Below are 55,756 nucleotides of genomic sequence, written 5' to 3'. Positions count from 1 at the left end.
GGGTCAGCGGGGCGATGGGCGCGATGGCGCAGGCCTCCCAGCTGGGCGTCGCGAAGATCATTCACTTCGGCGATGCCGTCCAGCAGCGCACATGGCTGCCCCGCATAGCCTCCGGCGACTGCCTCCCGACGATCGCGGTGACCGAGCCCGAGTCCGGCGGCCACGTCCTCGGCATGGAGTCGACCGCACACCGCGACGGGGACGACTACATCCTCAACGGCCGCAAGGTGTACGTCGGCAACAGTCATGTGGGGGATCTGCACGGTGTCGTGGTGCGGACAGGCGAAGGTTCGCGTGGGCTCTCCGCGTTCCTGGTGGAGTCCGACCGGCCCGGCTTCAGCCTGGCCCCGCACACCCCGGCGATGGGCCTGCACGGCTTCAGCTTCGGCGAGCTGCGCTTCGACAACTGCCGTGTCCCCGCGGCCAACCTGCTCAGCGGCGAGGGCCGCGGCCTGGACGTCGCGTACTCCTCCAGCATTCTCTACGGGCGCCCGAACCTCACCGCCGTGTCGCTCGGCATCCACCAGGCCATCGTCGAGGAGACGGTCCGTTTCCTGAACGAGCGCGAGCGGTACGGCAAACCGCTCAGCGCCCAGCCCAACGTGCGCCAGAAACTCGGCGCGATGCAGTCGGGCCTGATGACCGCCCGGCTCCTCGCCTACAACGCCGCGCACCTGCTGGACAGCGGCGCGCCCTGCGACGCGGAGCTGATGAACGCCAAGTACGTGGGCGTGGAATCGGCGATCACCGCGGGCCGCACCGCGATGGAGATCCACGCGGCGGCGGGCCTGTTCCCCGACCGGCCGATCGAACGGTTCGTCCGGGACGCCATGCACATCTACTCCCCCGCCGGCACCTCCGACGTCCAGGTGCTGCGCCTCGCCGAGGTCGCCCTGGGCACCTCCCGCAGCCGCTGGTCCGAGCAGCTCGCCCGCCCCGTCGGCGCCGCGTCCGGGGCGTAGGCCCTACGGAAGCCGCTCCCCCGCCCGCTCGTAGATCAGCCGCATCGCGTCGTCCCGCACCTGCTTGATGAGTTGAAGGCTGTTGTGCCCGCTGTCGAGGGAGCGGGGCTCCGTGCCGACCGCGCACACCGTGCCCAGGACGAGGTCGGTGGCCGGGTCGATCAGCGGGGCGCCGAGGTAGACGCGGATGCCCAGTTCGTCCACGACGGGGTTGCCGGCGAAGCGGGGCGCCGCGTACACGTCGGGCAGCACCAGGGGCTTGCGGCGGGAGAGGACCTCGGGGCAGTAGCCGTGGTCGCGGGACATGACACGGCCGACCTCGGTCGCGGTGTGGTCCTGCGGCACCATGGTGTGCCGGGTCCCCTCGGGGGTGTGCAGGCCGACGAAGAACTGCTGGTCGGTGATCAGATTGACCATCGCGTACGGGGTGTCGGCGGCATTGGCGAGTTCGGTGGCGAGCCGGTCGAACTGGGCATCGGGCTCGCCGAGGCCGAGCTGCTTCAACCGCTCGGCCCTGGCCGCGAGTTCGTTGTCGGCGGCCGGGTTGTGGAAGCCGGTGAGGGCGTCGTAGGGCATGGTCGCTCCAGCGGGGTCAGCGGATCGCGGGCGTACGGTGGCGCCGGCTGAGGGTCAGGGCGTATTCGACGAGGGCGATGAGGACATGGCGGCCGGTGTCGGCGCGCCGGGCGTCGAAGAGGACGACGGGCACCTCCGGGTCGAGCTCCAGGGCGGTGCGGACCTCGGTGGACGTGTAGCTGTGGTGCGCGGTGTCGAACTCGTTGACCGCCACGATGAACGGCAGCCTGCGGTCCTCGAAGTACTCGATCGCCGCGAAGCTGTCGGCGATGCGCCGGGTGTCCACCATGACGACGGCCCCGATCGCGCCGAGCGCCAGGTCGTCCCACATGAACCAGAAGCGGTCCTGGCCCGGCGTGCCGAACAGCAGGATCTGCAACTGCTGTTGCCACAGGGTGATGCGGCCGAAGTCCATGCTGACCGTCGTGGTGGTCTTGTGCTCCACACCGTCGAGCCGGTCGAGTCCGGCACTCGCGGAGGTGAGGATCGCCTCCGTGGTGAGCGGTTCGATCTCGCTGACGGCGCAGACCAGCGTGGTCTTGCCGACGCCGAATCCGCCCGCCACGAGTATCTTCAGCGCGGTCAGCGGGATGTCAGAGGCTGCGTAGGCCGACAAGGACTGCCTCCAAAAGGTTGGGGTCGCCGCCGTCGGCGTCGCGGGGCGGGACGGTCGGGGCCAGGACGTGGGAGTCGATGAGGTCGGACAGGATGACCTTGGTGACTTGAACGGGCAGGCGCAGCCGGGCCGCGAGCTCGGCGACGGAGCGCGGTTCGAGCCGGCACAGGGCGAGCACCTGGGCGCCCTCCGGCTGCAGGAGCAGGCCGGGGCGCTCCATGTCGGCCCGCAGGTGCGAGCCCAGGCCGAGCGGGTGGTCGGGACGGGTGCGCCCGCCGGTCAGGGCGTAGGGGCGGGTGGTGGCGGTGTCCTCGGCGAGCCACGCGCTCCCCTCGGGGATCGGGTCGCGGTCCACCGGTCACTGCGCCCAGTCGGCCGAGGGCGCCGGGCTGAGACGGGTGGGCGTGCCGAGGTGTCCGCGTACGCTCCTGACGAGCATGGTGATCTCGTAGCCGACGACGCCGACCTCCGCCTCGCGCGCGGCGAGGACGCCGAGCACCCCGTTGAGCCCGGCCTTCGAGACGAACAGATAGCCTCCCGCGCACTCCACGATGACCTGTTCCACCCCGGCCATCGGCTGGTGGATGGTGCTGAGGCCGGTGCCGAGTGAGCACATTCCCGTGGCGATCGCGCTGAGCCGGTCGGCCGCGGCGTCGTCGAAGCCGTGCCGGTAGCGGGTGACGCCGTCGCTGGAGGCCAGCACCGCACCCAGGACGTGCGGCACCCGGGCCGAGAAGTCGGCGAGGAGCCAGTCGAGGTCCTCTGAAGGCGCCTGCGTGGTCATGTGTCAGTTCTCCTGGTGTTCGTCGGACCGGGGCGGCTGCGGGGCGTCGGACCGGGATGTCTCCCGGCGGGCCGCCTGCACTCCGCCGCTGTAGCGGGCGAGGAGCCCGCCGTCGAGTTCGGTGTGCTGCTGCGGGAGTTCGGCGTCCGCGGCGGCGCCGTGCCGCAGTTCGGGCGCGAGGTGGCTGGAGCTCCGTCGCGTCCGCTGGGTCAGGGGCGGGCGCTGGGCGGGGTCGCCGGCTCCGCCCTGAGGGGTGCCCGGCGCGGGGGTGGCGCGGGTCGTTTGTCCTGCGGTGTGGGACGCGGGGCCGGACGGGGCGGCCGGCCCTCCGTGGGACATGGGGCCTGACGGGGTGCCTGGGCCACCGGTGTGGGACGAGGGGCCCTGAGGGCTGGTCGAGGCCTCGTAGGGCATGGGGCCGCCGGACGGGGCGCCGGGTCCTGCGCCGGTGTAGGACGAGCCCTGAAGGGTGGTCGGGGCCTCGTGGGACATGGCGCCGGGCTGGGTGTCGGCCCCCGTGTGGGCGCCGGAGCCAGGTGCCGTGGCCGGCGCGGTGGCGGGGGCCGGCTGTGGTGGCGGGCCCGCGGTGGTGGCCGTGGGGATGCGGCCCGTGGTCGAGCGGGCGGGGACCCGGCGCGGCAGACCGGCCGGGCGGGGCGCCGCCCCGGCCTCCGTCCCCTGCCCGTGCACGGTCTCCCGGGGCGGCTCGGGGTGCGGCTCGGGGCGCCGCTCCCCGTGCCGCGCGCCCGCCTGGACGACCGGGCCCACCGGGCCGACGGGCACGGCGTCGGGCAGGGGCTGCGACTGAGGTTGCTGCTGGGGCTGGGACTGCTGCTCGGGCACCGGGGGCCCCGAGGGCGCCGAAGACCCCGCCTCCGCAGGGGTGTTCGCGCCGGGGTGGGGCGCGTACGACGGGGCCGCGGAGGCGTAGGCGGGCGCGGACGCACGCGGCGCGGCGGGCTGCTCGGTGGCGCGGCCCGGCTGGGCGGGCCCGGCCCCCTGGGCCCCGGCAGGCGCGGCGTCGTCCGCGGGCGTGTGCAGCACCGCGTGCGGCAGGATCACGATCGCCTGCGTACCCGCGTACATGTTGGCCTCGAGGCGGACCGTGAGGCCGCGCCTCGATGCGATCTTCGCTGCGACGAACAGGCCGGTGCGGCCGTCCTTGAGCTGCTGCTCGACGTCGTACTGCTCGGGGTGGGCGAGGAGTTCGTTCATCCGGCGCCGGTCCTCGTCCGACATGCCGAGCCCCCGGTCCTCGACCTCGATCACCATGCCGGATCCGGCCATCGCGGAGCGGATCAGGACCTGGCTGGTGGGCGGCGAGAACCGGGTGGCGTTCTCCGCGAGTTCGGCGATGAGGTGGATCGTCTCGACGGCGGCGTGCCCGCGCACCTGCACGCCGCCCGCCACGGGCATCACCCGGACCCGCGGGTACTGCTCGATCTCGGCGATGGACTGGCGCAGCACGGTCGCCAGCGGGACCGGGTGGCGGATCTCGCGCGGGACGGCGCCGCCGAGAACGGCGATGGACTCGACGGAGCGCTGGATCCGGGTGATCAAGTGATCGATGCCGAACAGGGTGTTGAGGAGTTCGGGGTCCTCCACGATCCGCTCGGCGTCGTCGAGGCTCTTGAGCGCGCGGACGACCAGCGTCTGGAGCCGGCGGGCGATCGTGGTGAACGCGTCGAGCTGGCGGCGCGTCGCGGCCTGGAGGACCGCGGTGTGCGTGGCGTGCAGGCCGTGGTGCAGCTCGTGTTCGAGCACGGTGAGCGGGTGGGAGTCGATCATGTGGGGCGGCGCGGCGACGGGCGCGCTCCCGGGCTCGCCCTTCTGGATCCGCTCGGCCGCCCGCTGGATCCCGTCGATCCGCTCGCTCAGCGCCGCGCGCAGCCGGGCCGTCCGCTCGGCGACGCTCGCTTCCTGGGCGGCCTGCGCGGTGTGCAGGGTACGGGCGGTGGCGCGGGCCGCACGCCAGGCGAGGCCGATGGCCGAACCGCAGAGCACCGTGGCCCCGGCGCCGGCGCCCCAGGCCACCGCGGCGGAGTCCGAGCCGACGCACGCCGCGTACGCGCCCGCGGCCGCGGCGGTGACGGACGCGGTCGGGGCGACGGCGAGCAGGGTCAGGCGCTGCCGCAGCCCTTTCTCGGAGAGCAGCGTCGACGCGGGCTTGCCGCGGTGCAGACCGCGGCCGCCCACGGCGGCACCGTCCGCGGAGTAGTCAGGCATGGGGGTTCCTCGGTAGAGAAGCGAGCGGCGCACGGTGCGTGTGGCGGGCCGTCGGGCCGGCACCTCGGACAACAGCCGCATCAAGATCTTGAACTACCCTGATGCTTCAAGGGCGTTCGGGGCTACTTCAGCCCAGGGTCGTTTCAGGGTCGTTCCGTCTTCGGCCGGTGCGCCGTCTGGTCGGGCGGCCTCGCCGAGCTTGCCCACGAAGGCCAGCACCGCGTCGAGGGACTCGATGTCGACGAGCCGGCTGCGGGGCCGCAGCAGCCCTGCGGTGCCGAAGGCCGCCAGCTCGCCGCAGCGCCGCGTCAGCCACTCCCAGTCCAGGTCGAGGTGGTCGGCGAGCGAGCGCAGCCGTTCCTCGTGGTGCGCGCCGCGGGTCACGGCGCGGGCGCGGGCCCGGTCGAGCAGTTCCGTGCACGCGCGGACGTCGGCGAGCGACTCGCTGGTGTCGACGTGCCAGATCCCGTGCTCCGCCATCCAGTTGGTGACGATCACCTTGTCGTCGGGGACCAGGACGAAGGCGTCGGTGCGTGCGAAGCCCGGGTCGGCGTAGACCCGCACCTCGAGGCCGTGCAGCTCCATCAGGGCCACGGCGAGCCACAGCAGGACGCGCTCGTGGGTCCCGGCGTCGCGCAGGACGTCCTCCGGGATGTACAGGGCCCGCTCGGAGGGGGCGGCCCCGGCCCCGTCGCGGATGTCACGCAGGTACTCGGGCCAGCACGCGAAGAACAGCCAGGCCGCGGCGTCCTCGGCGGAGGGCAGCGGCGTCCAGAACAGGGGCGGGGCGCTGGTGCCCGCGAGTTGGCGGGTGATGTGCCGGGCGCAGACGTGCATGCCGAGCCAGGCCGCGCTCACGTTGGTGAGTTCCGGCATCGCGGCACGGGCCATGGCCGAGCGCCGCTGCTCCAGGAACGGGCCGAGCCGCTGCTGTTCCGCGTGGAGCACGGCGTCGTCGGCCTGGAGGCTGTCGTCCAGGTTGGTCATCGCCCACAGCAGCGCGTACGTGAGCTGGTCGACGCGGTAGGCGGACGGGATGGTGAGCATGTCGCCGCCGGTGACGAGGCTGCGCTTCGCGTACGCGGCGTCCAGGGCGTACGCGCTGCCCCGGGACTCGGCGAGTATGAGGGCCCGTCTGGTGGGCCGGGTGAAGTGCCGGATGTGCGGCTGGTCGGCGGCGCCGATGATGACGAGTCCGGCGTGTTCGTCCGCTTCGTAGATCTGCACCGGCAGTTGTGCGCCGTCGAACCGGTGCCGGCCGGTCAGGTGCCAGAGTCCTTCGAGTCCCGAGGGGGCGTCGGACAGCCTGAGCGAGGAGCCGCCGAACGCTTCGTCGAGGGCCCGCGCGGTCTCCCTGACCACCTCCGCGCCGGTCCGCGGCCGTGGTCCGTCCGGCTCCTCGGCCACCGGCCGCAGCAGCGCCGCGACGTCGGCGCCGAGCCAGTGCTCGAGGACCGTCGCGGTGTCCGCGCGCGGCACCTGCTCGCCGCTGAGCCACCGCTTCCACGTCGCCTGTGACGCCGTCACCGCGGCGAGCCCGGGACGCCCCAGGTCCCGCGCGGCGGCCTCGGCCGCGCGCCCGAACTCCGCGTCGAAGAGTGCGTAGCCGTGGCAGCCGCGTTCCTCCAACAAGGCCCGCAGCAGCGTCCGCCGTGCCATCAGCGCCTCGCCCCCGCGTCCCCGGCGCTCGTGCAGGGGGCCCCTAACTCCCCTCGACCGGCCGGTATGTGACGGTGCGCATGCCGAAGGCATGTGCGGCTGCAGAGATCCATAGCCGCGATTATGTCTACGTCAGGTCATACTCGGGCGATGAAATTGTGAAGATCGTTTGTAGACACACGTACCGGGCGGCGAAAGAGAGGATCCTGCCGCGCGGCACTCATCCATGACAGTCCGGCGTACCGCACGCGCCGTGGGCGGACCCCGGACGCGGTACGTCCAGCGTCGGGTTGCGGTCGAAGAAGCCGAACGGTTTGAGGGTGAAGCCCGTGTGGTCGACCGGCATGACCGGCCAGTCTTCGGGGCGCGGGGCGTGGGTGAGGCCGAAGGTGTGCCACAGCGTGAGGGGCCCGCCGTCGATGTCGCGGTCCGCGGCGGCGTATGCGGGCAGGCCCGCGCCACCGGGGTGCTGGTTGACGAAGTCGCCCGCCGGGTAGCGCTCGGCGGCGTCGGAGCGGGTCACCCAGAGGTGCCGCGTGGCGAAGGCGGCGCGCGCGGCGACCGAGGAGCCCGGGTCGGCGAGCAGGGTCGGCCTCCCCTCCGGGTACAGGGCGTAACCGACGGGCCTGCCAAGGTGGTTGAGGGATTCCGGGTTGGTGATGTGCCACGTGCGGTCGGCGGCCGGGTCCGCGTCGCGCTGCGCCGCGCGCTCCGTGAGCAGCGGGGTGCGGCGCAGCGTGAAGGCGTTGCCGCGCGGGTTGTCAGGTCCTGCCGGGACACGGACGGCGTCGACCTCTTCGACGCGGTTGGTGACTCCGTCGACGGCCATGTCGAGGCGTGCGCAGAACAGGTGTTGATGGAAGGGGGCGCCGAGCCCCGGCGCGATCTCGGAACGAAACCGGTCGTCGCCCTCGTACGCGGCGGTGAAGACGACGCCGGTCGCCTTGGCCTCGAAGGCGATGGTGCCGTCGAGGTACAGGTACCAGTAGAAGCCGTAGTCGTAATTGCCGATCGTGGTGAAGAAGGAGAGCACCATGCGGCGTTGGCGCCGGGTCTCGGCGGAGCCCGCCCACAGGTCGGTGTGTTTCCAGAGGGTCCCGGCGTCCTCCTCGTGCAGGCAGATCGCGTTGCGCAGCGTCCGCGGTGCGCCGCGTTCGTCGGCGATCACGGCGTCGAGGTAGGTGATGTCGCCGACGCAGTCGCAGCCCAGCTCAAGGGAGTTGGCGCAGCGGCCGATCAGATACTCGCCGGTGTCGAAGTAGTTCTGCCAGGAGCGGACCGGGGACGGGTCGGCGTAGGGCACGACCATTTCCGCGATGGAGGCGCGGTGGATGATCGGGCGGGTGCGGCCGGTGTCGCGGTCGGCGAAGGCGATGCGGTGCAGGACGAGGCCCTCGCGGACGTCGAAGCCGATGTCGAGCGACCAGTTCTCCCACGTCAGGCGGTGGCCGTCGAGGGCGAAGCTCGGGCCGTCGGGCTGGGTGATCTCGATGGGCCGCTGGGTGGTGCGCGGCGGTCCCGTGACCTCGGGGTCGTCGAAGTTGCCGGAGCCGGTGGGGACCGGGACGGGGCCGAGGTCGATGACGCGGTCGACGGTGCGGTGGGTGACATCGACGTAGCCGACGAGCCCGTCGACCGGATGCGCCCAGGCGTGGTCCGCCTCGTGGTCCTGCACGAAGGCGAGGCCGCGCAGGATGCGCCGCCGGGTCTCCTGCGGGTACTCGTCGGCGTACACACCGGCGGACAGGGGTGCGACCCGCACCTTCCGTACGTCGAGGCCCCGGCGCTCCAGGGCGGCGAGCCACCGTTCGTCCTTGGCGAGCACCTCCTCGACGGCGCCGAACTCTTCTTCCAGTACGGGGAGTTGGCCGTCCTTCGCCGGGTCGAGCTGCCGGTCGGACACCACGCGCCCGTCCGTCAGGGACACCACGACGTCGCGGGCGGGCGCTCCGGCGGTGTCCTGGAGCAGGACCCGCACCCGGCGCCAGTCCGCCGCTGTCCCGCCGTTGAACAGCGCTTCCTTCGCGGGTTCGTCGAGCCCCAGATAGGCGAAGCGGGTGGTGTCGGCGAGCAGGTCCGCGGCGCCCAGGATGTTCCGGGCCGCCCGGATCTCCTCGGCGGTCACCGGTGCGAGCGGATCGTGATCGTGCAGGTCACTCATGAGACGCTCCCGAAGCTTTGCCCTACGTCCGTGTCACCGCGAACGTAGGCCGGTGGATTCGCGCCGGTGCGGCAGCGCGTGCACGCGTAGGCGCCATTGCGTGCACCCACTGGTGTCCCGCGCCCCGCGCGAAGGGTCAGGGTCGCAGCATGCCGTCCCGGCCGGGAACGGTCCACCGAGCGACCAACGGAGTACGCACATGGACCATCGCCTTGACCACCTGTACATCGGCGGAGCGTGGGTGCGCCCCAGCACCGGGCGGCGGCTCGCGCCCGTCGACCCGAGCACGGAGCTGCCGCTCGGCTCGGTTCCCGAGGCGGTGGAGGCGGATGTCGACGCGGCGGTGCACGCCGCCCGCGTCACCTTCGACTCCCCTGGCGGCTGGGCGAGTTGGGAGCCTTCGCGGCGCGCCGGGGTGATGGAGCGGTTCGCCGCGGAGCTGGACGCGCGGGCGCAGGACATCGCGACGCTGGTCAGCGCGCAGAACGGGATGCCCGTGAGCATCGCCCGGCAGCTGGAGGTCGGCTATCCGGGCGCGGTGCTGCGCTACTACGCGGGTCTGGCCCGCGAGACCGCGTTCAGCGAGGTGCGCACCGGGCTGCTCGGCGGCGCGGTGGAGGTGCGGCGGCTGCCGGTGGGTGTGGTGGCGGCGATCGTGCCGTGGAACTATCCGCAGGTCCTGTCCATGTTCAAGATCGCGCCCGCGATGGCGGCGGGCTGCACGGTGGTGCTCAAGCCGTCCCCGGAGACGGTGCTCGACTCGTACCTGGTCGCCGAGGCCGCGCAGGCTGCCGGGGTGCCGGCGGGGGTGCTGAACTTCGTGCCGGGCGGGCGCGCGGCGGGCGCCCATCTGGTCGCACATCCGGGCGTGGACAAGGTCGCGTTCACCGGCTCGACGGCCGCGGGCCGCGCCATCGGCGAGACGTGCGGACGTCTACTGCGGCCCGTGACACTGGAGTTGGGCGGCAAGTCGGCCGGCATCATCCTCGACGACGCCGTGCTCGACCCGGCGGTCATCGGCCAGGACCTCGTCGCGGCGACGCTCACCAACAACGGCCAGACCTGTTTCCTCAGCACACGTGTCCTCGCCCCGCGCAGCCGCTACGCGGAGGTCGTCGACCTCGTCACCGACCTGGCCGCGTCCCTGCCCGTCGGCAACGCCCTGGACGCGAAGACCCTCGTCGGCCCGCTCGTCGGCGCCGCGCAGCGCGAACGGGTCGAGGGGTACGTGGCCAAGGGCCTCGCCGAGGGCGCCCGGCTCACCACGGGCGGCCGCCGCCCGGCCGGGCTCGACCGCGGCTGGTTCCTGGAGCCGACCGTCCTCGCCGACGTCGACAACACCTGGACCGTCGCCCGCGAGGAGATCTTCGGCCCGGTCCTGTGCGTCATCCCCTACGAGGACGAGGACCACGCCGTCCGCCTCGCCAACGACTCCGACTTCGGGCTCGGCGGCACTGTGTGGACCGCGGACCCGGAGCGCGGCGCGGCCGTCGCCCGCCGCGTCCACACGGGCACGATCGGCGTGAACGGCTATCTGCCGGACCCCGTCGCCCCGTTCGGCGGCACGAAGTCGAGCGGCCTGGGCAGCGAGCTGGGGCCCGAGGGGCTCGCGGCGTATCTGCGGTTCCAGAGCGTGTACGGGGTCGGCGCACGCTGACCCCGGAACTCCGCGCGGCCGCGGTCGCTCACGGGTGCGGCGCCCCGGTCGCCGTCCCCACCCGGGCGGCCGTGCCACGCGCCCACCCGCTGGAGGCGATCACGGCGAGTACGGCGACACCCGCGCCGAGCGCCAGGACGAGCCACCACACGCCGTGTGCGGCGCCGGTGAACTCCGCGCCGCCGCCCGCGAGATGCGGGCCCATCACCGCGCCCGCGACGGCGACGCCCAGGGTGGTTCCGGCCTGCCGTCCGGTGGAGGCCAGCGCCCCGGCCAGGCCGGCCATCGAGCGCGGCATGCCGGAGATCGCCGAGTTGCTGATGGGCGGGTTGACCGCGCCGACGAAGACACCGAACAACAGGTAGACCGCGAGGACCGCGGCGAGCGGGGTGTCCGGGCCGAGGGTCTGTCGTTTGGATCAGGCCGGATCAGGGAGCGGGGTCCGGTGCGTGCGATCGCAAGGCGGAGGAGGGAGTCGACGCGGAGCGTCGGCGACCGACGACAACGCCGCGAGCGTGCGTGCCGGACCCCGCGAGCCCGGCCTGATCCAAACGACAGACCCTAGCCCCAGCGACAGGCCACCACCGAGGGCCAGGGCGCCTCCGGCGATCACCAGCGGGAGCCGTGGGCCGCGCGCACCGACCATGCGCCCGATGCGCCGCGACACCAGGAGCACCGGCACCCCGACCGGGAGCAGGCAGAGCCCGGCCGTGACCGGCGGCAGACCGCGTACGTCCTGCAGGTACTGGGTGGTGACGAACAGGAACGCGCCGAACCCGCACAGCGCCAGGAGCGCCGTCACGATCGCCGAGCTGAACGGCACGCTGCGGAACAGGCGAAGCTCCAACAGCGGGTCGGCGCGCCGCAGTTCATAACCGACGAGGCAGGCCGTGCCGAGCGCGGCGAGCGCGAGCAGTCCGACGATGGGCGGGGAGGTCCAGCCGAGCGCCCCGGACTCGATGATCGCGTAGACGACGCTGCCCAGGACCACGACCATCAGCACCTGTCCGACGGGGTCGAACCGGCGGGCGCGGCCGGCGCGGGACTCGGGCACGTACAGCGCGGAGCACACGATCGCCACCGCCACGATCGGGACGTTGACCCAGAAGACGGCCCGCCAGCCGAACGTGTCGACCAGGCCTCCGCCGACGATCGGGCCGAGCGCGAGGGCGAGGCCCGACATCGAGGTGAACACGCCGATGGCGCGGGCCCGTTCGGCGGCACCGGTGTAGGTGTTCGCGACGATCGCCATGGCCACCGGGTTGAGCATCGTGCCACCGACGGCCTGCACAGCACGCGCGGCGACGAGCCAGCCGATGCCCGGCGCGAGGCCGCACAGCAGCGAGCCGAGGCCGAACGCGCCCAGGCCGCACATGAAGATCCTTCGGCGGCCGAACCGGTCGGCGGTGGATCCGGCCAGGACGAGGAACGCGGCCAGCACCAAGGTGTAGGCGTCGACCGTCCACTGCAGGCCGGACTCGGAGGCGCCCAGGTCGCGGCGCATCGCGGGCAGCGCGACGTTGACGATGGAGATGTCCATCACGACGACCACGATGCTGAGGCAACAGATCGCCAGGACGAGGGACTTGCGGCGCGGGCTCAGGTCGCCGACCGCCGCCGTGGGAGAGCGCAAGGAGGAACTCATGCCCGCGACGCTAGAATTGAGAGCGTGCTCGAAATCAAGCCCGAATCCACGCACGGAGCCATCCCCGCGGAAGGCGTGAGCATCGCCGAGGCGGCCCGCCGCACCGGGGTCAGCGTGCACACCTTGCGCTATTACGAGCGCGCGGGCCTGGTCGTCACCCCTGTCGACCGCACCAGTACCAATCGCCGCCGGTACCGGGAGCTCGACCTCAAGTGGATCGTCGTCTGCACCAAACTGCGCGCCACCGGCATGCCCATCCGCGGCATCCGCGTCTACGCCGAACTGGTCGCGGCCGGTCCCGGCAACGAGGCGGAGCGGCTGGCGCTGCTCGAGGCCCATCGCGCCGAGGTGCTGGCCAAGTTGGAGGAGACCCGGGAGAACCTGAAGATGATCGACCACAAGATCGACGTCTACCGGGACAGCATGGCCGCGGGCGAGGCCGACCGGTTGTGGGCCCCGGTCGACCGCCCGCTGCCCTGATCACCGCATGAACAGACCCCCGTTGGCGTCCCAGCACGCGCCCGTCACCGTGTCGGCATGCTCGGCGGCCAGCAGGACCACCATGTCGGCGATGAACTGCGGGCGGCCGAGACGGCCCACCGGGATCATCGCCTCGGTCTGCGCGAGCTTCTCCGGGTCCACGGTGCGGCGCACCACCGGCAGGTCCTGCGGGCCCGGCGAGACGGCGTTGACGGTGACGCCGCGCGGGCCGAGGTCGCGGGCGAAGACCTTGGTGAGCGTGGCGACGCCGCCCTTGGCCGCCGCGTAGTGGGCGCCGGTCGCCGTGCCGCCGTTCTGGCCCGCGAGCGAGCCGAGGTTGACGATGCGTCCGTCGCCGCGCTCGGCGAAGTACGAGCCGAAGACCTGGCAGCCGAAGAAGGTGCCGTGCATGTTGGTCTCCACCACGGCGGCGAAGCTCTCCGGGGTGATGTCCATGAGCGACTCGACCTTGGAGTGCCCGGCGTTGTTCACGAGGACGTGCACCGCGCCCCACCGTTCGACGATCCGGTCGCGGGCGCGGGCGAAGGCCTCCTTGTCGCGGACGTCGAGGGCGAGGCCGACGGCGTTCTCGCCGGTCGGGTCGAGTTCGGCCGCCGCCTTGGCCGCGGCGTCCTCGTCCAGATCGGTCAGGGCGACCCGGTACCCGTGGTCGTGGAAGCGCGCGGCGATGGCGCCGCCGAGGCCGCCGGCCGCCCCGGTGACCAGGACCACGCGGTGCGGGCTCACTTGGTCACGTCCGGGAGCGGCCGGCCGACGCGGGCCTCGATCTTCATGTACCGCCACAGGCCGTACTCGCCGACCTGCACGGTACGGAAGAGGTTGCAGGCCGCGGCGACGGTCGGCTGGTCCACGACGTCGGCGAGGACATAGCTGGTCCAGGGCCAGGAGCCGGAGGGGCCGACCATGTGCTGGTCGTCGTCGATGGTGCCGATGACGTCGACGCCCGGAAGTTCGTGCAGCTGGCGCAGCATGCTGGTGAAGCCGTCCCAGACCGCCTTGCCCTGCCCGGTCGGCAGGTCGAAGAAGTTCTGGTTGACGCCGATGCAGAACAGCACCCGCAGAGGTGCCTGGGGGGAAGTGGACATGGTGATGTCGCCTTTCGTGAACAGGGTTCGGAACTGGGCGGGTCGGGTTCGCAGCTGGCCGGGTCGAGTTCAGAGAGATGGCCGGGTCGGGTTCAGAGGTAGCCGGGGAACGGGTCGACGCCCATGAGCACCGCCCCCGCACCGTCGTACAGGCCCTCCTGGAGGAACGCGTGCTGCGGCACGACGGAGGCGTCCCGCAGATAGCGCTGCATCGGGCTGCCGTCCGCGATGGCCCGGATGCCCGCGAGCTGGTAGGCAGTGCGGGCGACGTCGAAGGAGTCCTGCGCGAGGGCCGTGGAGGCGAGCCGCAGCAGGCTCGCCTGGTGGGCGGAGGCCGGGTCGCCGCTCAGCACGGTCTCCCACACCTCTTCGGTGATCTCGTAGAAGAAGGCGCGTGCCGAGCGCAGCCGTGCCTCCGCCCGGCCCACCGCGATCCGGTACGCAGCCCGGTCGGCGGCGACAGGACCTCCGGTGTAACTGGCGCGCCCGCCCTCCGTGATGACCTGGTCGAGCGCGGCACGCGCCACGCCGAGGCCGACGACGGCGAGGACCTGCGCCGCGTACGGCACGGCCGGGTAGCGGTAGAGCGGTTCGTCGACGGTCGGCTCGCCGCCGCGGACGAAGGTCCACTCCTCGGGAACGACGACGCCGTCGACGGCCAGGTCGTGGCTGCCGGTGCCGCGCATCCCGATGACGTCCCAGTTCTCGACGATCTCGACGTCCTCGGGGCGCAGCACCGCGGTCCGCGGCCGGCCCGCCCGGTCCTCGCCGACCTTGATGCCGACGCCGAGGACGTCGGCGCCCTTGCAGCCGCTCGCGAACTTCCAGCGGCCCGAGACCCGGTAGCCGCCGTCGACCGGTTCGGCCGGCTGGACGGGGAACAGGCCGCCGGCGAAGGCGACATCGGGCCCGTCCGCGTACAGCTTCTTCTGGGTCTCCAGCGGCAGCGCCGCGAGATAGATCAGGGAGGAGCCGAAACTCGCGACCCAGCCGGCCGATCCGTCGACCACCGATATCCGCTCGATCAGGCGCAGGAATTCGGCCGGTGGCAGCGGTTCACCGCCGAAACGCCGGGGTGCGCTGGCGCGGTAGAGACCCGCCTTCTTGAATTCGGCGATCACGTCGCGCGGTACGTGGCGCCCGGCCTCGAATTCCGCCCTGCGCTCGGCCACCAGGTCCAGCACGTTGTCCAATGTCTGCGTCATGCGTCATTCCCCTGCCTGACCGGCGAGTTGATCGCTCGAACTCGTTTCACGGACAAAACTAGGCGCGGCCTTCCGCGCCAACAATTGGGAATCAGTAGGGACGTGTAGGGGATTTCCCTGATCGTTTACGAGCCGTTGCCCCGCAGCGGCAGCCTGAACCGGAAGACGGTGCCGCGCGGGGAGTTGGGGAACGCCTCGATCTCGCCGCCGTGGCGGGTGATGATGCGATGGCTCAGGGCGAGGCCGATGCCGTGGCCGTTGCCCTTCGAGGTGAACACGCCGTCGAAGATCCGCCCGTCCGACGATGCCGGCAGCCCACCGCCGGTGTCGCGCACCTCGACCTCCGCGAAGTCGGCTCCCCTGCGGGTGGCGATGGTGACCTCCCCCGGTTCGTCGGGCCAACGGGCCATCTCCTCGACGGCGTTGAAGGCGAGGTTCATGACGACCTGCCCGATGAGCACCTTCTCGCAGCTGACCGGCAGGCCCGCTTCCGTGCGTTCCCAGCGCACGGCGACCTGGTGCGCCCTGGCCCGTACGTCGACGAAGTACGCGCAGTCGGCGACGACGTCGCCCAGGTCGACGGAGCGTTTCGCGTCCTCCAGGCGCACCACATAGGCGCGCAGGCTCGACAGGATCGTGGTGGCGCGCTCCAGTTGGCGGGTGGCGTGGTCGAGGCCCCAGCGCAGCGAGCCGGGCTCCGGGGTGTCGTCGATGCGGCCGAGGGCGCCGGCGACGAAGTTGTGGGCGGCCGCGATGGGCTGGCTGACCTCGTGGGCGATGGCCATCGCCATGTCACCCATGGCGTTGTAGCGGGCCAGGTGGTTGAGGTACTGGGCGTCGCGCCGGTGTTCCTCCTCGGTGTGCACGGTGTCGGTGATGTCGTGGAAGAGGAGCAGCAGGCCGCGCAGGTCGTTCTCGATGTCGATGTACTGGCAGCGCGCGGCGAACCAGCGATCGGGGCCGTCACCCGCACCGTCGGGGACCGAGAGCCGGTAGCGGGTGTCGGTGGGCCGGCCCCCGCGCGAGGTGTCCTTCAGCACGTCGCGCAGGACGGCGCCGGAGTCGGCCGCGAGGAACTCAGTGAAGTCCGTGCCGAGCATGGCGTCGGGGTCCCGGTCGAGCAGGATGCCCGCGGACTCGCCCGCGAAGACGATCCGGCCGTCGTCGTCGAGCACCACGATGCCCTCGTCGAGGTTGCGCAGGAACGCCTGGAGCCTCGCCTCGGTGCGGGTCAGATCGCGGCGGGTTGCCTTCTCCTCGGCGATGTCGCGGAACTGCACCATGACGACGGGTCCGGCCGACAGTTCCACGCGCTTGGCGAGCGCCTCGCTGAGGATGTCGGTGCCGGTCTTCGACCGGTAGCACCACTCGATGCGGCTGCGGCCCTCGTCGGCGGCCCGTTGCAGCCAGGCGACGCCGATGTGCCGCGCGTACTGCGCCGCGTTGGAGCTCATGTCGGGTGCCTTGAGCGGCTTCAACTCGTCGAGGGTGAAGCCGAGCGCGGTGCGCGCGGCGGGGTTGGCCCACAGGATGTCCTTGGTGCGGGCGTCGTGCACCAGGACGCAGTGGTCGACGGCCTCGAAGAGGCGGACCAGGTCGGGGCAGGCGAGGTCGGCGGTGGCGGGCATCGGGCGTCACACCTCCTCGGGGCGCAGGCCGCAGCGCATCATGTCGCCGATGAGCGCGCCGAGGGTGTCGGCGTCCGTCTTCTCGCGGATGCGCGCCCGATGGGCGTCGACCGTCTTCAGGCTGATGCCGAGCTGCCGGGCGATCACCTTGCTGGGGACGCCCTCGACGACCTGGCGCAGGATCTCGCGTTCGCGCGGGCTGAGGTGGGTGATCCGCTCGCGCAGGGAGCGCTGCTCGGTCCGGCGCGCGTAGCGTTCGCCCGCCTCCCGCAGGGCGTTCTGAAGGATGTCGAGCAGCCGCTGGGGATCGTAGGGCTTCTCCAGGAAGTCGACGGCCCCGGCCTGAAGGGCGCGCACCGACATGGGGATGTCGCCGTGCGCGGACACGAAGACGATGGGCAGCGCCGCGCCCTGGGCGTTGAGGAGTTCCTGTACGTGGAATCCGCCGATGCCCGGCATGCGTACGTCGAGGACGAGGCATGCCGGGCGGTCCGGGTCGAAGGCGGCGAGGAAGGCGTCGGCGTCGGTGAACCACTCCGTCCTGATGTGCACGGACTCCAGCAACCAGGCCAGCGAGAGGCACAGTTGCTCGTCGTCGTCGAGCACGTAGACGAGGTCGGCCGCCGGTTCACCTGTCATGATTCCTCGCTTCCTTCGTGCGTACGTGCCTGGGCCCCGCCGCCCCGTCGCAGGCGGCCGAGGAGCACTCCCCCGGCGAACACCGCGACCACGGTCAGTTCCAGGATCAGCGCCGTGGTGCCGGACGCGGAGACCAGGGTGGTGAAGTTGCGCAGCGCCAGTACGGTCGCGCCGCACAGCAGGGCGATCGCGAGCAGTGGGGCGAGCATGGTGTGCCAGATCCTTTCATCGAGCCGGGTCCTGCGGAAGAACGCGATCACGGACACCGAGGTCAGCAGGTACAGCAGCATCAGGGCGAGCACGCTGACGCCGCCGCCCCAGGTCAGCAGCGTGAGCACCGGATCGGCCCCGGCGAGGGCGAACGGCACGACGAGGGCGGCGGCGAGCACCGTCTGCGTCAGGCTCGCCGCGTAGGGCGCCCCGTGCCGGTTGGTGCGGGCCAGCCCGCGGGGCAGCACACCGGCCTGGCCGAGGGAGTGGAAGTAGCGGTTGATCCCGTTGTGGAAGGCGACGACGCCCGCGAGCAGCGAACTGGCGAGCAGGATCTGCGTGACATCACCGGCCCAGCCGCCGAGCGTGTGCGTGAGGGGTGTGAGGACGACGGACGTGGCATCGCCCTCGCGCAGTGCGTCAAGTGCCGCGCCCTGCACCCGGTCCGCTCCGTAGTAGCTCACGATCATCCAGGAGACGAGGGCGAAGAACAGCGAGATCACCGCGACCGACACATAGGTGGCCCGGGGCACCGTGCGCGCGGGGTCCCGGGCCTCCTTCGCGTACAGGGCGGTCGACTCGAAGCCGAGGAGACAGCCGATCGCGAAGGTCAGCGCGACGCCCGGCGCGCCGGTGAAGAAGGCGGAGGGTGCGAACGAACCGGCGATGTCGAGGCCGTGCGGGCCGCCGCCGCCGAGGAGTTGGTGGCCCGCGAACAGCAGCAGCACCGAGGTCTCGGCGACGACGAGCACGGCGAGCAGGCGCGCCCCGAGCTCGATGTTGAGGGAGCCGAGCGCCTGCACGAGGAGCATCGTGGCGAGCGTCCACGCCCACCACGGCAGGTCGAGCGAGAGGTAGCGCTGTCCGAGTCCCTGCGCCACCACGCCGTACAGGCCGTAGAGCGCGGCCTGTGTCGCGCTGTAGCAGAGGATCGCGGCTTGCGAGGCGCCGACGCCGAGCGGCCGGCCGAGGCCGCGCGTCACGTACGCGTAGAAGGCGCCGGCGTCGGTCACGTGCCGGCTCATCGCGATGAACCCGACGGCGAACAGGCCGACCATGACGCCGACCACGAGATAGACGGCGGGCGCGGCGCCGCCGTTGCCGAGGCCGAGCGGGATGGGCAGGGTTCCCGCGACGCCGGTGAGGGGCGCCTGCGCGGACAGCACGAAGAACACCATGCCGGCCACGCCCACGGCGCCCTTGCGCAGCCGGGTGCGCGGTTCCGGTCCTGGGTCCTGGCCTGCGTCCTGTCCTTCATCCGGTCCTGCGGACTGCACGGTCACGAGGTCTCCTTGCGGCCGGAGTTCGGTGGGGTCGGGACGTACTGTGCGCGCGGTGGGCGGTGGCGGAGTGCGGGCGCGTGCATCCGTTTACGCCTTTGCATGCACGCAGGTGCCGACTACGTTGATCCAAAGTCCTCCGGCGGGTGGAGCGCAGCATGCCTTCGTACGTGAGCACCGACGGCGTCGCCCGGGACGACCGCTTCGACCACTGGGCGCAGCAGATGTCGCACGTGTTCGGCGGCCTCGACACCCGGCCGGTCGCGGCGGGCGCCTTCCACGGCACGGCCACCTGCGACGCGCTGGGGCAGCTGCTGCTCGGCTCCATCAGCGCGGGGCCGCTGCGGGTGCGGCGCACGGAGCGGCTGGCGGCGCGGAGCGAGGACGACCACTACAAGGTGGCCCTCCAGGTCGCGGGCACGTGTGTCGTCGAACAGGACGGCGCGCAGGGGTCGTTGGGCCCCGGCGACCTCGCGATCTGCGACACCACGCGCCCGTACGCGTTCCGCTACGACACCGCCTTCCGCACCGTGCTGATGCTGGTGCCGCGGGCGATGCTGCCGGTGCGGCCGGAGGCGGTGCGCGGTCTCACGGCGCGCCCACTGACCGGGGAGAGCGGGGCGGCGGCCGTGGTGGGTCCCTTCCTGCGCTCGCTCGGCGAGCAGGCCAGGACCTGCGCCGGGCCGGCGGCGGCGGGCCTCGCGGACGGGGCGGCGTCCCTGATGACGGCGCTGGTCTCGGAGCGCCTCGACCGTGCGGCGCCCGCGGAGCCGGGGCACGCGATGATGCTGCGGATCCGCGCGCACATCGACAGCCGCCTCCCGGACCCCGGCCTCACCCCGGACTCGATCGCCGAGGCGCACGGGATCTCCCGCCGCTATCTGTTCAAGCTGTTCGCCGCGGAGGACCTGACGGTCGCGGGCTGGATCCGGACGCGCCGACTGGAGCGGTGCGCGCGGGACCTGGCCAATCCGGCGGCGGTCCGACAGCCCATCGGCATGATCGCCGCGCGCTGGGGGCTGCTGGACGGCCGCCACTTCAGCCGGGTGTTCAAGACGGCGTACGGCCGGACGCCGCGCGACTTCCGCCGCCACGCGCTCGCGGGGCCGGCGGCGTAGTCGCGCCCGTCACGCGGTCAGCGACGTGGGGATCGAGTGGAACCGGCGGCGGAAGTAGACCAGCGCGCCCGCCCCGTCCTCCCCGACGAGCACCCGCTCCGCCTCGATGAACATCACGGTGTGCGAACCCTGTTCGGCGGTGCCGGTGACGCGCCCGACGACCGAGGCGGCGGAGCCCTTGAGCACCGGCACATCGGCGATGGTGTGGTCCCATACGTCGCCGCAGGCCGCGAAGCGTTCCTCGGCGGGCACGCCGCCCGCGAAGGCCTTGGCGACGTCGGCGTGGTCGGGGCCGAGGACGTTGACGCAGACCCGCCCGTTCTCCGTGAACAGGTCGTGGCTGCGGCTCGACCGGTTGATGCAGACGAGCATGGTGGGCGGGTCGTCGGTGACGGAGCAGGCCGCGCTCACCGTGATGCCGGCGCGTCCGCGCGGTCCGTCCGTGGTGACGATGTTGACGCCTGCGGAGAGGTTCGCCATCGCGTCACGGAACGATCGTTGGTTCGAGGTGAGTTGGTCCGCCGCTGCCCTGCGAGTCACGGGTGTCATGGCTGTCACCGTAGGGCGCGGCAGGTGGCCCGCGATATTGAGAGTTCCTTCGGTCCCCTTAAGGATTTCCCCTATGCCTTGGCTCCCCGCAGGGCTGACACTCCGCCAAGACCTGACCCCGGACTCACCGGTGCTCCCCTGACGATCCGGTCAGTCGGCGAGCGCGCCCATCGGGTCCCAGGCGGGCAGCACGATCGGCGGCTCGTCGAGGGCGGCGGAGAGCTCCGGCGGAAGCGCGGAGCGGCGGACCGCGACCTCGAAGACGTGCTCGCCGAACCACGAGTCGTTCATGGTCCAGAAGCCCTTGTCGGCCTTCTCCTCGCCCCAGCTGTTCTCGACCCGCCAGCGGCGCGGCACGCCGTCCACCACGTCGACGCCGGTGAAGAGCATCGCGTGGGTCATCTGGGTCTCGTGGTGGAGGAGCCGGTCGGCCTTGTCGAGCTCGAACGACGCGTCGTAGACGGACTCGTAGTCGAAGAGCTCGGCGTCCCAGATGCCGAGGTCGGGGCGCATCTGCTGGGCGACGTCGCAGCCGAACCAGACGGGCTCGCCGCTCACGACGGCCTCCATGGTGAGCCGCTTGAGCAGGTCGATGTCCGCGTTGAGGTAGACCACGGGCGGGGCCTCGACGATATTGCCCAGGTGCTCGACGGTGAAGGTGCGTCCCGCCGGGCTCGACTCGCGCGGGTCGTGGACGAGGCACACGTACTCGTCGAGCGGTATCTGTACGTACGCCTCGGCGAACTCGGTCGGTGTCATCCAGCCTTCGCGGTGGAACTCCTGGTCCTTGTCCCGCCACTGCCACAGGAACGTCTGCGGCGGTGTGCCGAGGTGGATGCTGAGCACGCGGTGGACGGCGCCGAGCACCTCCGCCTTGCGGGCCCGCTGCGCCTCCGCACCCTCGACCGCGGCGCGCCGCAGATCACGGGCGCCCTGCCGCAGCAGACTCATCAGGGCCCGGTTCATGGGTCCGGTCGCCGACGAGCTCTCGGTCTCCGGCATCGCCGACTTGGGCACCAGGCCGTGCTTGGCGACCAGCGCCACGAACATGTTCCACTGCCCGCCGTCGCTGATCGGGTCGCCGAGCAGATGCGCCACCGTACGGTCGTCGACGTCGCGGTCGGAGGTGTCGATGACGCTCTCGAGGAAGTGGTTCGCGCGCTCGAACTTGTCCCACCACAGCACATAGTTCTGGGAGAACTCGAAGTCCTTCACGCCGAGCTTCTCCGCGGCGCCGACGCGCAGCAGATTGAGCCCCGCGAACATCCAACAGCGGCCGCTGCGCTTCTGGTTGGTGACCTTCCAGTCGTCCAGGTGGTGCGAGACCGAGTGGTCGATGGCGGTGACGATCCGCCGGTCCAGGGCTATGTCGTCCACCGTCGTCTGCGTCACGGCGTTCTGCATCAGCCGGTTCGCGGGGCGGGCGGCGAACTCCTTCTCGTAGGCCTCGAGTTGGGCCGGAGTGAGACTGCGGTCGCTGTCGGCCGGAGCGTCGGTGGTCTGAGAGGTGTGGGCATGTCCGAGCGTCACAGTGTCCGCTTCCCATTCTTGAATCGGCCCCGTGCTCGCACGGGGCCTGGGCAGGTAAAAGGGGCAACGCGCTTTCACCGTCGCACGGCCGTTCTACCCAGTCAACGGACCGGCGTTCATGGTCGTCGCTCCACCACTCGACCCTCGGCTCAACCCTCCCTACGTTGTCCTGCGGGAGGCGGTGAGCCCTTCGTATGGTTCACCCACCCAGGGGCTCCGGGTGTGGCTTTCAACCTTCTGCCGCTTGTGGCTTCCATCGATGGGCCGCCCGCTGCTGTCGCGACGCGTCGCAGAGCTACCGCGGCGAGGGCAAGACCGACGTCAAGGACGCCGCCGTCATCGCAGACCAGGTCCGCGTCCGCCGGGACCTGCACCCCTTGCGCACCGGCGACGACACCGTCAGACCAGGCAGAACTCGTTACCTTCCGGGTCTGCCATCACCACGTGATCCGGCCTGCCCTGCAACTCGTCCTCGCGGACCACGGTCGCGCCCGCAGCGGTCAACCGCTCCACCGCCTCGACCACGCGCGGCCAGCGCACCTCCCACGGGGTTTCACGGCCGCCACCAACTTGCACGTCGATATGCAGCCGGTTCTTCGCCACCTTCGGCTCCGGCACCTTCAGGAAGGACAAGGTGGGGCCCACGCCGTCCGGATCTGAGAGGTACGCCCCGTCATCCCACTCGTCCTCCGGAACCTCATGATGCGAGAACCACTCCTCCCAGCTCCCGAACCCTGCGGGCGCGGGCTTCTCCTCGTAGCCCAACGCCAGCGCCCAGAACGCGGCCAGCTTCCCCGGGTACGCGCAGTCGATCGTCAAGCTCCACTTGGTCCCCATGAGCCCTCCCCAGTCGGATGAACGGACTGTACTGCGCTCCTCCGACACCTCCTGCCCGCTGCCTCGAGCGTGCGCCGCGGCTTGACAAACGGCATTAGGAATCGACGTCCTGCGGATACCACCGCAGTTCGACGGTGTTCCCGTCCGGGTCCTTCACGTACACCGACTGCGCCTGCCCCCGCGCACCCCACCGCGGCACCGGCCCCTCCAGAACCTCGAACTCCCCCGAGTCGATGACCTCCTGCCAGTCCAGCGGGTCGACGACCAGACAGAAGTGATCGACGTTCGACGCGACCCGCTCGGTGGCGAACAGGTCGATGACCGTGCTGTCGTCGATCCGCACGGACGGAAACGGCACCTTCCCCGCCCGCCACTCCTCCACCCTCTCGGGCGCGAGCCCCAGTTGGCCGGCGTAGAACTCCAGCGACTTGTCGACATCGGCCACGTTCAGCACCAGGTGATCGAGAGCTTTGACTCGCATGGGTACGGTCCCCGTTCCTGTCGGTTGCGCGGTCATGAACTGCCTAGCCCAGCAGCACCCCGACGGCAAGGGCTACTCGCCGGGAGGAACGAGACGCGCGGAGTCGATCAGGTGGTCGTCGAGGACATGCCCGTCGGGGGCGAAGCCGAGGCCGGGGGCGTCGGACAGGCGGGTCACGGGCTCCCACGCCTGGGCCTCGTGCAGCCGCACCGGCCAGGTCACGAGCGGGACTTCGAGGCGCGTGGCGGGCTGGTACGCGGCCAGGTACTGGGCGGTGGCGAGGGTGGCCGGTCCGAAGGCGAAGTTGTGCGGCACGACGCGTACGCCGTGTGTCCTCGCCAGCAGGCCGACCTCGAGGAGGCCGCTGATGCCGCCGATCTTCGAGACGCTGGGCTGCGCCACGTCGCAGGCCCGGAGCGCGAAGAGCGCGGCGAAACCGGCGGGCCCCGAGGCGTTCTCGCCGGTCGCGACCGGGACGCCGGTGGCCCGCAGCCGGGCGAGGGCGGCCGCGTCGTCCGGCGGGAAGACCGGCTCCTCCAGCCAGGTCAGGTCGAGGTCCCGCAGCCGTTGCGTCCAGCGCTCGGCCTCGTCCGGTATCCAGGGGCAGTTGACGTCCACCATGAGCTCGACGCCGTCCGGCAGCACGGCGCGCGCGGCGGCGATCGCCTCGTACTCGGTCTCGTGCAGCTTGATCCCGCGGAACCCCTGCTCCGCTGCGTACTTCGTGCGGCGGGCGACCTCCTCCGGCTCGTTGTCGTACACCATGAGGCTGGCGTACGACTCGACCTGGTCGGCGGCGTGCGAGTTGAGCAGTCGGCGCAGCGGAAGTCCGGCGCGCTGCGCGGCGAGGTCCCACAGGGCGATGTCGATCCCCGACTGCGCGAACAGCACGGGCCCCGCACGGCCGAAGGCGTGCAGCGCGTAGTCCGCCTGCGGCGCCGCGCCGGGGCGGGCCGGCGTGCCGAGGTACAGCGGGCCGACCAGGTCGCGCAGCGCGGCGAACGTCACCGGGTTCACGGCGTGCCCGAACGCCTCGCCCCAGCCGGTCCGCCCGTCGGAGTCGACGACCTTCACCAGCAGGCACTCCATGCGCTCCACCGACGCGGCGGCCGCGTTCAGTGTCGTGTCCCCCGCGATGGTGGGGCGCCGGCGCCCGCTGTCGTAGGGGATGGCCACGCGCAGAATGTCGATCGACTCGATGATCGGCGGCGCGTCGTCCAACGTCATTGCTGCTGATCTCCGTCCGTCGACTTCCGCCGGGCGTCGGCGTCGGCCGCGGGGGCCCTCTGGAAGGGAGTCACTGGGGGTTGAGAGGACGCTACGGCTGCGGGTGATTCGCGTCCAACACTCTTTCTGGATCTCGCGATACCCACGGCACATCAATCCCGCGGACCCAGGCACCTCCTTCACCCCACCCTTAATGTACGTACAACTTGAGCCAGATCACCTTCAGCCGCTTGTACGTCAGCGGCCGAGCGCTCTAGCGTAGATGTACGTACATTCACGGGAGGGATTCCCTTGGTGACCACACAGCACCACCGGACGGTGATCGTGGGCGGCGGCTCCGCCGGCATCTCGGTCGCGGCGCGGCTCCGTCGGGCCGGCGAGCGGGACGTCGCGGTCCTCGACCCGAGCGAGCGGCACTACTACCAGCCGCTGTGGACGCTGGTCGGTGGCGGACGGGCGCCGCTGAAGGAGAGCGTCCGGCCGCAGAAGTCCGTGATACCCAAGGGCGTCCGGTGGATCCGGCGCGCCGCGGTCGCCATCGATCCGGACGCCCAGGAGGTGACCCTCGACGACGGCGGTGTCGTGCACTACGACCACCTCGTGGTCTGCGCCGGCATCCAGCTGGACTGGGACGGCGTGCCCGGCCTCGCGGACGGACTCGGCCAGAACGGGCTCTCCAGCAACTACCTTCCGCACACCGCGCCCGCGACCTGGCGTTTCATCCGCGAGACCCGCTCGGGCAGCGCCGTGTTCGGCATGCCGCCCGGAGCCATCAAGTGCGGCGGCGCCCCGCAGAAGATCGCCTACCTCGCCGCCGACCACTGGCGCCGGGAGGGCGTTCTCGGCCGGATGGACATCCACCTGGTGCTTCCGACGGACACCATCTTCGGTGTTCCCGAGTTCGCGCGGGTCTTGGAGGGCGTGGCCCGCCGGTACGGCATCCACGTCCACTACGGCAGCGAGGTCACCGAGGTCCGTCCCGAGGCCCGCGAGGTCGTCGTCAGCGACATCGGTACGGGGAGCAAGAGGCCCCTCCCGTACGACATGGCTCATCTCGTACCACCGCAGAGCGCCCCGGACTGGATCAAGCGCAGCCCGCTCGCGGACGCCTCCCATCCGGCCGGCTACGTCGAGATCGACAAGCACACGATGCGGCACGTCCGGTACCCCAACATCTGGGCCCTCGGCGACGCCGGTTCCTCGCCCAACTCCAAGACCGGCGCGGCCGTGCGCCAACAGGCGCCCGTGGTCGTCGAGAACCTGCTCGCGACGGCGCACGGTCGGGAGCCGCTCGCCGTCTACAACGGCTACTCCTCGTGCCCGCTGACCACGGCCCGCAACAAGATGCTGCTCGCCGAGTTCGACTACAGCGGGCGGCCCGCCCCGTCGATCCCGCTGATCGACACGGTCCGCGAGCGCACCGACATGTGGTACCTCAAGCGGCACGGTCTGCCGTTCCTGTACTGGAACCTCATGCTCCGCGGGCTCGCGTGACCAGCACGCCTCCCCCGAGCAGCGCCATCACCCGGGAGCCCGCCATGCCCAAGGAGTCCGTCATGCCTCAGGAATCCGTCACCCACGACGGCACAGGACCGCTCACCCACGACGGCACCGGGCCGCTCATACACGACGGCACCGGGCCGCTGATATTCGTGCAGTTCTACCTCGACTGCCTCTCGCACGCCTCGTACCTCATCGGCGACCGCACCACGGGCCGCGCCGTCGTGGTCGACCCCCAGCGCGATGTCAACGAGTACCTCGCCACCGCCGCACACCACGGCCTCACCATCGAGCGCGTCATCGAGACCCACGTCCACGCCGACTTCCTCTCCGGCCACCTGGAGCTGGCCGAACGCACCGGCGCTCCCATCTCCTACGGCTCCGCCGCCGACGTCGGCTTCGACACCGACCCCCTCGCCGACGGCCAACACCTCGGCCTCGGTGAGGTCGACCTCCAGATCCTGCACACCCCCGGACACACCCCGGAGTCGGTCTGCGTCGTCGTGCGCGAGCACGCGGCCGACCCCGTCCCCTACGGCGTCCTCACCGGCGACACCCTGTTCATCGGCGACGTGGGCCGCCCCGATCTGCTCAGCGCACGCGGCCGGTCGGCCGAGGACATGGCCCGCTCCCTCTACCGCTCCACCCGCGAGCGCCTGCTCACCCTCCCCGACGAGACCCGCGTCTTCCCCGCGCACGGGGCCGGCTCCGCCTGCGGCAAGAACCTGTCGGCCGAGCTGAGTTGCACGCTCGGCACCCAGCGCCTCAGCAACTACGCCCTGGCCGACATGTCCGAGGACGCGTTCGTCGAGGTCGTGACATCCGGCCAGTCGGCGGCGCCCGCCTACTTCTCGTTCACGTCCGAGCGCAACCGCGAGGCACGTCCGGTGCTCGACGAGGACGCCCCCGTCCCCGCGCTCACCCCGGACGCCGCACGACGGGCCGTCGCCGACGGCGCGACCGTCCTCGACACCCGGGCCCCCGACTCCTTCGCCGCCGCGCACCTGCCCGGCTCGGTCAACGTTCCGCTCGGCGGCCGGTTCGCCGAACTCTGCGGCGAGGTGCTCCCGGCCGGGGCCGACCTCGTCGTGTGCGGGGACCCCGGCACGGCGGGCGAGGCCCGCAACCGCCTCGCCCGCATCGGATACGACCGGGTCCTCGGCGCCCTGCCCGCCGACTCCCTGAGCGCCGAGCACATGACGTCGACGCCCCGAGTGGAGGCGGCAGCCCTCGCCGCCCGCCTCACCGAAGCCACCCGCCCCTTCATCCTGCTGGACGTACGCGGGCCCGGCGAGATCCACGACACCGGCACGCTCCCGGTCGCCCGCACCATTCCACTGCCCGAACTCGTGGCGCGCATCGGCGAGTTGGCGCCGCTTCGGGATCAGCCGCTCATCGTGTTCTGCGCCAGTGGCAACCGGTCGTCCGTGGCCGCCTCCGTGCTCCGGTCCCGCGGCTTCGAAGCCGACGACCTGCGCGGCGGCTTCGCCGCATGGCACGGACCGGTCGAGCATCCGGCCGACGGGGGCGGCGTCCCCGCGTGAACACCCTGATCCTCGCGGTGCTCTGCGGCGCCGTGGTCGGCCTGGCCCTCGGCGGGCTGGGTGGCGGCGGTGGCGTGCTCGCGGTGCCGGCCCTCGTCTACCTGCTGGGCGTCGATCCGGCCGACGCGGGCACCACGAGCCTGGTCATCGTCACCGTCACCTCCGCCACGGCCCTCGCCCGGCACGCGGGCACCGGAACCGTGCGCTGGCGGACCGGCGTCCTGTTCGCGGCGGTCGGCGCGGTGCCGACCGTCGGGGCGTCGATGCTCGCGCACCGGCTGCCGCAGAACCTGCTGACCGGGGCGTTCGCCGTCCTGGCCGGGGTGGCGGCGGCGGTGATGCTGCGCGGCATCCGCACCCGTGAGGAGGCGCCGGTGCGGGCGGCGGCGGGGCCCGCCCCCGTCCTCGTACAAGTACGAGAGTCAGAAGCGAAGGTCACCGCTACCACCGAGGCCGGCCGGGCAGGCCCGCTACGGACCGCCGGGGCAGGGGCCGGGCTCGGCGCGGTGACCGGGCTGCTGGGGGTGGGCGGCGGATTCCTCGCCGTACCCACCCTGGTGTCCGTGCTGCGGCTGCCGATGCGGGTGGCCGTCGGCACCAGCCTCGTCGTCACCCTCCTCAACTCGCTCATCTCCCTCACCACGCGCCTGACGGCCGAGGGCAGCTCCATCGATCCCGCGGTGCTCGGCCCCTTCGTCGGCGCCGCGATCCTCGGCGCGTGGGACGCCAGGCGGCTGGCGGCCAAGCTGTCGGGGCCGACGCTGCAGCGCGCGTTCGCGGTCCTGCTGCTCGCGACGGCCGCGTTCATGCTGGTGGACGCCTTCGTGTGAGCGCGCCCAGGGGTTTGCACCGACTCCGTAAATCGACGAGCATGCATCCCGTGCCCACCAGCAGCTCACAGTCCGGCCCCCGTCCGCTCACCCGGTCCAAGGGCAAGCCGCTGTGGTCCCAGCTCCGCGCCGACCTGTTGCGGCGACTCGAGGACGGCGAGTTCCGGGACGTCTTCCCCGGTGAGCACGACCTCGTCGCCGAATACCAGGTCAGCAGGCACACCGTCCGCGAGGCGCTGCGCACGCTGCGCGCGGAGGGCCTGGTCACGGCGCAGCGGGGCAGGGTGTCACGGTTCGCGGCGAGCCGGCCGCTGGAGCAGAAGGTCGGCGAGGCGTACAGCCTCTTCCGCTCCGTCGAGGAGGTCGGCGCCGTCCAGCGCAGCGTGGTCCGGCGCCTCGACGAGCGTGCCGACGGTGTCATCGCCGCCCGCCTCGGCCTGGAGGAGTCCACTCCCCTCGTCCACCTCGAACGCCTGCGGCTCGCCGACGGGGAGCCGCTCGCCGTCGACCGCGTGTGGCTCCCGGCGGACGTGGCCCGCCCGCTCCTGTCGGTCGACTTCACGCACACGTCGCTCTACGACGAGCTGGAGCGCCACTGCCGTACGCACATCAGCGGCGGCTGGGAGCGGATCCGGGCCGTGGTGCCGACCCGCGCGGAGCGCACGCTGCTCGACTGCGCCGAGTCCACCGCGCTGTTCGCGATCGACCGGCTCGGTCACGACGCCGCCCACCGCCAGGTCGAGTGGCGCCAGACCCTGGTCCGCGCGGACCGTTTCGCCGTGGCCGCCGCGTTCTCGGCCGACGACGGCTACCGGCTGGGCGGGCCGGTACCGACGCCCTGACGGGCCGCTTCGAGGGCTGGTGTCTTCGAAGGCTCACGCCTTCAGGGGCTCAGAGGCCGCACGCTAGCCAACTCCCTTACTACCGAGGCTCGGTGGGGTCCAGTCGTGATGCCGGAGGATCATGCGTACGGCAGCGCGGGAGGGCGTCAGACGCATCGCGGTGTTGCGCAGGGCGACGGGCAGCGGGTGGGCGAGCTGCTGCCCCATCCGTCCGGCCTGGCGCGCGGCGCGGGCGACGGCCTGGCTGCGGGGCCGGCGTTCGGCGTCGTACCGGGCGAGCGCGGCCTCCACGGTGGGCTCGGAGCCGAGGGCGGCGGCCAGGGTGACCGCGTCCTCCAGCGCTTGGCAGGCCCCCTGCCCCAGGTTCGGCGTCATGGCGTGCGCCGCGTCACCGAGCAGTGCTACGGAGCCGATGACATACGAAGGGAGCGGCGTACGCAGCTCGTTGACGTCGTGGTGCAGCACGTCGCCGGGGTTCGTCGAATCGAGCAACGCCCGAATCGGCTCGTGCCAGGTGCTGAACCGACGGCGCAGCTCGCCCAACGGATCGTCGAACCGCACACCGGTGGGGAGATTGAGCACCGCGTGCCATTCGGCGCGACCGTCGGGGAAGGCGATGTGCCCGAACTCGGCGCCGCGCCCCCAGGTCAACTCGAAGTCGGTGCGGAGCTCGACCGCCTGCTCGGTGATGGCACGCAAAACGGCCGAACCACTGTGAACGGGCCCGGGATGAGCAGGAAGAAGGAGCCCCCGAACCTTGCTGCCGACCCCATCGGCCGCCACGATGACATCAGCTTCCAGAACCGTGTCGCCGCACTCGACCCGCACCCCCTCGGGACCGCACTGCCGGACCACCCTGGCCTCCTGCCCGACGAGCAGTACCTCGACTGGCAAGGCGGCGCGCAACAACCGATGCAAGGTGGCACGCGGGATCCCCATGATGGGTGTGCCGACCGCCTTCTCCAGCGCGGCACCGTCCATCCGGGCGAGCCAGCGGCCGTCCGGTGTGCGCGTACCTCCGGTGTACTGCCCCCGCGAGGCCGCCCGCACCGCCTCCCCCACGCCGAGTTCGTCCAGCGCCCGGAGCCCGTTGGCGGCCAACGAGATGCCTGCACCCACGTCGTCGAGCTCCACCGCACGCTCGACGACCATCACCTCCCAGCCGACACGACGCAGCCCGATAGCAGCAGCAAGCCCGCCGATTCCGCCCCCGACGACGACCGCACGCTTCCCCATACCGAGCCCCTCCCCCACTCCATCTTCTACACCTGTAGAAGCCGAACCCTACCCGCCCCTCTACAGGTGTAGAAAAGAGACATGGCAACACCGCGCAAGACACCGGACCGCCGCACGGATGAACTCACGGATGAACTCACGGGTGAACTCACGGACCGCCGCACCCTCCTCGCAGACGCGGCACTCGACGTACTCGCCGACGAAGGCATCCGCGGGCTCACCCACCGCGCGGTGGACCGCCGAGCGGCACTGCCGACAGGCACCACATCGGCGTACTTCCGCACCCGGGCCGCCCTGCTCACCGGCCTGGTCACCCGCCTCGTCCAACTCGACCAGGCGGAACTGCAGTCGACGGCGGAGCAACTCGCCCCGCTGCACACCGCCGACGACGTCGTGACCGGCATGACACTCCTGGCCCGCCAACGCCTCACCGGCGAGGGCCGCCGCCGCTCGCTGGCCCGCTACGCCTGCGCCGTCGAGAGCGTGCGCGACCCGGAACTGCGGGAGATCCTCGTCCCCCGCGAGAACGCCGGCCGCGAAGCGGTTCGCACGTTCCTCACCGCACACGGCGCCCCAGACGTCGAGACCCGCACGCACACGCTGCTGTCCTGCATCGACGGCCTGATCTTCGACCGCCTCGTGAGCGGCGGCGAGGTACCACGCGAGGCCCTGGAAGGGCTCGTGACAGCGGCCCTGCGGTAGGCACTACCCGCGTGTCGCCCGCCGCACCGAACGCGGCCGGTACTCCACCACCGTCAGCGCCAACGACACGTACCGTTCGACGAGTTCGTCGGGGGTCACCTCGCCGTCGGTGCGGTACCACTGGGCGATGGCGTTGCACATGGCGATGACCGCGCGGCGGGCGTCGTCGGGGTGCGGGGTCAGGAACACGCCGTCGGCGACGCCGCGTTCGATGACCTCGCGGAACTGTTGCGTGCCGCGTTCCTCGTTCTTGCGGTAGCGGGCGAGGTGTTCGGGTTCCAGGCTGCGGCCCTCGGTCAGGACGATGCTGCTCTTGACCGGGTGCTCGATGCGGAACTGCACCGTCGCGGTGACCAGGGCCTCCAGCTGCTCCGCGGGGTCGTCGCCGGCCTCTTCGAGGGCGGTGCCGCAGGCGCCGAAGTAGGCGTCGAGGCCCTCTTCGAGGATCGCGACGAGCAGGTCCTGCTTGCCCTTGTAGTAGTAGTACAGCGCGGACAGGCTGACTCCGGCACGCTTCGCGATGTCGCGGATCGACGTGGCCCCGTAGCCCTGCTCGGAGAACTCTTCGCGGGCGGCCTCGATGATGGCCTTGTGACCTGCGGGTCGAGTGGACACGATGCTCCGATCTGCTGGGCCGCCCGGTCCGTCCACCGCAACTGAACATTCGTACAACCGGCGACGGAGCCGTCATCGTAGCGCCGCGTGTCCTCGGCGCCGAGCCCGCAGTGGAAGTCGGGCGACGGGTGCAGGAAGCACACACCCTGCACCTGCCGCCCGGGGGTGCTCGTGCACCGCGCCTAACGAACGTTAAGTCGCGGTGCACGGCTCGAACCGGTCAGTCCGTGATCTCGATGTGGCCGTTCGCCGACGCGGCGCCGGCCGGCTCGGCCTGCTTCGGGGCAGGCACCGTCGCACTCTTCGCCCCGGTGATGTTCTTCAGCAGCGCGGCGAGGTCAACACCCGTGGTGGAGTTGAGGAGTTCGACGCCCTGGGCGACGTTGTCGGCGACCGTGCGGGACAGCTGGCTCGCCCCGTCCGTGGAGATCACCGTCATCTTGTCGACGGCGGCCAGCGGTTCGGACGCCTTGGCGACGACCTGCGGCAGCACCTCGACCAGCATCTGGAGCACGGCCGCGTCGCCGTACTGCCGATACGCGTCGGCCTTCTTCTGCATGGCCTCGGCCTCCGCGGCCCCCTTCGCCCCGATCGCCGCCGCCTCGGACTCACCCTCCAGACGGACGGCGTCCGCGAGCGCGGCGCGGTGCGCCTTCTCGCCCTCACCGGTCAGGCGGGCCCGCTGGGCGTCCGCCTCGGCCTGCTTGACCAGACCGATCCGGCGGGCCTCGGCCTCCTGCTCGGCCTGGTAGCGGGCGGCGTCGGCGGGCTTGCGGACCTTCGTGTCCAACTCCCGGTCGGTCAGGGCGGCTTGACGCTGGGCGACCTTCTCCTGCTCGGTCAGCACCTCCTGCTGCCGGGCCGCGTCGGCGAGCGGACCCGCGGCGTTCGCCTGCGCGGCGGCCCGGTCGGTCTCCGCCTTGATCTCGGCCTGCTTCAGCGCGAACGTGCGCTGCGCGATCGCGATCTCCTCCTCGGCCTTCAGCCGCGCCTGCTCGGAAGCACGGCGCGCGACGGCCTCGGCGATGTCGGCCTCCTGCTTGGCGCGGGCGGCCTCGGGCCGGCCCAGGTCCTCCAGGTAGGAGCCCTCGGTGGTGATGTCCTGGATCTGGAACGCGTCCAGGACCAGGCCCTGTCCGGACAGTGACGCCTCCGCCTCCTCGGCGACCTGCCCGGCGAACGCGGCCCGGTCGCGGATGACGTCCTCCACCGACATCCGCCCGACGATGGAGCGCAGCGCGCCGGACAGCACTTCCTGCGTGAAGCCGACGATGCCGTCCTGCTGCATCAGGAAGCGCTGGGCGGCGGCCCGGATCGAGTCCTCGGTGCCGCCGACCTTGACGATCGCGACGCCTTCGAGGTTCGCCTTCACCCCGCGCAGGGTGACCGCGCCGCGCACCGCGACGGGGATGTGCCGCGAGGACAATTCGAGCGTGAACTTCTGCTGCACGAACGGGACGACGAAGACGCCGCCGCCGACCACGACCTTCTGGCCGCTGTTGTCGGTGATGACGTGACCCGTCTCCGGATCGGTGGACTTCTTGCCGCGCCGCCCGGTGACGATGAACGCCTCGCTGGGACCGGCGACCTTGTAGCGGGTGATGACGACGAGCGCCAGCAGGACCAGGAGTACGACGACTCCGGCCACGGCGATGGTGACAGGGCTCATGATGGTTTCCCCCTCTGCCCCTCGCCTCCCGGGAGAGGGAGACGGCAGTCGGTTTCGTAATGGTTCGTACGGCTGTCAGGCCAGGTCAGCCGTCAGCGGTAGCGGTAGCGGTAGCGGTAGCGGTAGCGGTCAGTCGTCAGCTGTCAGCGGTCGACCGCGCGGACCTCGACCGAGGTCGGCGACAGGATGTCCGCCACCCACACCTCGGCCCCGCGGGCGACCGCGATCGCGCTCTTCGCCGAGAACTTCGTCGGCTGGCCCGCGAGTTGCAGCAGCACCTCGCCGTATCCGTCGACCGGGATGGCGGTCACCACGGTGCCCGCGCTGCCGACGAGGTCGTCGCCGCGGGGTGTCACCGCGGTCTGGTCCAGCATCAGCGCGCGGGTCAGCTTCCACGTCAGCCAGCCGGCGCCGCCCCCCGCGACGGCACCGACGGCGGTGGCGGGACCGGCACCGAGGTCGGTGGTGCCGAGCACGATCGCGCCGCCGAACCCGAGCATCGACACGAAGCCCGCGATCACGGGCAGCGACAGCAGTCCGTCGAAGAGCCCGTCCAGGGCCCCGACCCCGTCGAACAGCCCCTCCAGGACCCCGTCCAGCACCAGGGACAGCACGAGCAGCACCACTCCCGCGATACCGAGGCCGAGAAACCACGTCATGCCACTCGCCCCCTCGTCAGACCCTGTTCGGCTTGCCTGCCACGGATGTTGTCATGGGCAACCACTTCACGTAACTGCCGGTTTCCGGCAATCTTTACGCGATTTTGATGCCTGCCTGCTCATCCGTTAAGAATGCGGAGGAACAGGGAGCACACGGCATCACACGGCATCACACATGGGGGTGGGCATGGCGTCGCAGCAGGACGTTCCCGACGAGTATCTGGACGGGTACGTCCACGCGGTGGCCGACGCCTCCGCCACCGGACGCCGGCTGACCCGGGACGAACTCGACGCGCGCCGCGCGCTGGGCGAGCGCGCCGCGGAGGCCGGGCTCGGGCTGCGGGCCCTGGTCGCCGCCCACCTCGCGCGGACGCACACCGGCAACATAGGCACCAGGGTGACGGTCGACGCCGTCGTGACAGCAAGCGCCCAGGCCATCGACGCGTTCGCCGAGGGCTACGAGCGCGCGCAGCGGCAGACCATGCGCCGGGAAGAGGCGGCCCGCCGCGAGTTCATCGACGACCTGCTCTACGGCCGCAGCGACCTGGGCAAACTCGCCGAACGCGCCGAGCGTTTCGGGCTGCGGCTGTCCGGCGAGCACGCGATAGCGGTGGCCCGCGGCGACGGCGCGTACGAGGAGGGCGACACCGTCGCGCGCGAGATCGAACGCGCGGTGATCGCCCGCTTCGGCAACCGGAACATCCTGCTGACCACCAAGGAAGGGCGGCTCGTCTGCATCGCCCCCGGCGACCAGAGCGAGGTCCTCACCTACTTCGCCAAGCAGGCGTACGCCGCCGTCGAGGGAAGCCAGGTCGCCATCGGCCGCCCGCAGTCGGGCCCGGGCGGCGTCGTCCAGTCCTACGAGGAGGCGCTGAGCGCACTGGACCTGGCCACCCGCCTCGGCCTCGACACCCCGGTGCTGCGCTCGGCCGACCTCCTCGTCTACCCCGTCCTCACCCGCGACCGGCAGGCCATGACCGACCTGGTCCACCACACGCTCGGGCCGCTGAACCAGGCACGGGGCGGCGCCCAGCCGCTGGTCGACACGCTCATGGCGTACTTCGACGCCGGCTGCGTGTCGGCTGAGGCGGCACGCCAACTTTCGCTCAGCGTACGGGCGTTCACGTATCGCCTCGCCCGTATCCACCAGCTCACCGGCATCGACCCGGCGGTCCCGGCCGACCGCTACACGTTGCAGACCGCGGTGATCGGCGCCCGCCTCCTGGACTGGCCTGCGGACGCCGCCTGACACGACTCCTCAACGTCACTCGAAGAACTTGAGGCTCCACCCGGTGTTCGTCTCGGCGCCGGGGACATCGGCCCGCCGGTAGGTGGTGTCGCCCCACCAGACGAACGAACCCGAGTACCAGTAGCGGTTCTCCCAGGCGTACGGCGTCCCCTTCGCCACGGCGTGGAACATGAAGGGGACCTTGTTCCCGGCCGGCGGGCTGGTGTTGATGTCACCGTCCCGCAGGGCGAAGGTGTGATGGCCCGGTCCGTCGACGTGCGGCGTCGGATCCCAGCCGGACATCATCGTCTCGCGGTGCGAGCCGAACAGGCAGCCGTTCGACTTGTACCAGTCCCATACGTACGTGGGGTCCCCGCCGGCCCGCAGCCGCAGGTCGGCCAGGCAGTACTGGTTGCTCCAGCTGCCGTTGGCGGAGTAGACGACGTGCAGCTGCCCGTTCGGGTCCTTGATGGCCTCGGGGGCCTCGTTGATGTACGGGTCGCCGACCACGCGCTCCCAGCTCTCCCGCGGCTGCGAGATGACGGACCGCTTCCCGGTCGGCGTGGTCGGGTCGCTCATGCGGGCGATGTACAGGTTCTGCTCGACGTTGGTGTCACCGGCCCAGCCCGACCAGACGAACCAGCGCTGCCCCTGGAAGGTGAACAGGGTCCCGTCGATGGCCCACTTGTCGTCCGGCAGCGCCAGCTTCTTCGCCGCCGTGTAGCCGCTGTCGGGGCTCGCGGAGCTGATGACGTACATGCGGTGGGCGGCGCTGCGCCCGGCGGAGAAGTAGATGTAGTACCGCCCGCCGTCCCGCACGACTTCCGGCGTCCACACCTCCCCCAGATCGCCGGTGTCCGACCACACCTTCTTGGCGGGCGCGGACGCGAGGCCGTCCAGTGACGACGCCTGCCGTACGAGGATGCCGCCATCGGCCGACTTGACGGCGACGTAGGTGTCGCCGACGCGCAGCACACTGGGATCCGCCCCCTTGAGGCCCGTCGCACCCAGCGCCCCGTCCGCTCGCGCGGCGGGCGCTCCCTGCGCTGCGCCTGACCACGACAGCGGCAAGGCGAGCGCCCCCGCCAGCGCGAGAGCACCGAAACTGACGGAGCGTCTAAAGCGTTTCATGGACTCTTTCCTCCAGCGTCGTGAATGCATGCATTACATCGTTGGAAGTACGCCGTCACAGGCTCCCGAAGGCCACGTGACAAGTCAACAGCACCACCAAACGGCGAGCACACGGCGCGTGTTGCTCCAACGTTTACCGCTCCAGGCCCCGACGGCTGCCACGCGGGTTCGGGTCGCAACGGGTGCCCAACCAGGCCACGCCATCGATACTGGCGAGGGACCGGAAGACGTCGACGAGCACCACCCTGCTAACGCCACCCGGAGGTACCAGTGAAAATGCTGATCAACGTAGCCGAGACGGTCGTCCCCGACGCCCTGCGGGGGATGGCCGCCGCCCACCCCGAACTGAACGTGGACGTCGAGAACCGGGTGATCGTGCGGCGGGACGCGCCGGTGGCCGGGAAGGTGGCGTTGGTGTCGGGGGGCGGGTCCGGGCACGAGCCGCTGCACGGCGGGTTCGTCGGTCCCGGGATGCTCGCCGCGGCCTGTCCCGGTGAGGTGTTCACCTCGCCCGTGCCGGATCAGATGGTGCGGGCCGCCGCCGCGGTGGACAGCGGCGCCGGTGTGTTGTTCATCGTGAAGAACTACACGGGTGACGTGCTGAACTTCGACATGGCCGCCGAGCTCGCCGAGGACGAGGGCGTCCAGGTCGCCAAGGTGCTCGTCAACGACGACGTCGCCGTCACCGACTCCCTCTACACCGCGGGGCGGCGCGGCACCGGGGCGACCCTGTTCGTCGAGAAGATCGCCGGCGCCGCCGCCGAGGAGGGGCAGCCGCTGGAGCGCGTCGAGGCGATCGCCCGGCAGGTCAACGAGAACGCGCGGAGTTTCGGCGTCGCATTGAGCGCGTGCAGCACTCCGTCCAAGGGCGCGCCCACCTTCGATCTGCCGTCCGGCGAGCTGGAGTTGGGGATCGGGATCCACGGCGAGCCGGGCCGGGAGCGGCGTTCCATGATGACGTCCGGGGAGATCGCGGACTACTCCGTGAACGTCGTGCTGGAGGACCTCAACCCCAGCAGCCCCGTGCTCGTGCTGGTCAACGGGATGGGTGCCACCCCGCTGCTCGAGCTCTACGGGTTCAACGCCGAGGTGCAGCGGGTGCTGGAGGAGCGCGGCGTGCCCGTCGCCCGCACGCTCGTCGGGAACTACGTCACCTCGCTCGACATGGCCGGCGCCTCCGTCACCATCTGCCAGGCCGACGAGGAGCTGCTACGCCTGTGGGACGCACCGGTCAGCACGGCCGGGCTCCGCTGGGGTATGTAGCTCGGGCGTGTACGTGCAGCTGGGGCATGCAAAGGTCGCGCCCTGGTACCTCGTCACATCAATGAACCTGAACAGCAAGGAGATCACGTGCTCGACGCCGACTTCTTCCGGCGCTGGCTGACACTGGCCGCCGCGGCCGTGGACCGCGAGGCCGACCGGCTCACCGAACTCGACTCACCGATCGGCGACGCGGACCACGGCAGCAATCTGCAGCGCGGGTTCAACGCCGTGCGCGACACCCTCGACAAGGACGCGCCGGACACCCCGGGGGCCGTACTCACCCTGGCCGGACGGCAGTTGATCTCGACGGTGGGCGGCGCATCGGGGCCGCTGTACGGGACGCTGCTGCGACGCACCGGCAAGGCGCTGGGCGATGCGGCCGAGGTCGGCGAGGCGGACTTCGCGCAGGCGCTGAAGGCCGGGGTCGACGCCGTCGCCGCGCTCGGCGGCGCCGCGCCCGGTGACAAGACGATGCTCGACGCCCTCGTGCCGGCGGTGGAGGCGCTCGGCGACGGGGACTTCGTCGCGGCGCGCTCCGCGGCCGAGCACGGGGCCGAGGCCACGACCCCGCTCCAGGCCCGCAAGGGGCGGGCGAGTTACCTCGGTGAGCGCAGCATCGGGCACCAGGATCCGGGCGCCACGTCGTCGGCGCTTCTGATCGCCGCCCTGGCCGAGACGGCGATCGCCGATGCGGGGGCGGGCGCATGAGCGCACTCGACAAGCCCGTCGGCATCGTGCTCGTCTCGCACAGCAAGGACGTCGCCGAGTCCGTGGCGCGGCTCGCGGCCGGGCTCTCCGGGGGCGGCGACACCGCGCCCGTCGCGGCGGCGGGCGGCACGGAGGACGGCGGCCTCGGCACCAGCTCCGAGCTGATCTCCGCGGCCGCCGCGGAGGTCGACCGGGGTGCGGGTGTCGCGGTCCTCGTCGACCTCGGCAGCGCCGTGCTGACGGTGAAGGCGCTGCTGGCCGAGGGCGACGAACTCCCTGACGGCACGCGCCTGGTGGACGCCCCCTTCGTGGAGGGTGCGATTGCGGCGGTCGTCACCGCCTCCACCGGAGCGGACCTGGACGCGGTCGCCGCGGCGGCCTCCGAGGCGTACACGTACCGGAAGGAATGAAGGAGCGAGGTACCGCCTCCCATTGACCGCGTCCCACCATCGCCCGGCCCCCTCAACGAGCCTTTGGTACAGACCTCTTGGCGCGAACCCCTTGAGGAAATCCCTCCTCTCGTGCCATACAGGTCTGTACCAATCCGCTCGAACGGAAGGCCCTCCGTGCGACGCCTCCCCCCACGCGCCCTGCTCGCCCGCACGGCCTGCGCCGCCGCGCTCGTGCCCGTGCTCGCCTCCTGCGGACTCCTATCCGACAGCGCGAAGGCCGAGGGGCCCGCCCTGTCGGCGCCGGCCGGGGTCACCGCGCAGGCCGGAAGCGCCACCTCCGTGCACGTCATGTGGAACCGCCCCGCGAGCACGGCGGAGGTCAAGGAGTACGTGGTGTACCGCGGCGGCAAGCGCGTGAAGCGGCTGCCCGCGGAGCGGCACATGGTGGACGTCACCGGGCTCGCCCCCACGTCCCGTTACGTGTTCACGGTGCGGGCCCGCGGCACGGACGGCTCCCTGGGGCCCGCCGGCACCCGCGTCACCGTCACCACCCCGGCCGCCGTCAAGGAGGACCGCGCTGCGCCGAGTCGGCCGACCGGGCTGCGCGGAGAGGCGGACGGGAGCCGCGCCGTCTCGCTGGCGTGGCGGAAGGCGACGGACGACCGGGGCGTCGCCTCGTACGACATCTACCAGGGCGCCACGAAGATCCACGGCGTCGGCGGCAAGGAGACTCGGGCGCTGGTCACCGGGCTGCGGCCGGGCACCGCGTACGCGTTCAGCGTGCGCGCCCGGGACGCCGCCGACAACACCTCGGCCGCGAGCGGGGCCCTGCGCCTGACGACCGCGCGCGGCAAGGACGAGGAGGGGCCCGGTACCGCGCCTGCGGAGTTCGAGGCGTCGACGCGGCGCGCGAAGGGCGCGTACTACATCGACCTGGCGTGGACGCCGCCCCGGACCGGCGGCGAGGTCCCGGCATACCAGGTGTACCTGGACGGCCAGGAGGCGACGACGGTGATGTGGGGCGAGAGCGCGCCGGCCGACTCGGCGACGTACAGCTTCTACATCGGCAAGAAGCCGCACGTGGAGCACCGGGTGAAGCTGCGCGCGCAGTTGCCGGACGGGACATGGGGCGCCTTCTCGGCGGAGCGAAAGGTGACCACGGGGAGTCGCTGAGGTTCAGTCCAGCTCCGTGAGGGTCCGCTCCAGCCAGTCCACCCAGAACCGTTCGAGATCGATGCCCGCGCGCAGCACCGCGTGCTGGAGGCGGTCCGCCTCACTGTTCTTCTCCGGCGGGAAGTCCCGCTTCTCGATGTCCTGGTACGTCGCCAACTGCTCGCGGTGCAGGGCGAGATGGCGGGTCAGGTCCTCGGCGATGCCCGCCGTGCCGACCACCGCGGCGGAGCGCAGGCGCAGCGGCAGCGGGTCGCGCAGCGGCCTGGGGTCCTGGGGGGTGGCGGTCCAGCGGGCCAGTTCCGCACGGCCCCGCGGCAGGACCTCGTACTCCTTCTTCTGGCCGCGCGCGGGTGTCTCGGTGGGCAGTGCGCGGATCAGTCCCTCGCGTTCGAGTTTGCCGAGCTCCCGGTAGATCTGCTGGTGCGTGGCCGACCAGAAGTAGCCGATGGACCTGTCGAACCTGCGGGTCAGCTCGAGGCCCGACGACGGCTTCTCCAGGAGCGCCGTGAGGATCGCGTGCGGGAGTGACATGTCGTAAGGGTAGGTGAGTTCCCGTGAGTGGACATGGGCGAAGGGGAGTCACGTGTCCGGCGGGCCCGGTCACGTGACTCCCCGGTCTCTGGGGCGGGCCCTACAGGGCCGCCGCGACCTCGGTGCCCTGTTTGATGGCGCGCTTGGCGTCCAGCTCGGCCGCGAGGTCGGCGCCGCCGATCAGGTGCGGGGTACGTCCGGCGGCCACCAGGTCGTCGTACAGCGAGCGGTGGGGTTCCTGGCCCGCGCACAGGACGACGGTGTCGACGGGGATGAGGGACTGCTCGCCCTCGACGGTGATGTGCAGGCCCGCGTCGTCGATGAGGTCGTACGTGGCGCCCGCGACCATGGTGACACCGCGGTGGCGCAGTTCGGTGCGGTGGATCCAGCCGGTCGTCTTGCCGAGGCCCGCGCCGACCTTGGTGGTCTTGCGCTGCACGAGGTGCACCTGGCGGGGCGGGGCGGGCCGCTCGGGCTTGGTGAGGCCGCCGCGGTCGGCGTAGTCCATGTCGACGCCCCACTGCCGGAAGTACGTGGCCGGGTCGAGGCTCGCCTTCTCGCCGTCGTCGGTGAGGTACTCGGCGACGTCGAAGCCGATGCCGCCGGCGCCGATGATGGCGACACGGTCGCCGACGGGCGCGCCGCCGCGCAGGACGTCGAGGTAGCCGACGACCTTCGGGTGGTCGACGCCGTCGATGGCGGGGGTGCGCGGGGCGACGCCGGTGGCGACGACGACCTCGTCGTAGGAGTCGAGGTCGCCGGCGGCGACGCGGGTCTCCAACTTGACGTTCACACCGTGCAGTTCGAGCTGCGTGCGGAAGTAGCGCAGCGTCTCGTTGAACTCCTCCTTGCCGGGGACCTGGCGGGCGACGTTGAGCTGCCCGCCGATCTCGGCGGCGGCGTCGAACAGGGTCACGTCGTGGCCGCGCTCGGCGGCGCTGACGGCGCAGGCGAGACCGGCGGGGCCCGCGCCGACGACGGCGACGCGCTTGCGGATCCGGGTCGGCGAGAGCACCAGCTCGGTCTCGTGGCAGGCGCGCGGGTTCACCAGGCAGGAGGTGATCTGGAGGCTGAAGATGTGGTCGAGGCAGGCCTGGTTGCAGCCGATGCAGGTGTTGATGGTGTCGGAGCGCTCGGCGGCGGCCTTGTTCACGAAGTCCGGGTCGGCGAGCATCGGGCGCGCCATGGAGACCATGTCGGCGGCGCCGTCGGCGAGCAACTCCTCGGCGAGTTCCGGGGTGTTGATGCGGTTCGTGGTGACGAGCGGGACGTTCACCTCGCCCATGACCTTCTTGGTGACGAAGCTGTATGCGCCGCGCGGCACGGACGTGGCGATGGTGGGGATGCGCGCCTCGTGCCAGCCGATGCCGGTGTTGATGATGGTCGCGCCGGCCGCCTCGATCTCCTTGGCGAGCTGCACGACCTCGTCGAGAGTCGAGCCGCCGGGGACCAGATCCAGCATGGACAGCCGGTAGATGAGGATGAAGTCCGGCCCGACCCGCTCGCGCACGCGCCGCACGATCTCGACGGCGAACCGGATCCGGTTCTCGTACGAACCGCCCCAGCGGTCCTCGCGGTGGTTGGTGGCGGAGACGATGAACTCGTTGATGAGGTAGCCCTCGGAGCCCATGACCTCGACGCCGTCGTACCCGGCGGACTTGGCGAGCTCGGCGGCGCGCACGTAGTCCTCGATGGTCCGCTCGACGTCCGCGTCGCTCAGCTCGTTCGGCACGCAGGGGCTGATGGGGGCCTGCAGCGCGCTCGGGGCGACCAGGTTCGGGTGGTAGGCGTACCGGCCGAAGTGCAGGATCTGCATGGCGATCCTGCCGCCGGCCGCGTGCACGGCGTCGGTGATCTCGCGGTGCTGCTCGGCCTCCGCCTCGGTCGTCATCTTGGCGCCGCCCTCGAAGGAGCAGCCCTCGGCGTTGGGGGCGATGCCACCGGTGACGATGAGGCCGACACCGCCGCGGGCGCGGGTCGCGTAGAACTCGGCCATGCGCGCGAAACCGTTCGGAGCCTCCTCCAGGCCCACGTGCATCGAGCCCATCAGGACGCGGTTGGGGAGCGTCGTGAAACCGAGGTCGAGCGGGGCGAGCAGGTGCGGGTAGCGGCTCATGGGGCCCTCCGTGAGCGGTGAACGGTCGAATCAGTTGTAGAGGACACCGCCGTTGTTTTGCAACAAGTTGCATAAGAGATCCGCGCCACGTCGGGCCGCCAGTGGGTGGGCTGGGTTGTAGAGTGCAACGAGCACCCCGAAAGGAACCGCCGTGGCACAGCCAGATCACGCGGCCGACCGCGAGGCCGCCGTGGAGACCATTCAGCGCGAGCTGACCTCGTTCGCCCGGCGCGCGCGGGCCACCGCCGCGCGGATGCACCCGGAGCTGTCGCTCGTCTCGTACTCGCTGCTCGCCCACCTCGACGAGCGGGGCGGCTGCCGCGCCACGGACCTGGCGGCGCACTACGCCCTCGACAAGTCGACGGTCAGCCGGCAGGTGGCCGCCCTGCAACGGGCCGGGCTCGTGATCCGGCGGGTCGACCCCGACGACCACCGGGTCCAGGTCCTGCACCCGACCGAGGCCGGCGCCGACGTGCTGCGCCAGGTGACCGTCAACCGCCGCCAGATCTTCGGCGAGCGCCTGGCGGACTGGCCGGAGGAGGACCTGGAGCGGTTCGCGGACTACCTGGTGCGCTACAACCACGCGGCCCAGGAGGAGGAAAGCGGCTCGTAGGCCGCTCCCCGCTCTCGTGGGCCGCTCCGGGCTACCGCGGCGCGCGCACCGTCCGGAAGTGGGTCGTGTTGCGCAGGTGGAAGCCCAGGGACCCGTACAGCCGGATCGCGTTGATGTTGTCCGCGCCGGTGTGCAGGAACGGGGTCTCGCCGCGCTCCTGGACCACGGCCGCGACGGCCTTCACCAGTCGGCCCGCGAGCCCCTTGCCCCGGTGGTCCGGGTCGGTGCACACGGCGCTGACCTCGGTGTATCCGGGCAGGTGCAGGCGCTCCCCCGCCATCGCGATGAGTGCGCCGCCGCTGCGGATGCCCAGGTAGGTGCCCATTTCGATGGTGCGGGGCGTGAACGGGCCCGGCCGGGTGCGCTCCACCAGGTCGAGCATCTCCGGCACGTCGGCGGCGGTGAGCAGGACGGCTTCCGGGTCCAGGGCCGCGGCCACGGCGTCGCCGACCATGCGCACACCCGCGAAGTCCACCGTCGCCTCCCAGCCGTCCGGCAGCCCGATGTCGGTGCCGAGCAGCGGCAGGGTGCCGTCGGGCGCGGCGAAGGCGGCGAGATCCGCCCAGTCCGCGGGCCCGGGATCCGGGGGCAGCGCGGTCCACGGCGTGACGGCGGTGGGATAGCGCAGGGCGCGGCCGCTGCGCTCGGCGAAGTGCGCGTGCGGGCCGGTGAGCGCGGCGTACGCGGGGTGGTCGAGGGGGTGGAACCCGAGGTCGGGACCGGTGGTGCCCTCGTGCTCTTCGTACGTCTGCGTCATCCCGCGGAACCTTCGAACCTTCTCCTGAGCCACTGCCGCCCCATCCGTTCACGGCGGCCAAAGGACCAGAACCGCCGGAGGCGCCGCCGCATTCCCGGACCCCGCACCGCGCCCCCGCGATCACGCTTGGCATCCTGGCGCGATGCCGTTCACGTCACTGAGTGATCACGTCGAGTCCCTGCTCGCCACCGAGGAACCGCTGCCGATCGTCGCGGCGGGCGACCCGGTCCTGCGCCGCCACGCCGAGCCCGTCGACGGGCAGCTGTCCGACGAGCTGCTCGCCCGGCTGATCGCCGCGATGCGGGTCACCATGCACGCCGCGCCCGGCGTGGGCCTGGCCGCGCCGCAGATCGGGGTGCCGCTGCGGCTCGCCGTCATCGAGGACGCGGCGGCCGTGAGCGAGGAGGTGCGCGCGGCACGGGGGCGGGTGCCGCAGCCGTTCCGGGTGCTGGTCAACCCGTCGTACGAAGGTGTGGGGCCCCGGCACGTCGCCTTCTACGAAGGGTGCTTGAGCGTGCCGGGCTACCAGGCCGTGGTCGCCCGGCACGAGCGCGTGCGGCTGCGCGCCCTCGACGAGCAAGGGCGCGCGGTGGACGAGGAGTTCACGGGCTGGCCCGCACGGATCGTGCAGCACGAGACGGACCATCTGAACGGCACGCTCTATCTGGACCGGGCCGAGCTGCGCTCGTTGTCGTCCACGCAGAGCAGCGCGGCAGTGGAGCGCTGGGCGCAGCCGACGCCCCAACTCGCAGCCCAGGAGCTGGGGTTCACGCTCCCGGTATCCGACTGACCGTCAGCCCATGTCCGGCATCTCGCCCTTGGCGGCGCTCACGTCGATGACGGAGAACGCCGCGCCCTGCGGGTCCCCGACCGCCGCGAACCGGCCGAAGGGGCTGTCCACCGGGCCGAAGTGCAGTTTGCCGCCCAGGCGTTGGACGGTGGCGACGGCCGCGTCGCAGTCCTCGACGACGAAGTACACATTGACGTACGAAGGGACGTGCGCGGGGAATTCGTCGGTCATCTGCAAGCGGCCCATGGCCGGTTCGCCGTCCAGCATCCAGACGTTGAAGTCCATGTGCTCGTCGGCCATCTTCTGCACGTCGTAGCCGAAGACCTTCGGGAAGAAGGAGTCGGTCCGCCCGGCGTTGCGGGTGTTGACCTCGGCCCAGCAGAACGCGCCGGGCTCGTTGACCTTCTCGAAGCCCTCGTGGGTGTCGGGCTGCCAGACGCTGAAGACGACGCCCGCCGGGTCCTGGGCGGTGACCATCGTGCCGAAGGACGCGACCCGCATCGGGTCCATCATGAGGCTGCCGCCCGCGTCCTTGATCCGCTCGGCGACCGAGGCGATGTCGGCGGTGGCGAGGTACAGGTTCCAGGCGGGGTGCACGCCCTCCGCGCCGGGCATCTGCGGTACGAGCGCCGCGACCCGCTTGCCGTCGGGCGTGCTCGCCTGCGTGTAGTTGCCGAACTCGGCGCTGCCCTCGTCGTAGGTCCAGCCGAACAGCTCCGTGTAGAAGCCCTTCGCGGCCTCCAGGTCGGGGAACATGGCGTCGGCCCAGACCGGCGCGCCTTCAGGACGAGCGGACATGACGCGACACCCTTCCGTCGGTCGCCGGGCACGACGCGGCCCGGCAGGTATGGGACCACGCTAGGCGCGGCGGGCGTACGGCGCGATCCGGCCTGATCCGAACGACAGGCGCTACCGACGCGTGGCCACGACCAGCCTGCACCGCGGGCTGCCGTCCGGCCGCTCCCCGAGTTCGGACAGCGCGTGGAGCGCCACGTCGAACCCGGCGCGGTCCAGCTCCCGCCGTACGTCACCGAGCCGGAACGGCCGGTAGTACATGACGAACGGGGGCCGCCACACCGCGTTCCGCACCCGCATCGCGCCGTCGAAGCCGAGCATCGCCCAGTACCCCAGCGAACCGGGCCCCATCGGCGCGGGCAACGGGAACGCGAACTGTCCGCCGGGGCGCAGCACTTGGCACACCTCGGAGAACAGCCGCGGCCACTCGCGCGGCAGGAAGTGCCCGAACGCCCCGAAGCTCACCACCAGGTCGAAGACCTCGCCGAAGGGCAGCGCGAGCGCGTCCGCGCGCACACAGTCGGCCGTCGGCTCACCGTGCCGCGCGACGTCCAGCATGCCGCCGCTGAAGTCCACGCCCACGGCCCGCCCGACACCCGCCTCACGCAGCACGCGCAGGCCCGCCCCGGTGCCGCAGCACAGGTCGAGTCCGGTGCCGTACGGGCCGAGCCCGGCGAGCGTGCGGCCCACGGCGTCCAGCACGACATCCGGGGTGCGAAACGGCGTGTGGTCGAATTTCGGCGCCAGCAGGTCGTACCCCCGCTCGACCGAGGACAGCGCCTGAACGGCCAGCTCGCGGAGGGTGGGGCCCTGATCGGTGAACATGGCCGATCAGCATAGGGCGCGCCCGCCCCGAAGTCGGGGCTTGCCGCGCTGCGGGGTTCGGGTGCTACTCTCAAAGCGGTACATGTGCTCGCCCGTTTCGAGGCGCCGGTACCGAATCTCTTCCTTCAGCGCTTTTGGTGCGACGGCTCCCCGTCGCCACACAGCGCACGTCATCCCTGGTCAGCGGCTTCTGGCGGGCTCTTCACCCGTTGCCGCGACACCAGGTTCTCCCCGGCCGCGGGGCGCGCACAGCCGCCCCTGCCTCTCGCCGGAACCCACCCCTTCCCTGCCCTTGCACGCCTGCCGCCGCACGCCCACCGCGTCCGCGGCTCGGCCCGCGAAAGGACCTGTGATCACCATGACCACGGCCACCACCATGAGCACCACCACCGCCACACCCCAAGAACCCGTCCGCGCCGCCGGCGTCCTCGACATCGGCGGGAACGGGCCCGGTTTCCTGCGGGCGCCCGACCTGATCCCCACGCCGCACGACGTCCAGGTCCCCGCCCACCTCATCCGCCAACTCGGCCTGCGCAAGGGCGACTTCGTCGAGGGAACGTGCGGGAGGCCGCGCAGCCTCGCGCACGTCGACACCGTCGGCGGCGCCCCCGCCGACGCGACCCGCCGCCGCCCGCGCTTCGCCGACCTCACCCCGCTGCACCCCAGCGGGCGCTTCCGCCTCGAACACCCGGCCGCGGGGCTCGCCGGACGGGTCGTCGACCTGTTCACGCCGATCGGCAAGGGGCAGCGCGGCCTGCTCGTCGCCCCGCCGAAGACCGGCAAGACGGTCCTGCTTCAGCAACTCGCCGCCGCGTTCGCCGCGAACCACCCCGAGACCCACCTCATGGTGGTGCTCGTCGACGAGCGCCCCGAGGAGGTCACCGACATGCGCCGCTCCGTGCGCGGCGAGGTGTACGCCTCGACGTTCGACCAGCCGGCGAAGGCACACATCGCGCTCGCCGAACTCGCCGTGGAGCGCGCCAAACGCCTCACCGAGCAGGGCCGCGACGTGGTGATCCTCCTCGACTCCCTCACCCGCCTGTGCCGGGCGTACAACAACGCGGCCGCCACCAGCGGCCGCACCCTGTCCGGCGGCGTGGACGCGGCCGCCCTGCACGGCCCGAAGCGCTTCTTCGGCGCGGCCCGCGACGCCGAGGAGGCCGGTTCGCTGACCATCCTCGCCACCGCCCTCGTCGACACCGGCTCCCGCGCCGACGACTACTACTTCGAGGAGCTCAAGAGCACCGGCAACATGGAGCTGCGCCTCGACCGCGTCCTCGCGCAGCGCCGCGTCCACCCGGCCGTCGAGCTCGCCCCCTCCGGCACCCGCCGCGAGGAACTCCTGCTTCCCGCCGCCGAGTTGGCCGTCGTGCGCGGGCTGCGGCGCGCCCTGCAGAGCCGGGACCCGGCCGCTTCCTACGAGGCCCTGCTCGACAAGCTGCGCCAGACCCCGGACAACGCCACGTTCCTGCGCCAGGCGCAGTCCACCGTGCCCGCGGCCTGACCCCGCCCCGGATGCGTAATACTCGACCCATGAACGCGAGCATTACGCGCCGCGGAGGGGGCCCTCCGATCACCGTCCGGCGGGCCACCGCCCAGGACACCCGGCGCCTCACCCGCCTCGTGCGCAACTCCAGCGCCTACCGGGACCCCTACGCCTCCATGGTCGCGGGCTACCGCGTGGGCCCGGACTACGTAGAGGCGCACCACGTCTACGTAGCCATGAATCCGGCCGACGAGCGGGTGCTCGGCTTCTACGCGCTGCTCACCGAGCCGCCGGAGCTGGACCTGATGTTCGTCGCGGACGAGGCGCAGGGCCGGGGCATCGGGCGGCTGCTCGTGGACCATATGCGGGAGCAGGCGCGGGCCTCGGGCCTCGACCACGTCCGGGTCGTCGCGCACCCGCCGGCCGAGGGCTTCTACCGCTCCATGGGCGCGCACCGCACCGGCACCGTGCCCGCGCGTCCGCCGGCCGTCGCCTGGGACCGGCCCGAACTCGAATTCCCCATTCCCCCGGCCGCCTGAGGGGTTCCGCCCTTGCCCGGCACGGCGCACACTCGTGGGCGTCGGAATGCGGCAAGGAGGCCACATTGGGCAGCAGCCAGGCACGCGCCGAGGCGTTCGACGTGACCGTGGAGATCCCGCAGGGCTCACGGAACAAATACGAGATGGACCACGAACTCGGGCGGATCCGGCTCGACCGGATGCTGTTCACGTCGACCCAGTACCCCGCGGACTACGGCTACATCGAGGGCACACTCGGCGGCGACGGGGACCCGCTGGACGCGCTCGTCCTGACCGGCGACGCGACGTTCCCCGGCTGCGTCGTCGAGTGCCGGGCGATCGGCATGTTCGTCATGAGCGACGAGAAGGGCCCGGACGAGAAGGTGCTGTGCGTGCCCGCGCACGATCCACGGCACGACGCGGTCCGGGACATCGAGGACATCCCCGAGTTCGACCGCCTGGAGATCACCCATTTCTTCGAGGTCTACAAGGATCTGGAGCCGGGCAAATCGGTCGACGGCTCCCACTGGGAGGGCCGGGAGAAGGCGTACAAGGAGATCCATCGCGCCCGCGAACGCGCTTCCGGTTAGGCGATAGGGAGGTAGTAGGGTGGTCGGGCCGTGGTGCTCGGGAAGACCGGTGACGGCCCTTCAGGGGCCCATTCCGGAGCGGCCCTCGCCACTGTGATCGGGTTTCGGACAGTGACGTCCGAAGCGCGTCGTTCCATCCTGTACGCCACTGGCGGCCGTCGGCCGCTGGGAAGGCCGGAGCGGCGGGCACACCCGTAAGCCAGGAGACCGGCCGCGGCATCTCACGAAGTGATCCACGAGGTGCTGGAGCGTGATCGACGCATGACCCTGCCCGGGAACTCCCCGAACCCTGCCCTGAACTCCCCCTCCCCTGCCTTCCGTTGGCGCCGCGAGGACACGCTGCGCACGGCCGGCCTGATCGCGGTGATCGCCGCGCTGCACGTCGTCGCGTTCGGCGTGCTGTTCCTTCTCGTCGTCCCCGAGCACTACGAAGTCGACAACAAGGCCTTCGGTATCGGCCTCGGCATCACGGCGTACACGCTCGGCATGCGGCACGCCTTCGACGCCGACCACATCGCGGCCATCGACAACACCACCCGCAAGCTGATGGCGGACGGCAAGCGGCCCGTCTCGGTCGGCTTCTGGTTCGCGCTCGGCCACTCCAGTGTGGTCGTCGCGATGGCGGCGCTCGTCGCGGGCGGCGCAGCCCTCGCGGGCACCCTGATGAACGACGACTCGCGCACCCACCAGGTGCTCGGCGTCGTCGGCACCACCGTCTCCGGTTCGTTCCTGTATCTCATCGCGGCGCTCAACCTCGTTGCCCTGATGGGCATTCTGAAGGTCTTCAAGGCGATGCGCGCGGGCTCCTACGACGAGCGGAAGCTCGAGGAGCACCTGGATTCCCGCGGGTTCATGAACCGGATCCTCGGCCGCTTCACCAAGTCCATCACCCGCCCCGGCCAGATGTTCCCGCTGGGCTTCCTCTTCGGCCTCGGCTTCGACACCGCGACCGAGGTGACGCTGATGGTGATGGCGGGCAGCGGCGCCGCCGCGGGCCTGCCGTGGTACGCGATCCTGTGCCTGCCGCTGCTGTTCGCCGCGGGCATGAGCCTGTTCGACACACTCGACGGCACGTTCATGAACTTCGCCTACCAGTGGGCGTTCTCCAACCCGGTGCGCAAGGTGTTCTACAACCTCACCATCACCGGTCTGTCGATCGCCGTCGCGTTCTTCATCGGCACGATCGAACTCGTCGGCGTCCTGCACGACAAGCTCGACCTGAGCGACGCGGTGACCGGCTGGATCGCCGGTCTCGACCTCGACAACGTCGGCTACGTGATCGTGGGCCTGTTCGTGGTCGTGTGGGCGGCGGCGATCGCCTACTGGCGGCTGGCGCGGGTCGAGCAGCGGTGGTCGGCGCGGGTGGCCGACGGCGCGTAATTCGGTTGCCCGGGCGCGCGGCCCCTGCTGCACTGAACGCAGCGGGCAACCCCGCGCGCCCCTACCGTGAGGACCGATTCATGCGCTCTGCAGACATGTTCCTTCAGAAGGCCCCTGCCCTCTCCTCCAAGGACATGACTGCCAGTGCACACATTGAATCTGGGCATTCTCGCGCACGTCGACGCCGGTAAGACCAGCCTGACCGAGCGGCTCCTGCACACCGCCGGGGTGATCGACGAACTCGGCCGGGTCGACGACGGGAGCACCCGCACCGACTCCCTCGACCTGGAGCGCCGGCGCGGCATCACCATCAAGTCCGCCGTTGCGTCGTTCCCGCTCGGCGACACCCACGTCAATCTCGTGGACACACCGGGCCACCCGGACTTCATCGCCGAGGTCGAGCGGGTCCTCGGGGTCCTCGACGGGGCGGTGCTCGTCGTCTCCGCCGTGGAGGGTGTGCAGGCGCAGACCCGCGTCCTGATGCGGACGCTGCGCCGACTGCGCATCCCCACGCTGGTGTTCGTGAACAAGGTCGACCGCGGTGGCGCCCGCGAGGCCGCGCTCCTCGACGACCTGCGGGGCAAACTCACCCCTGCCGTGGTCCCGATGAACACGGTGCCGCACGGCCTCGGCGGCCGGGACGCGCTCTGCGTGCCCTACGCCGCCCAGGACGCGGAGCATCGCGCCCGCCTGGTCGACGTGCTCTCCGCCCGCGACGACGCGCTGCTGGAGGCGTACGTCAAGGACGAGGGCTCGGTCACGTACGGCCGGCTGCGCGACGCGCTCGCCGAGCAGACGGCGCGCACCGAGGCGCATCCCGTGTACTTCGGTTCGGCGATGACCGGGGCGGGGATCGACGCCCTCGTGGACGGCATCACGCGACTGCTCCCTCCCGCCGAGGAAAAGCCCCAAATCCCGCTCTCTGCACGCGTGTTCAAGGTGGAGCGCGGTCCGGCCGGCGAGAAGATCGCGTACGCCCGCGTGTTCACCGGGAGGCTGCGGGTGCGCGAAAGGCTCGCGCTGCCCGGTGGCGGGGAGGACCGGGTGACGTCGGTGCGCGTCTTCGCGGACGGGGCGGACACACCACGCACGGAGGTGGGCCCCGGACAGGTGGCGCGGCTGTGGGGACTCGGCGGCGTACGCGTCGGCGACGACCTCGGCGAGCCCCAAGTCCCGGTGAAGGAGCACCACTTCGCGCCGCCGACGCTGGAGACGGTGGTCGACCCGGACCGGCCGGGGCTGCGCGGCGCCCTGCTCGCCGCGCTCACCCAGCTCGCCGAGCAGGACCCGCTGATCGGCCTGCGGCAGGACGACATCCGCCAGGAGATCTTCCTGTCGCTCTACGGCGAGGTGCAGAAGGAGGTCGTACAGGCCACGCTCGCCGAGGAGTTCGGGCTCGACGTGACGTTCCGGGAGTCGACGCCGCTGTGCGTCGAGCGGCCGACGGGCTCCGGCGCGGCGCTCGAAGCCATGAAGGACGACGGGAACCCGTTCCTCGCGACCATCGGCCTGCGGGTCGATCCGGCGCCGATCGGCTCGGGCATCGCGTTCCGGCTCGGCATCGAGCTCGGCTCCCTCCCCCTGGCCTTCATCAAGGCCGTCGAGGAGACCGTGCACAGGACGCTGCGCCAGGGCCTGCTCGGCTGGCAGGTCACCGACTGCACGGTGACGCTGACGCGCTCCGGCTACGCACCGCGGCAGAGCCACGCGCACGCCGTCTTCGACAAGTCCATGTCGAGCACGGCGGGCGACTTCCGCGGGCTGACCCCGCTGGTCCTGATGGGCGCACTCGCGCGCGCGGGCACGGCGGTGTGCGAGCCGATGCACCACTTCCGCCTGGACATCCCGGCCGACCTGTACGGGGCGGTACTGCCGGTGATCGCCCGGCTGCGGGCCGTGCCGACGGGGCAGCACACGGACGGCGGGGCATGGACCACGGTCGACGGGCTGATCCCCGCGGCACGGGTGCGCGCCCTGGAGCAACAGCTGCCGTCCCTCACCCGGGGCGAAGGCGTCCTTGAGGCCTCCTTCGACCACTACGCCCCGGTTCGCGAGGACACACCGCGCCGCTCCCGCACGGACCACGACCCGCTGCACCGGAAGGAGTACCTGCTGCGGGTGGTGCGCGGGGCGGGGGCGCGGACGGGGTGAAGGTTTTGGGTTGATTCGCGGCGGGATGAGGGCATCCGGGCGACTGGGCCCGGGAGGGGTGGACGGCCCGTGGCAGTTGAATCCGGGCCGTTCGGCCCACCCGCGAGGGCCCCTTGGCCCCGTCCGCCGCGGGGCCGAGCGCTGAGACGCTGAGGTATCGAGCCTCCCGTGCCTTCGCTCTCCCGCCGCGGCGCACGGTGGAGGCACGAGCCCGGGCCCGCTGTTCGCAGAAGGGGGAGCCGCGAACAGCGGGCCCGTTCGCGCCACCGCCTCTGTCGCCGCCCGTGTCACCGCCCGGGCCCGGGCCGGCCGGGCATCGCACACGCGTCCGCCGCGCCGCTGTGGCAACTCGCGCGCAAAACGGCCCAATCGGAGCGATAAAGTGGCTCGTCAACCCGCACGTGCCCGATCACTCAGGAGTGCCTACGTGTCCGTAGCCATCGACTCGTCCGACGCCGCCATCCCGTCCGGCGACGCCGCCCCCGCGGAGCCCGTACCCGCGCCGGCCGTCGCCCCGGACAGCAGCGCCGCCGCACCCGCGAACGAGGAGACGGCCGAGCCCGGGGACACCGAGAACATGTGGACCCCGCCGACCACCGACGCCCGGACCACCGATGCCCCGGACGCCGCCGCGCCCGCCCCCGAAAGCACCCCGGAAAGCGCGTCCGACAGCTTCTGGACGCCGCCCACGGAGGTCCCCTTCGCGGAGAGCTCCGACGTCGACGCCGAGGCGGCCGCCGACGACGACCCCGCCCCCGGCGACGTACCGGAGGCCATCACGCGCGACGCCCACGAGTTCGGCGTCTACGCCCGCACCGGTGGCTGGGCCTTCGCCCTGAAGGTGGCCCGCAGCGTCCGGCCCGGCGGGCAGTCCGCCGGGGAGTCCGCCAAGGTCTCCGCCCGGAAGTTCGCCGAACTCGCGGGCTGCTCCCCCGACCGCGTCATGCGGTTCTACAAGGCGTGGGACAGCGCGGCCGACGACGGACTGGTCCCCCAGTTCGAGGCCCTCACGCCCGACGCCGACGTCGAACTCCCGGACGCCGACGTCTGGTTGTCGTACTACGTGTCCCGCAACAGCGCGACCTCGGTGCGCGGCCAGGCGATCACCGCGGCCGCCGAGTCCGAGGGCATCCGTCCGACGAAGGCCCTGGAGGTCGCGGAGAACCCGACGGCGCTGCGGGCCGCGATCCTCGCCGACCCCGGCACCGCCGAGGCCGCCCGCAAGGCGCTGATGGACCGCCTCGACGAGGACCCGGCACTGCGCACGGGCATGGCGCGCGACATCGTGCGTACGGACGACCTGAAGAAGGCCGTCGCCGAGGAGACCAAGACCGGCGGCCAGCTCGAGTACGTGCGCAGGATCGCGGAGGAGGGCCAGGTCAAGACCCCCGCGGGCCAGAAGATCGAGGCCTCCCCCGCGCTGCGCGAGGAGGCCGAGCGGCACCTGTCCCTCATCGACGAGCTGGACGAGGACGAGGAGGCGGGCGAGTGGGCCCGCGAGGCGTACGACACCGTGCGCACGCTCGTCGCCGAGACCGTCGAGAAGGACCCCGAGCTGCGGGTTCAGGAGCGGCGCGCGAAGTTCTACAGCAGCCTTCAGAAGGCGACGAAGGCCTTCGAGGAGCTGACGTTCGACGACGTCGCCGCCGAGGAGATCGACGACATCGTCGAGGACGACATGCTGCAGCGCCTCGAGGAGCTGCAGGCGGCGATCGCGACCTGCATCACGGCGCTCCAGTCGGCGCAGAAGAAGGACTGACTCGGGAGGGGCTGACTCCGGAGGGCTGACTCCGGTTGGACCCACCGATGCCACCGCGGGGCTGCCCGCGGTGGCATCGTGGCCCCATGGCACACACCCCCCAAACTCCGCAGACCCCGCACACCCCCAGGTCCACGGGCCGCCCGGCCCACCAGAACGTGACGTTCGACAGCCACGGCAGCACGGCCCACGGCTATCTGGCGCTCCCGGCCTCGGGGCACGGCCCCGGCGTCATCGTCATCCAGGAGTGGTGGGGCCTGACCGACCACATCGCCGACGTCGCCGACCGCCTCGCCGCCGAGGGCTTCGTGGCACTCGCGCCCGACCTGTACGGCGGGAACGTGGCGCACGACTCCGGGGAAGCGTTCCGCATGATGCAGGACCTGCCGGTGGAGCGCGGTGTGGAACTGCTCTCCGGCGCGGTCGACCACCTGCTGGCCCTCCCCCAGGTCACCTCCGACACGGTCGGCGCGGTCGGCTTCTGCATGGGCGGCGGCTTCGTCCTGTACCTGGCCGCGGCGGACCAGCGGGTGAGCGCGGCAGTACCGTTCTACGGCGTGATCCAGGGCGAAGTCCCGGACTTCTCCCGCCTGAAGGCGCAGATCCTGGGCCACTACGGGGAGCGTGACGCGGCGATTCCCCCGGCGACGCTGGACGGCCTGCGCGCCACGATCAAATCCCAGTCGGGCGTGGACGCGGACTTCCGCCTCTACCCGGCAGACCACGCCTTCTTCAACGACGGCCGCCCGGAGGTCTACGACGCGCAGGCGTCGGCGCAGGCCTGGTCATCGACGCTGGAATTCCTGCGAGCCAGGCTGAACTGACCACATCAAGCCGCTCCGCCTTCAAGCCCCTGCGGCGATTGAGCAGCGGGGTCCGGGGCAGAGCCCCGAGACGTAGGGCCGGGAGGCGCATACCTCCCGGCCCCGCTCAGCACCGGCTCACCAGATCCGAACCCGATCCCCCGGCGCAACCCACAACCCGTCCCCCACAACCGTGGCGAACGCCTCATGGAACTCATCCAGGTTCCGCACGATGTTCGCCCGGAACTCCGGCGGCGAATGCGGGTCGATCGTCAGGTACTGCTGCTCCTGCTCCTTGCGCCGCTTCGTCCGCCAGCAGTACGCCCAGTTCATGAACAGCCGCTGCGTACCGGTGAGTTCACCGTCACTCGGCACCGGCTCGTCGCCCAGCGCGATCTTGTACGCGGTGTGCCCGATGGTGAGCCCGCCGAGGTCACCGATGTTCTCGCCCACGGTCAGCGACCCGTTGACGAACTCCCCCGGAAGGTTCCGCGGCGAGAACCCGTCGTACTGCTTGACGAGCGCCTTCGACTTGGCCTCGAAGGCCGCCTTGTCGTCGGCCGTCCACCAGTCG

General features: G+C 71.6%; 54 protein-coding genes, 1 pseudogene and 1 riboswitch (2 of these 56 only partly in view). Of the genes and pseudogenes, 24 read left to right on the top strand and 31 right to left on the bottom strand.

What is annotated here, in order from left to right; translation table 11 throughout:
• Positions 1-962: the 3' portion of an acyl-CoA dehydrogenase family protein gene (locus tag ACOKM3_RS36595; protein WP_426905553.1), read on the top strand. 235 nt of this gene lie to the left of the window's left edge; the window shows 962 of its 1,197 coding nt (coding positions 236-1,197); its start codon lies off the left edge, out of view; its stop codon occupies positions 960-962.
• Positions 963-965: 3 nt separating this feature from the next.
• On the opposite strand, the gene ACOKM3_RS36590 is transcribed toward ACOKM3_RS36595, so the two are convergent.
• From ACOKM3_RS36590 to ACOKM3_RS36560, 7 genes are all read right to left on the bottom strand, one after another.
• Positions 966-1,538: a GAF domain-containing protein gene (locus tag ACOKM3_RS36590; RefSeq protein WP_426905552.1), complete on the bottom strand. Its 573-nt coding sequence runs from the start codon at positions 1,536-1,538 to the stop codon at positions 966-968.
• A gap of 16 nt (positions 1,539-1,554) precedes the next feature.
• Positions 1,555-2,154 (bottom strand): GTP-binding protein, encoded by a 600-nt coding sequence (locus ACOKM3_RS36585; RefSeq protein WP_426905551.1) that lies wholly within the window; start codon positions 2,152-2,154, stop codon positions 1,555-1,557.
• Positions 2,132-2,509 (bottom strand): DUF742 domain-containing protein, encoded by a 378-nt coding sequence (locus tag ACOKM3_RS36580; RefSeq protein WP_426905550.1) that lies wholly within the window; start codon positions 2,507-2,509, stop codon positions 2,132-2,134. Before ACOKM3_RS36580 ends, ACOKM3_RS36585 begins: the two co-directional genes overlap by 23 nt.
• Positions 2,510-2,512: 3 nt before the next feature.
• Positions 2,513-2,938 (bottom strand): roadblock/LC7 domain-containing protein, encoded by a 426-nt coding sequence (locus ACOKM3_RS36575; protein ID WP_426905549.1) that lies wholly within the window; start codon positions 2,936-2,938, stop codon positions 2,513-2,515.
• 3 nt (positions 2,939-2,941) lie between these two features.
• On the bottom strand, positions 2,942-5,164 hold the full coding sequence (locus ACOKM3_RS36570) for a sensor histidine kinase (RefSeq protein ID WP_426905548.1): 2,223 nt from the start codon (positions 5,162-5,164) through the stop codon (positions 2,942-2,944).
• Between the two features lie 93 nt (positions 5,165-5,257).
• Positions 5,258-6,823, bottom strand: a complete 1,566-nt coding sequence (locus ACOKM3_RS36565) for a hypothetical protein (protein ID WP_426905547.1) — start codon at positions 6,821-6,823, stop codon at positions 5,258-5,260.
• Between the two features lie 220 nt (positions 6,824-7,043).
• Positions 7,044-8,984, bottom strand: a complete 1,941-nt coding sequence (locus ACOKM3_RS36560) for a primary-amine oxidase (RefSeq protein ID WP_426905546.1) — start codon at positions 8,982-8,984, stop codon at positions 7,044-7,046.
• 199 nt (positions 8,985-9,183) lie between these two features.
• Here ACOKM3_RS36560 and ACOKM3_RS36555 point away from each other — a divergent pair, with 199 nt between their 5' ends.
• A complete protein-coding gene (locus ACOKM3_RS36555; protein ID WP_426905545.1) occupies positions 9,184-10,641 on the top strand; it encodes an aldehyde dehydrogenase in 1,458 nt (485 codons plus the stop codon).
• A gap of 28 nt (positions 10,642-10,669) precedes the next feature.
• On the opposite strand, the gene ACOKM3_RS36550 is transcribed toward ACOKM3_RS36555, so the two are convergent.
• Both ACOKM3_RS36550 and ACOKM3_RS36545 read right to left on the bottom strand, forming a co-directional pair.
• Positions 10,670-10,999 (bottom strand): MFS transporter, encoded by a 330-nt coding sequence (locus ACOKM3_RS36550; protein ID WP_426905544.1) that lies wholly within the window; start codon positions 10,997-10,999, stop codon positions 10,670-10,672.
• A gap of 60 nt (positions 11,000-11,059) precedes the next feature.
• Positions 11,060-12,286 carry a DHA2 family efflux MFS transporter permease subunit gene (locus tag ACOKM3_RS36545; RefSeq protein ID WP_426905543.1) on the bottom strand — a complete coding sequence of 409 codons (1,227 nt, stop codon included), beginning with the start codon at positions 12,284-12,286 and terminating at the stop codon, positions 11,060-11,062.
• A 24-nt stretch (positions 12,287-12,310) separates the two neighbouring features.
• Here ACOKM3_RS36545 and ACOKM3_RS36540 point away from each other — a divergent pair, with 24 nt between their 5' ends.
• Positions 12,311-12,766: a MerR family transcriptional regulator gene (locus tag ACOKM3_RS36540; protein WP_426905542.1), complete on the top strand. Its 456-nt coding sequence runs from the start codon at positions 12,311-12,313 to the stop codon at positions 12,764-12,766.
• Here ACOKM3_RS36540 and ACOKM3_RS36535 read toward each other — a convergent pair whose 3' ends face one another.
• The 6 genes from ACOKM3_RS36535 to ACOKM3_RS36510 form a co-directional block, all read right to left on the bottom strand.
• On the bottom strand, positions 12,767-13,513 hold the full coding sequence (locus tag ACOKM3_RS36535; protein ID WP_426905541.1) for an SDR family NAD(P)-dependent oxidoreductase: 747 nt from the start codon (positions 13,511-13,513) through the stop codon (positions 12,767-12,769).
• Positions 13,510-13,872, bottom strand: a complete 363-nt coding sequence (locus ACOKM3_RS36530; protein ID WP_426905540.1) for a hypothetical protein — start codon at positions 13,870-13,872, stop codon at positions 13,510-13,512. The genes ACOKM3_RS36535 and ACOKM3_RS36530 overlap by 4 nt, the downstream gene beginning before the upstream one ends.
• Positions 13,873-13,964: 92 nt before the next feature.
• Positions 13,965-15,077, bottom strand: a complete 1,113-nt coding sequence (locus tag ACOKM3_RS36525; protein WP_426905539.1) for an acyl-CoA dehydrogenase family protein — start codon at positions 15,075-15,077, stop codon at positions 13,965-13,967.
• Between the two features lie 125 nt (positions 15,078-15,202).
• Complete coding sequence (locus ACOKM3_RS36520; RefSeq protein WP_426905538.1) at positions 15,203-16,705, bottom strand: PAS domain-containing sensor histidine kinase; 1,503 nt, start codon at positions 16,703-16,705, stop codon at positions 15,203-15,205.
• 6 nt (positions 16,706-16,711) lie between these two features.
• Positions 16,712-17,344, bottom strand: a complete 633-nt coding sequence (locus tag ACOKM3_RS36515) for a response regulator transcription factor (protein ID WP_426905537.1) — start codon at positions 17,342-17,344, stop codon at positions 16,712-16,714.
• Positions 17,341-18,837 carry an APC family permease gene (locus tag ACOKM3_RS36510; protein WP_426905536.1) on the bottom strand — a complete coding sequence of 499 codons (1,497 nt, stop codon included), beginning with the start codon at positions 18,835-18,837 and terminating at the stop codon, positions 17,341-17,343. The genes ACOKM3_RS36515 and ACOKM3_RS36510 overlap by 4 nt, the downstream gene beginning before the upstream one ends.
• Positions 18,838-18,992: 155 nt before the next feature.
• Between ACOKM3_RS36510 and ACOKM3_RS36505 the strand changes: the two genes are divergently transcribed.
• Complete coding sequence (locus ACOKM3_RS36505; protein ID WP_426905535.1) at positions 18,993-19,952, top strand: AraC-like ligand-binding domain-containing protein; 960 nt, start codon at positions 18,993-18,995, stop codon at positions 19,950-19,952.
• Between the two features lie 9 nt (positions 19,953-19,961).
• Here the strand turns inward: ACOKM3_RS36505 and ACOKM3_RS36500 are convergent, their stop codons facing one another.
• Positions 19,962-20,501 (bottom strand): flavin reductase, encoded by a 540-nt coding sequence (locus ACOKM3_RS36500; protein WP_426905534.1) that lies wholly within the window; start codon positions 20,499-20,501, stop codon positions 19,962-19,964.
• Between the two features lie 150 nt (positions 20,502-20,651).
• Entirely contained in the window at positions 20,652-22,031 is a 1,380-nt protein-coding gene (locus tag ACOKM3_RS36495) for a C1 family peptidase (RefSeq protein WP_426905533.1), read from the bottom strand.
• A 284-nt stretch (positions 22,032-22,315) separates the two neighbouring features.
• Between ACOKM3_RS36495 and ACOKM3_RS36490 the strand changes: the two are divergent.
• A pseudogene (locus ACOKM3_RS36490) lies at positions 22,316-22,432 on the top strand (IS110 family transposase); the annotation flags it as partial.
• Here ACOKM3_RS36490 and ACOKM3_RS36485 read toward each other — a convergent pair.
• The 3 genes from ACOKM3_RS36485 to ACOKM3_RS36475 all read right to left on the bottom strand — a co-directional run bounded on the left by ACOKM3_RS36485 (position 22,431) and on the right by ACOKM3_RS36475 (position 24,576).
• Positions 22,431-22,868 carry a VOC family protein gene (locus tag ACOKM3_RS36485; RefSeq protein WP_005474438.1) on the bottom strand — a complete coding sequence of 146 codons (438 nt, stop codon included), beginning with the start codon at positions 22,866-22,868 and terminating at the stop codon, positions 22,431-22,433. The pseudogene ACOKM3_RS36490 and the gene ACOKM3_RS36485 overlap by 2 nt on opposite strands.
• A gap of 94 nt (positions 22,869-22,962) precedes the next feature.
• Positions 22,963-23,349 carry a VOC family protein gene (locus ACOKM3_RS36480; protein WP_426905532.1) on the bottom strand — a complete coding sequence of 129 codons (387 nt, stop codon included), beginning with the start codon at positions 23,347-23,349 and terminating at the stop codon, positions 22,963-22,965.
• Between the two features lie 72 nt (positions 23,350-23,421).
• A complete protein-coding gene (locus ACOKM3_RS36475; protein WP_426905531.1) occupies positions 23,422-24,576 on the bottom strand; it encodes a mandelate racemase/muconate lactonizing enzyme family protein in 1,155 nt (384 codons plus the stop codon).
• 291 nt (positions 24,577-24,867) lie between these two features.
• On the opposite strand from ACOKM3_RS36475, the gene ACOKM3_RS36470 reads away from it, so the two are divergent.
• The 4 genes from ACOKM3_RS36470 to ACOKM3_RS36455 all read left to right on the top strand — a co-directional run bounded on the left by ACOKM3_RS36470 (position 24,868) and on the right by ACOKM3_RS36455 (position 29,292).
• A complete protein-coding gene (locus tag ACOKM3_RS36470) occupies positions 24,868-26,070 on the top strand; it encodes an NAD(P)/FAD-dependent oxidoreductase (RefSeq protein WP_426905530.1) in 1,203 nt (400 codons plus the stop codon).
• A 62-nt stretch (positions 26,071-26,132) separates the two neighbouring features.
• Complete coding sequence (locus ACOKM3_RS36465) at positions 26,133-27,620, top strand: MBL fold metallo-hydrolase (RefSeq protein WP_426905529.1); 1,488 nt, start codon at positions 26,133-26,135, stop codon at positions 27,618-27,620.
• Positions 27,617-28,450, top strand: a complete 834-nt coding sequence (locus ACOKM3_RS36460; RefSeq protein ID WP_426905528.1) for a sulfite exporter TauE/SafE family protein — start codon at positions 27,617-27,619, stop codon at positions 28,448-28,450. The genes ACOKM3_RS36465 and ACOKM3_RS36460 overlap by 4 nt, the downstream gene beginning before the upstream one ends.
• Positions 28,451-28,491: 41 nt before the next feature.
• Entirely contained in the window at positions 28,492-29,292 is an 801-nt protein-coding gene (locus ACOKM3_RS36455; protein ID WP_426905527.1) for a GntR family transcriptional regulator, read from the top strand.
• Positions 29,293-29,355: 63 nt separating this feature from the next.
• On the opposite strand, the gene ACOKM3_RS36450 is transcribed toward ACOKM3_RS36455, so the two are convergent.
• A complete protein-coding gene (locus ACOKM3_RS36450) occupies positions 29,356-30,528 on the bottom strand; it encodes an FAD-dependent monooxygenase (RefSeq protein ID WP_426905526.1) in 1,173 nt (390 codons plus the stop codon).
• An 81-nt stretch (positions 30,529-30,609) separates the two neighbouring features.
• On the opposite strand from ACOKM3_RS36450, the gene ACOKM3_RS36445 reads away from it, so the two are divergent.
• Positions 30,610-31,230: a TetR/AcrR family transcriptional regulator gene (locus ACOKM3_RS36445; RefSeq protein WP_426905525.1), complete on the top strand. Its 621-nt coding sequence runs from the start codon at positions 30,610-30,612 to the stop codon at positions 31,228-31,230.
• A 3-nt stretch (positions 31,231-31,233) separates the two neighbouring features.
• Here ACOKM3_RS36445 and ACOKM3_RS36440 read toward each other — a convergent pair whose 3' ends face one another.
• From ACOKM3_RS36440 to ACOKM3_RS36430, 3 genes are all read right to left on the bottom strand, one after another.
• On the bottom strand, positions 31,234-31,845 hold the full coding sequence (locus ACOKM3_RS36440; protein WP_426905524.1) for a TetR/AcrR family transcriptional regulator: 612 nt from the start codon (positions 31,843-31,845) through the stop codon (positions 31,234-31,236).
• Positions 31,846-32,065: 220 nt separating this feature from the next.
• A complete protein-coding gene (locus ACOKM3_RS36435; protein ID WP_426905523.1) occupies positions 32,066-33,514 on the bottom strand; it encodes a flotillin family protein in 1,449 nt (482 codons plus the stop codon).
• A 143-nt stretch (positions 33,515-33,657) separates the two neighbouring features.
• Positions 33,658-34,173: a hypothetical protein gene (locus ACOKM3_RS36430; protein WP_426905522.1), complete on the bottom strand. Its 516-nt coding sequence runs from the start codon at positions 34,171-34,173 to the stop codon at positions 33,658-33,660.
• A gap of 187 nt (positions 34,174-34,360) precedes the next feature.
• Between ACOKM3_RS36430 and ACOKM3_RS36425 the strand changes: the two genes are divergently transcribed.
• The gene (locus ACOKM3_RS36425) at positions 34,361-35,422 is read left to right on the top strand and encodes a PucR family transcriptional regulator (protein ID WP_426905521.1); all 1,062 of its coding nucleotides are present in this window, start codon (positions 34,361-34,363) and stop codon (positions 35,420-35,422) included.
• Positions 35,423-35,437: 15 nt separating this feature from the next.
• Here ACOKM3_RS36425 and ACOKM3_RS36420 read toward each other — a convergent pair whose 3' ends face one another.
• The gene (locus ACOKM3_RS36420) at positions 35,438-36,532 is read right to left on the bottom strand and encodes a glycoside hydrolase family 43 protein (protein ID WP_426905520.1); all 1,095 of its coding nucleotides are present in this window, start codon (positions 36,530-36,532) and stop codon (positions 35,438-35,440) included.
• 270 nt (positions 36,533-36,802) lie between these two features.
• On the opposite strand from ACOKM3_RS36420, the gene dhaK reads away from it, so the two are divergent.
• From dhaK to ACOKM3_RS36400, 4 genes are all read left to right on the top strand, one after another.
• Positions 36,803-37,795 carry a dihydroxyacetone kinase subunit DhaK gene (gene dhaK / locus ACOKM3_RS36415; protein ID WP_426905519.1) on the top strand — a complete coding sequence of 331 codons (993 nt, stop codon included), beginning with the start codon at positions 36,803-36,805 and terminating at the stop codon, positions 37,793-37,795.
• A gap of 87 nt (positions 37,796-37,882) precedes the next feature.
• The gene (gene dhaL / locus ACOKM3_RS36410) at positions 37,883-38,503 is read left to right on the top strand and encodes a dihydroxyacetone kinase subunit DhaL (RefSeq protein WP_426905518.1); all 621 of its coding nucleotides are present in this window, start codon (positions 37,883-37,885) and stop codon (positions 38,501-38,503) included.
• Positions 38,500-38,913, top strand: coding sequence for a dihydroxyacetone kinase phosphoryl donor subunit DhaM (gene dhaM / locus ACOKM3_RS36405; protein WP_426905517.1), 414 nt, complete (start codon positions 38,500-38,502; stop codon positions 38,911-38,913). The genes dhaL and dhaM overlap by 4 nt, the downstream gene beginning before the upstream one ends.
• A gap of 156 nt (positions 38,914-39,069) precedes the next feature.
• Positions 39,070-40,068: a fibronectin type III domain-containing protein gene (locus ACOKM3_RS36400; RefSeq protein ID WP_426905516.1), complete on the top strand. Its 999-nt coding sequence runs from the start codon at positions 39,070-39,072 to the stop codon at positions 40,066-40,068.
• Positions 40,069-40,071: 3 nt separating this feature from the next.
• On the opposite strand, the gene ACOKM3_RS36395 is transcribed toward ACOKM3_RS36400, so the two are convergent.
• The gene (locus tag ACOKM3_RS36395; RefSeq protein WP_426905515.1) at positions 40,072-40,599 is read right to left on the bottom strand and encodes a PadR family transcriptional regulator; all 528 of its coding nucleotides are present in this window, start codon (positions 40,597-40,599) and stop codon (positions 40,072-40,074) included.
• 100 nt (positions 40,600-40,699) lie between these two features.
• Positions 40,700-42,715: an FAD-dependent oxidoreductase gene (locus ACOKM3_RS36390; protein ID WP_426905514.1), complete on the bottom strand. Its 2,016-nt coding sequence runs from the start codon at positions 42,713-42,715 to the stop codon at positions 40,700-40,702.
• A 151-nt stretch (positions 42,716-42,866) separates the two neighbouring features.
• Here ACOKM3_RS36390 and ACOKM3_RS36385 point away from each other — a divergent pair, with 151 nt between their 5' ends.
• Positions 42,867-43,328, top strand: coding sequence for a MarR family winged helix-turn-helix transcriptional regulator (locus ACOKM3_RS36385; protein WP_426905513.1), 462 nt, complete (start codon positions 42,867-42,869; stop codon positions 43,326-43,328).
• Positions 43,329-43,359: 31 nt separating this feature from the next.
• Here the strand turns inward: ACOKM3_RS36385 and ACOKM3_RS36380 are convergent, their stop codons facing one another.
• Entirely contained in the window at positions 43,360-44,085 is a 726-nt protein-coding gene (locus ACOKM3_RS36380; protein ID WP_426905512.1) for a GNAT family N-acetyltransferase, read from the bottom strand.
• A 142-nt stretch (positions 44,086-44,227) separates the two neighbouring features.
• On the opposite strand from ACOKM3_RS36380, the gene def reads away from it, so the two are divergent.
• A complete protein-coding gene (gene def, locus ACOKM3_RS36375) occupies positions 44,228-44,875 on the top strand; it encodes a peptide deformylase (RefSeq protein ID WP_426905511.1) in 648 nt (215 codons plus the stop codon).
• 3 nt (positions 44,876-44,878) lie between these two features.
• On the opposite strand, the gene ACOKM3_RS36370 is transcribed toward def, so the two are convergent.
• Together ACOKM3_RS36370 and ACOKM3_RS36365 are read right to left on the bottom strand one after the other, a co-directional pair.
• Positions 44,879-45,673 carry a VOC family protein gene (locus ACOKM3_RS36370; protein WP_426905510.1) on the bottom strand — a complete coding sequence of 265 codons (795 nt, stop codon included), beginning with the start codon at positions 45,671-45,673 and terminating at the stop codon, positions 44,879-44,881.
• A 111-nt stretch (positions 45,674-45,784) separates the two neighbouring features.
• Positions 45,785-46,495, bottom strand: a complete 711-nt coding sequence (locus tag ACOKM3_RS36365; protein WP_426905509.1) for a class I SAM-dependent methyltransferase — start codon at positions 46,493-46,495, stop codon at positions 45,785-45,787.
• A gap of 358 nt (positions 46,496-46,853) precedes the next feature.
• Between ACOKM3_RS36365 and rho the strand changes: the two genes are divergently transcribed.
• From rho to ACOKM3_RS36330, 7 genes are all read left to right on the top strand, one after another.
• A complete protein-coding gene (gene rho, locus ACOKM3_RS36360; RefSeq protein ID WP_426905508.1) occupies positions 46,854-47,999 on the top strand; it encodes a transcription termination factor Rho in 1,146 nt (381 codons plus the stop codon).
• A 29-nt stretch (positions 48,000-48,028) separates the two neighbouring features.
• On the top strand, positions 48,029-48,520 hold the full coding sequence (locus ACOKM3_RS36355; protein ID WP_426905507.1) for a GNAT family N-acetyltransferase: 492 nt from the start codon (positions 48,029-48,031) through the stop codon (positions 48,518-48,520).
• Positions 48,521-48,585: 65 nt separating this feature from the next.
• Positions 48,586-49,089, top strand: coding sequence for an inorganic diphosphatase (locus ACOKM3_RS36350; RefSeq protein ID WP_426905506.1), 504 nt, complete (start codon positions 48,586-48,588; stop codon positions 49,087-49,089).
• A 14-nt stretch (positions 49,090-49,103) separates the two neighbouring features.
• A riboswitch (cobalamin riboswitch) is annotated at positions 49,104-49,319 on the top strand.
• Between the two features lie 31 nt (positions 49,320-49,350).
• Positions 49,351-50,469 (top strand): Nickel transporter NicT, encoded by a 1,119-nt coding sequence (nicT, locus tag ACOKM3_RS36345; protein WP_426905505.1) that lies wholly within the window; start codon positions 49,351-49,353, stop codon positions 50,467-50,469.
• Positions 50,470-50,613: 144 nt separating this feature from the next.
• Complete coding sequence (locus ACOKM3_RS36340) at positions 50,614-52,620, top strand: GTP-binding protein (protein WP_426905504.1); 2,007 nt, start codon at positions 50,614-50,616, stop codon at positions 52,618-52,620.
• A 427-nt stretch (positions 52,621-53,047) separates the two neighbouring features.
• Entirely contained in the window at positions 53,048-54,379 is a 1,332-nt protein-coding gene (locus ACOKM3_RS36335) for a hypothetical protein (RefSeq protein ID WP_426905503.1), read from the top strand.
• 86 nt (positions 54,380-54,465) lie between these two features.
• Positions 54,466-55,203: a dienelactone hydrolase family protein gene (locus ACOKM3_RS36330; protein WP_426905502.1), complete on the top strand. Its 738-nt coding sequence runs from the start codon at positions 54,466-54,468 to the stop codon at positions 55,201-55,203.
• Between the two features lie 117 nt (positions 55,204-55,320).
• Here ACOKM3_RS36330 and ACOKM3_RS36325 read toward each other — a convergent pair whose 3' ends face one another.
• Positions 55,321-55,756, bottom strand: partial view of a M13 family metallopeptidase gene (locus ACOKM3_RS36325; RefSeq protein WP_426905501.1) — the 3' end only. It continues 1,526 nt past the right edge of the window; the window shows 436 of its 1,962 coding nt (coding positions 1,527-1,962); its start codon lies beyond the right edge, outside the window; the stop codon is at positions 55,321-55,323.

The sequence above is a fragment of the Streptomyces nidicola genome, from assembly GCF_050106155.1.
GTDB lineage: Bacteria > Actinomycetota > Actinomycetes > Streptomycetales > Streptomycetaceae > Streptomyces.
Note: the sequence above shows the minus strand (reverse complement) of the source record. Positions and strands in the feature narration are given on the sequence as shown.

Bases quoted from the DNA above. Each gene is read 5' to 3' on its own strand.
- ACOKM3_RS36590 (WP_426905552.1), bottom strand. From the start codon at position 1,538: ATGCCCTACGACGCCCTCACCGGCTTCCACAACCCGGCCGCCGACAAC.
- ACOKM3_RS36575 (WP_426905549.1), bottom strand. From the start codon at position 2,938: ATGACCACGCAGGCGCCTTCAGAGGACCTCGACTGGCTCCTCGCCGAC.
- ACOKM3_RS36570 (WP_426905548.1), bottom strand. From the start codon at position 5,164: ATGCCTGACTACTCCGCGGACGGTGCCGCCGTGGGCGGCCGCGGTCTG.
- ACOKM3_RS36565 (WP_426905547.1), bottom strand. From the start codon at position 6,823: ATGGCACGGCGGACGCTGCTGCGGGCCTTGTTGGAGGAACGCGGCTGC.
- ACOKM3_RS36560 (WP_426905546.1), bottom strand. From the start codon at position 8,984: ATGAGTGACCTGCACGATCACGATCCGCTCGCACCGGTGACCGCCGAG.
- ACOKM3_RS36555 (WP_426905545.1), top strand. From the start codon at position 9,184: ATGGACCATCGCCTTGACCACCTGTACATCGGCGGAGCGTGGGTGCGC.
- ACOKM3_RS36545 (WP_426905543.1), bottom strand. From the start codon at position 12,286: ATGAGTTCCTCCTTGCGCTCTCCCACGGCGGCGGTCGGCGACCTGAGC.
- ACOKM3_RS36530 (WP_426905540.1), bottom strand. From the start codon at position 13,872: ATGTCCACTTCCCCCCAGGCACCTCTGCGGGTGCTGTTCTGCATCGGC.
- ACOKM3_RS36525 (WP_426905539.1), bottom strand. From the start codon at position 15,077: ATGACGCAGACATTGGACAACGTGCTGGACCTGGTGGCCGAGCGCAGG.
- ACOKM3_RS36520 (WP_426905538.1), bottom strand. From the start codon at position 16,705: ATGCCCGCCACCGCCGACCTCGCCTGCCCCGACCTGGTCCGCCTCTTC.
- ACOKM3_RS36515 (WP_426905537.1), bottom strand. From the start codon at position 17,344: ATGACAGGTGAACCGGCGGCCGACCTCGTCTACGTGCTCGACGACGAC.
- ACOKM3_RS36505 (WP_426905535.1), top strand. From the start codon at position 18,993: ATGCCTTCGTACGTGAGCACCGACGGCGTCGCCCGGGACGACCGCTTC.
- ACOKM3_RS36500 (WP_426905534.1), bottom strand. From the start codon at position 20,501: ATGACACCCGTGACTCGCAGGGCAGCGGCGGACCAACTCACCTCGAAC.
- ACOKM3_RS36485 (WP_005474438.1), bottom strand. From the start codon at position 22,868: ATGGGGACCAAGTGGAGCTTGACGATCGACTGCGCGTACCCGGGGAAG.
- ACOKM3_RS36480 (WP_426905532.1), bottom strand. From the start codon at position 23,349: ATGCGAGTCAAAGCTCTCGATCACCTGGTGCTGAACGTGGCCGATGTC.
- ACOKM3_RS36475 (WP_426905531.1), bottom strand. From the start codon at position 24,576: ATGACGTTGGACGACGCGCCGCCGATCATCGAGTCGATCGACATTCTG.
- ACOKM3_RS36465 (WP_426905529.1), top strand. From the start codon at position 26,133: ATGCCTCAGGAATCCGTCACCCACGACGGCACAGGACCGCTCACCCAC.
- ACOKM3_RS36455 (WP_426905527.1), top strand. From the start codon at position 28,492: ATGCATCCCGTGCCCACCAGCAGCTCACAGTCCGGCCCCCGTCCGCTC.
- ACOKM3_RS36450 (WP_426905526.1), bottom strand. From the start codon at position 30,528: ATGGGGAAGCGTGCGGTCGTCGTCGGGGGCGGAATCGGCGGGCTTGCT.
- ACOKM3_RS36445 (WP_426905525.1), top strand. From the start codon at position 30,610: ATGGCAACACCGCGCAAGACACCGGACCGCCGCACGGATGAACTCACG.
- ACOKM3_RS36435 (WP_426905523.1), bottom strand. From the start codon at position 33,514: ATGAGCCCTGTCACCATCGCCGTGGCCGGAGTCGTCGTACTCCTGGTC.
- ACOKM3_RS36430 (WP_426905522.1), bottom strand. From the start codon at position 34,173: ATGACGTGGTTTCTCGGCCTCGGTATCGCGGGAGTGGTGCTGCTCGTG.
- ACOKM3_RS36425 (WP_426905521.1), top strand. From the start codon at position 34,361: ATGGCGTCGCAGCAGGACGTTCCCGACGAGTATCTGGACGGGTACGTC.
- ACOKM3_RS36420 (WP_426905520.1), bottom strand. From the start codon at position 36,532: ATGAAACGCTTTAGACGCTCCGTCAGTTTCGGTGCTCTCGCGCTGGCG.
- dhaM (WP_426905517.1), top strand. From the start codon at position 38,500: ATGAGCGCACTCGACAAGCCCGTCGGCATCGTGCTCGTCTCGCACAGC.
- ACOKM3_RS36395 (WP_426905515.1), bottom strand. From the start codon at position 40,599: ATGTCACTCCCGCACGCGATCCTCACGGCGCTCCTGGAGAAGCCGTCG.
- ACOKM3_RS36390 (WP_426905514.1), bottom strand. From the start codon at position 42,715: ATGAGCCGCTACCCGCACCTGCTCGCCCCGCTCGACCTCGGTTTCACG.
- ACOKM3_RS36380 (WP_426905512.1), bottom strand. From the start codon at position 44,085: ATGACGCAGACGTACGAAGAGCACGAGGGCACCACCGGTCCCGACCTC.
- def (WP_426905511.1), top strand. From the start codon at position 44,228: ATGCCGTTCACGTCACTGAGTGATCACGTCGAGTCCCTGCTCGCCACC.
- ACOKM3_RS36370 (WP_426905510.1), bottom strand. From the start codon at position 45,673: ATGTCCGCTCGTCCTGAAGGCGCGCCGGTCTGGGCCGACGCCATGTTC.
- ACOKM3_RS36365 (WP_426905509.1), bottom strand. From the start codon at position 46,495: ATGTTCACCGATCAGGGCCCCACCCTCCGCGAGCTGGCCGTTCAGGCG.
- rho (WP_426905508.1), top strand. From the start codon at position 46,854: ATGACCACGGCCACCACCATGAGCACCACCACCGCCACACCCCAAGAA.
- ACOKM3_RS36355 (WP_426905507.1), top strand. From the start codon at position 48,029: ATGAACGCGAGCATTACGCGCCGCGGAGGGGGCCCTCCGATCACCGTC.
- nicT (WP_426905505.1), top strand. From the start codon at position 49,351: ATGACCCTGCCCGGGAACTCCCCGAACCCTGCCCTGAACTCCCCCTCC.
- ACOKM3_RS36330 (WP_426905502.1), top strand. From the start codon at position 54,466: ATGGCACACACCCCCCAAACTCCGCAGACCCCGCACACCCCCAGGTCC.